At 71.4% G+C, this 54,874-nt stretch carries 56 protein-coding genes and 1 riboswitch (1 of these 57 cut by a window edge); of the genes, 28 read left to right on the top strand and 28 right to left on the bottom strand.

What is annotated here, in order from left to right; all coding sequences use genetic code 11:
* The 4 genes from ACFC09_RS33690 to ACFC09_RS33675 form a co-directional block, all read right to left on the bottom strand.
* Window positions 1-117, bottom strand: partial view of an ABC transporter substrate-binding protein gene (locus ACFC09_RS33690; RefSeq protein WP_376534574.1) — the 5' end (the start) only. 1,035 nt of this gene lie to the left of the window's left edge; only the first 117 of its 1,152 coding nucleotides appear in the window; its start codon is at window positions 115-117; its stop codon lies off the left edge, out of view.
* On the bottom strand, window positions 114-974 hold the full coding sequence (locus ACFC09_RS33685; protein WP_376534572.1) for an ABC transporter permease: 861 nt from the start codon (window positions 972-974) through the stop codon (window positions 114-116). Before ACFC09_RS33685 ends, ACFC09_RS33690 begins: the two co-directional genes overlap by 4 nt.
* Complete coding sequence (locus ACFC09_RS33680; protein WP_376534570.1) at window positions 971-1,738, bottom strand: ABC transporter ATP-binding protein; 768 nt, start codon at window positions 1,736-1,738, stop codon at window positions 971-973. Before ACFC09_RS33680 ends, ACFC09_RS33685 begins: the two co-directional genes overlap by 4 nt.
* A 143-nt stretch (window positions 1,739-1,881) precedes the next feature.
* The gene (locus ACFC09_RS33675) at window positions 1,882-2,298 is read right to left on the bottom strand and encodes a Fur family transcriptional regulator (RefSeq protein ID WP_376534568.1); all 417 of its coding nucleotides are present in this window, start codon (window positions 2,296-2,298) and stop codon (window positions 1,882-1,884) included.
* A 145-nt stretch (window positions 2,299-2,443) separates the two neighbouring features.
* Between ACFC09_RS33675 and ACFC09_RS33670 the strand changes: the two genes are divergently transcribed.
* Window positions 2,444-3,895: a catalase gene (locus tag ACFC09_RS33670; RefSeq protein WP_376534566.1), complete on the top strand. Its 1,452-nt coding sequence runs from the start codon at window positions 2,444-2,446 to the stop codon at window positions 3,893-3,895.
* Between the two features lie 75 nt (window positions 3,896-3,970).
* On the opposite strand, the gene ACFC09_RS33665 is transcribed toward ACFC09_RS33670, so the two are convergent.
* Both ACFC09_RS33665 and hisN read right to left on the bottom strand, forming a co-directional pair.
* Entirely contained in the window at window positions 3,971-4,363 is a 393-nt protein-coding gene (locus tag ACFC09_RS33665) for a cyclic nucleotide-binding/CBS domain-containing protein (RefSeq protein ID WP_376534564.1), read from the bottom strand.
* A 413-nt stretch (window positions 4,364-4,776) separates the two neighbouring features.
* Window positions 4,777-5,577, bottom strand: a complete 801-nt coding sequence (gene hisN / locus ACFC09_RS33660; protein ID WP_376534562.1) for a histidinol-phosphatase — start codon at window positions 5,575-5,577, stop codon at window positions 4,777-4,779.
* Window positions 5,578-5,759: 182 nt separating this feature from the next.
* Here hisN and ACFC09_RS33655 point away from each other — a divergent pair, with 182 nt between their 5' ends.
* The gene (locus ACFC09_RS33655; RefSeq protein WP_376534560.1) at window positions 5,760-6,365 is read left to right on the top strand and encodes a TetR/AcrR family transcriptional regulator; all 606 of its coding nucleotides are present in this window, start codon (window positions 5,760-5,762) and stop codon (window positions 6,363-6,365) included.
* A 20-nt stretch (window positions 6,366-6,385) separates the two neighbouring features.
* Here ACFC09_RS33655 and ACFC09_RS33650 read toward each other — a convergent pair whose 3' ends face one another.
* The 4 genes from ACFC09_RS33650 to ACFC09_RS33635 all read right to left on the bottom strand — a co-directional run bounded on the left by ACFC09_RS33650 (window position 6,386) and on the right by ACFC09_RS33635 (window position 10,072).
* Entirely contained in the window at window positions 6,386-6,709 is a 324-nt protein-coding gene (locus tag ACFC09_RS33650) for a DMT family transporter (protein ID WP_376534558.1), read from the bottom strand.
* A gap of 78 nt (window positions 6,710-6,787) precedes the next feature.
* A complete protein-coding gene (gene rsgA / locus ACFC09_RS33645; protein WP_376534556.1) occupies window positions 6,788-7,798 on the bottom strand; it encodes a ribosome small subunit-dependent GTPase A in 1,011 nt (336 codons plus the stop codon).
* A gap of 16 nt (window positions 7,799-7,814) precedes the next feature.
* Window positions 7,815-9,131, bottom strand: a complete 1,317-nt coding sequence (gene aroA / locus ACFC09_RS33640; RefSeq protein ID WP_376534554.1) for a 3-phosphoshikimate 1-carboxyvinyltransferase — start codon at window positions 9,129-9,131, stop codon at window positions 7,815-7,817.
* 218 nt (window positions 9,132-9,349) lie between these two features.
* Entirely contained in the window at window positions 9,350-10,072 is a 723-nt protein-coding gene (locus ACFC09_RS33635) for a M50 family metallopeptidase (protein ID WP_376534552.1), read from the bottom strand.
* Between the two features lie 555 nt (window positions 10,073-10,627).
* Between ACFC09_RS33635 and ACFC09_RS33630 the strand changes: the two genes are divergently transcribed.
* The 10 genes from ACFC09_RS33630 to ACFC09_RS33585 all read left to right on the top strand — a co-directional run bounded on the left by ACFC09_RS33630 (window position 10,628) and on the right by ACFC09_RS33585 (window position 20,912).
* Window positions 10,628-11,443 (top strand): SOS response-associated peptidase, encoded by an 816-nt coding sequence (locus tag ACFC09_RS33630; RefSeq protein WP_376534550.1) that lies wholly within the window; start codon window positions 10,628-10,630, stop codon window positions 11,441-11,443.
* Between the two features lies 1 nt (window position 11,444).
* On the top strand, window positions 11,445-12,092 hold the full coding sequence (locus tag ACFC09_RS33625) for an alpha/beta family hydrolase (protein ID WP_376534548.1): 648 nt from the start codon (window positions 11,445-11,447) through the stop codon (window positions 12,090-12,092).
* A gap of 259 nt (window positions 12,093-12,351) precedes the next feature.
* Window positions 12,352-13,035, top strand: coding sequence for an RNA polymerase sigma factor SigR (gene sigR, locus ACFC09_RS33620; RefSeq protein WP_376534546.1), 684 nt, complete (start codon window positions 12,352-12,354; stop codon window positions 13,033-13,035).
* The gene (gene rsrA / locus ACFC09_RS33615) at window positions 13,032-13,334 is read left to right on the top strand and encodes a mycothiol system anti-sigma-R factor (protein WP_376534543.1); all 303 of its coding nucleotides are present in this window, start codon (window positions 13,032-13,034) and stop codon (window positions 13,332-13,334) included. The genes sigR and rsrA overlap by 4 nt, the downstream gene beginning before the upstream one ends.
* Before the next feature lie 194 nt (window positions 13,335-13,528).
* Complete coding sequence (locus ACFC09_RS33610) at window positions 13,529-14,866, top strand: HD-GYP domain-containing protein (RefSeq protein WP_376534541.1); 1,338 nt, start codon at window positions 13,529-13,531, stop codon at window positions 14,864-14,866.
* The gene (locus ACFC09_RS33605) at window positions 14,863-16,245 is read left to right on the top strand and encodes an HD-GYP domain-containing protein (RefSeq protein ID WP_376534539.1); all 1,383 of its coding nucleotides are present in this window, start codon (window positions 14,863-14,865) and stop codon (window positions 16,243-16,245) included. Before ACFC09_RS33610 ends, ACFC09_RS33605 begins: the two co-directional genes overlap by 4 nt.
* 100 nt (window positions 16,246-16,345) lie before the next feature.
* Window positions 16,346-17,341: a tetratricopeptide repeat protein gene (locus tag ACFC09_RS33600; RefSeq protein ID WP_376534613.1), complete on the top strand. Its 996-nt coding sequence runs from the start codon at window positions 16,346-16,348 to the stop codon at window positions 17,339-17,341.
* A gap of 219 nt (window positions 17,342-17,560) precedes the next feature.
* On the top strand, window positions 17,561-18,211 hold the full coding sequence (gene def / locus ACFC09_RS33595; protein ID WP_376534536.1) for a peptide deformylase: 651 nt from the start codon (window positions 17,561-17,563) through the stop codon (window positions 18,209-18,211).
* Between the two features lie 248 nt (window positions 18,212-18,459).
* The gene (cyc1, locus tag ACFC09_RS33590) at window positions 18,460-19,545 is read left to right on the top strand and encodes an epi-isozizaene synthase (RefSeq protein ID WP_376534534.1); all 1,086 of its coding nucleotides are present in this window, start codon (window positions 18,460-18,462) and stop codon (window positions 19,543-19,545) included.
* Window positions 19,542-20,912, top strand: coding sequence for a cytochrome P450 (locus tag ACFC09_RS33585; protein WP_376534532.1), 1,371 nt, complete (start codon window positions 19,542-19,544; stop codon window positions 20,910-20,912). Before cyc1 ends, ACFC09_RS33585 begins: the two co-directional genes overlap by 4 nt.
* Before the next feature lie 69 nt (window positions 20,913-20,981).
* Here the strand turns inward: ACFC09_RS33585 and ACFC09_RS33580 are convergent, their stop codons facing one another.
* Window positions 20,982-21,947, bottom strand: coding sequence for a helix-turn-helix domain-containing protein (locus ACFC09_RS33580; protein ID WP_376534530.1), 966 nt, complete (start codon window positions 21,945-21,947; stop codon window positions 20,982-20,984).
* A gap of 93 nt (window positions 21,948-22,040) precedes the next feature.
* On the opposite strand from ACFC09_RS33580, the gene ACFC09_RS33575 reads away from it, so the two are divergent.
* A complete protein-coding gene (locus tag ACFC09_RS33575) occupies window positions 22,041-22,283 on the top strand; it encodes a hypothetical protein (protein WP_376534527.1) in 243 nt (80 codons plus the stop codon).
* Here the strand turns inward: ACFC09_RS33575 and ACFC09_RS33570 are convergent.
* The 5 genes from ACFC09_RS33570 to ACFC09_RS33550 all read right to left on the bottom strand — a co-directional run bounded on the left by ACFC09_RS33570 (window position 22,196) and on the right by ACFC09_RS33550 (window position 29,537).
* Window positions 22,196-23,206: a ribonucleotide-diphosphate reductase subunit beta gene (locus ACFC09_RS33570; RefSeq protein WP_376534611.1), complete on the bottom strand. Its 1,011-nt coding sequence runs from the start codon at window positions 23,204-23,206 to the stop codon at window positions 22,196-22,198. The genes ACFC09_RS33575 and ACFC09_RS33570 overlap by 88 nt on opposite strands.
* A 56-nt stretch (window positions 23,207-23,262) precedes the next feature.
* Window positions 23,263-25,692 carry a ribonucleoside-diphosphate reductase subunit alpha gene (locus tag ACFC09_RS33565; protein WP_376534525.1) on the bottom strand — a complete coding sequence of 810 codons (2,430 nt, stop codon included), beginning with the start codon at window positions 25,690-25,692 and terminating at the stop codon, window positions 23,263-23,265.
* Between the two features lie 124 nt (window positions 25,693-25,816).
* A riboswitch (cobalamin riboswitch) is annotated at window positions 25,817-25,984 on the bottom strand.
* 262 nt (window positions 25,985-26,246) lie between these two features.
* Window positions 26,247-27,875, bottom strand: coding sequence for a monocarboxylate uptake permease MctP (gene mctP / locus ACFC09_RS33560; RefSeq protein WP_376534523.1), 1,629 nt, complete (start codon window positions 27,873-27,875; stop codon window positions 26,247-26,249).
* Complete coding sequence (locus ACFC09_RS33555; protein ID WP_376534521.1) at window positions 27,872-28,135, bottom strand: DUF3311 domain-containing protein; 264 nt, start codon at window positions 28,133-28,135, stop codon at window positions 27,872-27,874. Before ACFC09_RS33555 ends, mctP begins: the two co-directional genes overlap by 4 nt.
* Before the next feature lie 640 nt (window positions 28,136-28,775).
* Window positions 28,776-29,537 (bottom strand): GntR family transcriptional regulator, encoded by a 762-nt coding sequence (locus ACFC09_RS33550; RefSeq protein WP_376534519.1) that lies wholly within the window; start codon window positions 29,535-29,537, stop codon window positions 28,776-28,778.
* Between the two features lie 410 nt (window positions 29,538-29,947).
* Between ACFC09_RS33550 and ACFC09_RS33545 the strand changes: the two genes are divergently transcribed.
* The 4 genes from ACFC09_RS33545 (at window position 29,948) to ACFC09_RS33530 (ending at window position 34,821) form a co-directional block, all read left to right on the top strand.
* A complete protein-coding gene (locus tag ACFC09_RS33545) occupies window positions 29,948-31,228 on the top strand; it encodes an extracellular solute-binding protein (RefSeq protein ID WP_376534517.1) in 1,281 nt (426 codons plus the stop codon).
* A gap of 212 nt (window positions 31,229-31,440) precedes the next feature.
* Window positions 31,441-32,427, top strand: coding sequence for a carbohydrate ABC transporter permease (locus ACFC09_RS33540; RefSeq protein WP_376534515.1), 987 nt, complete (start codon window positions 31,441-31,443; stop codon window positions 32,425-32,427).
* A gap of 32 nt (window positions 32,428-32,459) precedes the next feature.
* Window positions 32,460-33,317, top strand: coding sequence for a carbohydrate ABC transporter permease (locus tag ACFC09_RS33535; RefSeq protein ID WP_376534609.1), 858 nt, complete (start codon window positions 32,460-32,462; stop codon window positions 33,315-33,317).
* Between the two features lie 7 nt (window positions 33,318-33,324).
* On the top strand, window positions 33,325-34,821 hold the full coding sequence (locus ACFC09_RS33530; RefSeq protein WP_376534513.1) for a glycoside hydrolase family 3 protein: 1,497 nt from the start codon (window positions 33,325-33,327) through the stop codon (window positions 34,819-34,821).
* 95 nt (window positions 34,822-34,916) lie between these two features.
* On the opposite strand, the gene nagB is transcribed toward ACFC09_RS33530, so the two are convergent.
* A complete protein-coding gene (nagB, locus tag ACFC09_RS33525; RefSeq protein ID WP_376534511.1) occupies window positions 34,917-35,702 on the bottom strand; it encodes a glucosamine-6-phosphate deaminase in 786 nt (261 codons plus the stop codon).
* Window positions 35,703-36,227: 525 nt separating this feature from the next.
* Here nagB and ACFC09_RS33520 point away from each other — a divergent pair.
* Window positions 36,228-37,694 (top strand): sensor histidine kinase, encoded by a 1,467-nt coding sequence (locus ACFC09_RS33520; RefSeq protein WP_376534509.1) that lies wholly within the window; start codon window positions 36,228-36,230, stop codon window positions 37,692-37,694.
* Between the two features lie 237 nt (window positions 37,695-37,931).
* Here ACFC09_RS33520 and ACFC09_RS33515 read toward each other — a convergent pair whose 3' ends face one another.
* Window positions 37,932-38,189, bottom strand: a complete 258-nt coding sequence (locus ACFC09_RS33515; protein ID WP_007491230.1) for a WhiB family transcriptional regulator — start codon at window positions 38,187-38,189, stop codon at window positions 37,932-37,934.
* A 319-nt stretch (window positions 38,190-38,508) separates the two neighbouring features.
* Window positions 38,509-39,477 (bottom strand): diacylglycerol/lipid kinase family protein, encoded by a 969-nt coding sequence (locus tag ACFC09_RS33510; RefSeq protein WP_376534506.1) that lies wholly within the window; start codon window positions 39,475-39,477, stop codon window positions 38,509-38,511.
* Window positions 39,478-39,593: 116 nt separating this feature from the next.
* Between ACFC09_RS33510 and ACFC09_RS33505 the strand changes: the two genes are divergently transcribed.
* Window positions 39,594-40,043, top strand: coding sequence for a hypothetical protein (locus ACFC09_RS33505; RefSeq protein WP_376534504.1), 450 nt, complete (start codon window positions 39,594-39,596; stop codon window positions 40,041-40,043).
* A 205-nt stretch (window positions 40,044-40,248) separates the two neighbouring features.
* Here the strand turns inward: ACFC09_RS33505 and ACFC09_RS33500 are convergent, their stop codons facing one another.
* The 3 genes from ACFC09_RS33500 to ACFC09_RS33490 all read right to left on the bottom strand — a co-directional run bounded on the left by ACFC09_RS33500 (window position 40,249) and on the right by ACFC09_RS33490 (window position 42,275).
* On the bottom strand, window positions 40,249-41,322 hold the full coding sequence (locus ACFC09_RS33500; protein WP_376534502.1) for an RNA polymerase sigma factor SigF: 1,074 nt from the start codon (window positions 41,320-41,322) through the stop codon (window positions 40,249-40,251).
* Between the two features lie 17 nt (window positions 41,323-41,339).
* Window positions 41,340-41,753: an anti-sigma regulatory factor gene (locus ACFC09_RS33495; protein WP_004925829.1), complete on the bottom strand. Its 414-nt coding sequence runs from the start codon at window positions 41,751-41,753 to the stop codon at window positions 41,340-41,342.
* Window positions 41,754-42,014: 261 nt separating this feature from the next.
* Window positions 42,015-42,275 (bottom strand): UBP-type zinc finger domain-containing protein, encoded by a 261-nt coding sequence (locus ACFC09_RS33490; protein ID WP_376534499.1) that lies wholly within the window; start codon window positions 42,273-42,275, stop codon window positions 42,015-42,017.
* A 61-nt stretch (window positions 42,276-42,336) separates the two neighbouring features.
* On the opposite strand from ACFC09_RS33490, the gene ACFC09_RS33485 reads away from it, so the two are divergent.
* From ACFC09_RS33485 to ACFC09_RS33475, 3 genes are all read left to right on the top strand, one after another.
* Entirely contained in the window at window positions 42,337-43,932 is a 1,596-nt protein-coding gene (locus tag ACFC09_RS33485; RefSeq protein WP_376534497.1) for a Na+/H+ antiporter, read from the top strand.
* Window positions 43,933-44,170: 238 nt separating this feature from the next.
* The gene (locus ACFC09_RS33480) at window positions 44,171-44,458 is read left to right on the top strand and encodes a transposase domain-containing protein (protein WP_376534607.1); all 288 of its coding nucleotides are present in this window, start codon (window positions 44,171-44,173) and stop codon (window positions 44,456-44,458) included.
* Window positions 44,398-45,432, top strand: a complete 1,035-nt coding sequence (locus ACFC09_RS33475; RefSeq protein WP_376534494.1) for a transposase — start codon at window positions 44,398-44,400, stop codon at window positions 45,430-45,432. The genes ACFC09_RS33480 and ACFC09_RS33475 overlap by 61 nt, the downstream gene beginning before the upstream one ends.
* Before the next feature lie 167 nt (window positions 45,433-45,599).
* Here ACFC09_RS33475 and ACFC09_RS33470 read toward each other — a convergent pair whose 3' ends face one another.
* Together ACFC09_RS33470 and ACFC09_RS33465 are read right to left on the bottom strand one after the other, a co-directional pair.
* Entirely contained in the window at window positions 45,600-46,499 is a 900-nt protein-coding gene (locus tag ACFC09_RS33470; protein WP_376534492.1) for a 1-aminocyclopropane-1-carboxylate deaminase/D-cysteine desulfhydrase, read from the bottom strand.
* A gap of 203 nt (window positions 46,500-46,702) precedes the next feature.
* A complete protein-coding gene (locus ACFC09_RS33465) occupies window positions 46,703-47,296 on the bottom strand; it encodes an N-acetylmuramoyl-L-alanine amidase (protein WP_376534490.1) in 594 nt (197 codons plus the stop codon).
* Window positions 47,297-47,595: 299 nt separating this feature from the next.
* Between ACFC09_RS33465 and ACFC09_RS33460 the strand changes: the two genes are divergently transcribed.
* The 4 genes from ACFC09_RS33460 to ACFC09_RS33445 all read left to right on the top strand — a co-directional run bounded on the left by ACFC09_RS33460 (window position 47,596) and on the right by ACFC09_RS33445 (window position 51,070).
* Window positions 47,596-49,002, top strand: coding sequence for a family 2B encapsulin nanocompartment shell protein (locus ACFC09_RS33460; RefSeq protein WP_376534487.1), 1,407 nt, complete (start codon window positions 47,596-47,598; stop codon window positions 49,000-49,002).
* Window positions 49,003-49,114: 112 nt separating this feature from the next.
* The gene (locus ACFC09_RS33455) at window positions 49,115-50,251 is read left to right on the top strand and encodes a family 2 encapsulin nanocompartment cargo protein polyprenyl transferase (RefSeq protein ID WP_376534485.1); all 1,137 of its coding nucleotides are present in this window, start codon (window positions 49,115-49,117) and stop codon (window positions 50,249-50,251) included.
* 209 nt (window positions 50,252-50,460) lie between these two features.
* Window positions 50,461-50,658, top strand: coding sequence for a hypothetical protein (locus ACFC09_RS33450; RefSeq protein ID WP_376534483.1), 198 nt, complete (start codon window positions 50,461-50,463; stop codon window positions 50,656-50,658).
* Window positions 50,659-50,737: 79 nt separating this feature from the next.
* On the top strand, window positions 50,738-51,070 hold the full coding sequence (locus ACFC09_RS33445) for a DUF952 domain-containing protein (RefSeq protein WP_376534481.1): 333 nt from the start codon (window positions 50,738-50,740) through the stop codon (window positions 51,068-51,070).
* 114 nt (window positions 51,071-51,184) lie between these two features.
* Here ACFC09_RS33445 and ACFC09_RS33440 read toward each other — a convergent pair whose 3' ends face one another.
* The 3 genes from ACFC09_RS33440 to sodN all read right to left on the bottom strand — a co-directional run bounded on the left by ACFC09_RS33440 (window position 51,185) and on the right by sodN (window position 52,656).
* Window positions 51,185-51,340, bottom strand: a complete 156-nt coding sequence (locus ACFC09_RS33440) for a hypothetical protein (RefSeq protein WP_376534479.1) — start codon at window positions 51,338-51,340, stop codon at window positions 51,185-51,187.
* Window positions 51,337-52,107 (bottom strand): VOC family protein, encoded by a 771-nt coding sequence (locus tag ACFC09_RS33435; protein ID WP_376534475.1) that lies wholly within the window; start codon window positions 52,105-52,107, stop codon window positions 51,337-51,339. Before ACFC09_RS33435 ends, ACFC09_RS33440 begins: the two co-directional genes overlap by 4 nt.
* Window positions 52,108-52,260: 153 nt before the next feature.
* Window positions 52,261-52,656, bottom strand: coding sequence for a superoxide dismutase, Ni (gene sodN, locus ACFC09_RS33430; protein ID WP_376534473.1), 396 nt, complete (start codon window positions 52,654-52,656; stop codon window positions 52,261-52,263).
* Between the two features lie 145 nt (window positions 52,657-52,801).
* Here sodN and sodX point away from each other — a divergent pair, with 145 nt between their 5' ends.
* Window positions 52,802-53,233, top strand: a complete 432-nt coding sequence (gene sodX / locus ACFC09_RS33425; protein WP_376534605.1) for a nickel-type superoxide dismutase maturation protease — start codon at window positions 52,802-52,804, stop codon at window positions 53,231-53,233.
* On the opposite strand, the gene ACFC09_RS33420 is transcribed toward sodX, so the two are convergent.
* A complete protein-coding gene (locus tag ACFC09_RS33420; protein WP_376534471.1) occupies window positions 53,137-53,766 on the bottom strand; it encodes a CGNR zinc finger domain-containing protein in 630 nt (209 codons plus the stop codon). The genes sodX and ACFC09_RS33420 overlap by 97 nt on opposite strands.
* A gap of 100 nt (window positions 53,767-53,866) precedes the next feature.
* On the opposite strand from ACFC09_RS33420, the gene ACFC09_RS33415 reads away from it, so the two are divergent.
* A complete protein-coding gene (locus ACFC09_RS33415; RefSeq protein WP_376534469.1) occupies window positions 53,867-54,637 on the top strand; it encodes a class I SAM-dependent methyltransferase in 771 nt (256 codons plus the stop codon).
* The last annotated feature ends 237 nt before the right edge of the window (window positions 54,638-54,874 follow it).

Raw genomic sequence — 54,874 nt, 5'->3', positions numbered from 1 at the left:
CGTGCCGGACCGCGGCCGGGCGTCCCCGGAGCGCGCCGCCGAGCAGCCGGCCGCCGCCAGCAGGGCCGCGACCACGGCGAGCGCCGTCCCTCGCCGGGAAGCGCGACGGTTCCTCATGACTGCCCCCGTCCCCGGTCCCGCGGCGCCCACGGGGTGAGCAGCCGGCCCGCGATCCGTACCAGTTCGGAGAAGAGCACCCCGAGCACGGCCACACAGACGATCCCCACGAACATCACGTCGTTCTGGAACAGCGCGCGCGAGTCGAAGATCAGATGGCCCAGGCCGTCCGACGCGGCGATCTGCTCCGAGGCGACGATCACCAGGACAGCCACGCCGGCCGCGATCCGCGCGCCGACCAGGACCGCCGGGAGCGAGGCGGGCAGCAGGACGTGCCGGAACATCTGCCAGGGCGAGGCGCCGAAGGCCCGCCCGGCGTCCCGGTGGCCGGCCGGGACGGCGATCACCGCCGACATGGTGGAGATCCAGACGAAGAAGAAGACGGTGGCCGCGACCAGGGCCACCTGGGGTCCCTCGCCCAGGCCGAACATGTTGAGGAAGACGGGGAGCAGGGCCAGCTTCGGTACGACGTACAGGGCGTCCAGGAGCGGTTCGAGGGCGGCCCGGACCAGGGGGAGCGACCCCATGAGGAGGCCGAGGACATAACCGGTCGCGGTGCCGACGGCGTAGCCCGCGAGGACGCGGCGCAGGGTCGCCCAGACGTCCGGCCACAGGTTGCCGGCCGCCGCCCGGTGCCAGCCGTCGGCGAGGATCGTGGACGGCGCCGGATAGACCCGGTCGTCGATCCAGGCACTGCTCGCGGCCAGTTGCCACAGCAGGACGAGGAGCAGCGGCACGGCCACGGCCAGGGACAGCTCAAGGGTGCGGCGCCTGCGGTGGGCGCGGACCGGTTGCAGTTCGCGGGCGCCGGGGCGGCGGACCAGGACCGCCTCCCGGTCGGGCAGCACGGTCGTCATGCCGGCACCGCCTCCTTGCGCAGCAGGTCCCACAGCTCGCCCTTGAGCGCCGTGAACGCGGGGGCCGAGCGGATGTCGCCGGTGCGCGGGCGCGGGAACGGCGGCCGGTGCTCGGCGATGATCCGGCCGGGGCGCGCGGACATCACCAGGACGCGGTCGCCGAGGACGATCGCCTCCTCCAGGCTGTGGGTGATGAACAGGGTGGTCGTGTGCAGCGCCTGGGTGATCTCCAGCAGTTCGTCCTGGAGGATCGTGCGCAGTTGGGCGTCGAGGGCGGCGAACGGCTCGTCCATGAGCAGGAGTTCGGGTTCGACGGCCAGGGCGCGGGCGATCGCCACGCGCTGGCGCATGCCGCCCGAGAGCGTCGCCGGGTAGGCGTGGGCGAAGTCGGCGAGGCCCAGCCGGGCCAGCCAGTCGGCGGCGCGGGCGTTCGCCTCGCGGCGCGGGACGCGCTGGACGTCCAGGCCGAAGCGCACGTTCGCCCGCACCGTCTTCCAGTCGTAGATGCCGTAGTCCTGGAAGATCATGGCGACCGGGTGGGGGCTTCTCGTGCGGATCTCCAGTGTGCCCGTGCTGGGGCGCAGCAGGCCCGCGGCGACGCGCAGCAGCGTGGACTTGCCGCAGCCGGAGGGGCCGACGACGCAGACGAACTCGCCGGCGGCGACCGTGAGGTCGAGGGGGCCGAGGGCGTCGACCGGGTGGGGGGTTCGGCCGAAGGTACGGGTCAGATCGGTGGCTCGGAGTTTCGGATACGGCTCTCCCACGGGCGTCTCCTCGCGGAGTGCGGTACGGACTGGTGGGCGCCGTTGACGATATGACGGGTCGTCAGATTCAGGAAGCCCGTACGCGGCACAAAGCCCCGGCATCCGTCGATGCCGGGGCTCGTACAGGCGTTGTCGGGCAGGTGTCAGGTGCTCACGCAGTCCGGGCACAGCCCGCGGTAGGTCACCTCGACGTCCGAGACCGTGAAGCCGAAGCGCTCCGAGTCGGGGAGGTCGGCGAGCGGGTTCCCGTTCGGGTGGACGTCGCGGATCGAGCCGCAGCGGGCGCACACCAGGTGGTGGTGCGGCCGGTGCGCGTTCGGGTCGTACCGCTTGGCCCGCTTGTCGGTGGCGACCTCAAGGACCTCGCCGATGGAGACCAGCTCGCCCAGGGTGTTGTAGACGGTCGCGCGGGAGATCTCGGGCAGTCGGGTGACGGCTCGGGCGTGGACCTCGTCGGCCGTCAGGTGGACGTGCTCACCGTCCAGGACCTCGGCCACGACGCGGCGCTGCGCGGTCATCCGCCATCCGCGTCCGCGCAGCCGTTCCAGAAGGTCGCTCATGACAACCAGCTTACCAGTTAGAGCGACCAGGTCGCGACCAGGTGTGACTTTGGATTGACGTTTGACTTAGACAATGTCCATTGTAGGATCGGATTGGGCTTTGGCCAAGGACCAAGATCAGTGGCAAGTGACGCAGGAGGCACACGTGACGCAGGGACCGCTCACGACGGAGGCCGGTGCTCCGGTCGCCGACAACCAGAACAGCGAGACCGCGGGCGTCGGCGGCCCGGTGCTCGTCCAGGACCAGCTGCTGTTGGAGAAGCTGGCCCACTTCAACCGGGAGCGCATTCCGGAGCGCGTGGTGCACGCCCGGGGCGCCGGCGCGTACGGCACCTTTACGGTCACCGCCGACGTCACCCGCTACACGCGCGCCGGTTTCCTCTCCGAGGTCGGCAAGCAGACGGAGACCTTCCTGCGCTTCTCGACCGTGGCCGGCAACCTGGGCGCGGCGGACGCCGTCCGTGACCCGCGCGGCTTCGCGCTGAAGTTCTACACCGAGGACGGCAACTACGACCTCGTCGGCAACAACACCCCGGTCTTCTTCATCAAGGACGCCCTGAAGTTCCCGGACTTCATCCACACGCAGAAGCGCGACCCGTACACCGGTTCGCAGGAGCCCGACAACGTGTGGGACTTCTGGGGCCTGAGCCCGGAGGCCACGCACCAGGTGACCTGGCTGTTCGGCGACCGTGGCATCCCGGCCTCGTACCGTCACATGAACGGCTACAGCTCGCACACCTACCAGTGGACGAACGGGGCCGGTGAGGTCTTCTGGGTCAAGTACCACTTCAAGACCGACCAGGGCATCGAGAACCTCAGCGCCGAGGACGCGGCGGTGCTGGCGGGCAAGGACCCGGACAGCCACCAGCGGGATCTGCGAGAGGCGATCGAGCGCGGGGAGTTCCCGAGCTGGACCGTGCAGGTGCAGATCATGCCGGCGGCCGACGCGGCGACGTACCGCTTCAACCCGTTCGACCTCACCAAGGTGTGGCCGCACGAGGACTACCCGCCGGTCGAGATCGGCAGGCTGGAGCTGAACCGCAACCCGGACAACGTCTTCGCCGAGGTCGAGCAGTCGATCTTCAGCCCGGCGCACTTCGTGCCCGGCATCGGCCCGTCCCCGGACAAGATGCTCCAGGGCCGCCTCTTCGCCTACGGCGACGCCCACCGCTACCGCGTCGGCATCAACGCCGACCACCTCCCGGTGAACCGCCCGCACGCCGCCGAGGCGCGCACCTACTCCCGGGACGGCCACCTGTACGACGGCCGCCACAAGGGCGCGAAGAACTACGAGCCGAACAGCTTCGGCGGTCCGGCCCAGACCGACCGTCCGCTGTGGCAGTCCACGGCGGTGTCCGGCGGTACGGGCACCCACGAGGCACCCGCGCACGCCGAGGACGACGACTTCGTGCAGGCGGGCAACCTCTACCGCCTGATGTCCGGGGCCGAGCAGGAACGCCTGATCGGCAATCTCGCGGGCGCCATCGCCCAGGTGTCCCGGGACGAGATCGCCGAGCGCGCGATCGGCAACTTCCGCCGGGCGGACGACGACTTCGGCAAGCGGCTGGAGGCCGCGGTCCAGGCCCTGCGCGGCTGATCACCAGCACTGGACCGCTTGCCGTGGCGCGGGCCGGACCCCTCGGAAGCGGGGGCTCCGGCCCGTCGGCATGTCTCAGACCGGCACCCGCTGCCGTACCGGGGCCCAGCAGCGGATGATGTCGCGGACCGAGACGATGCCCGTGGGCTCGCCGTGGTCCAGGACGATCAGATGGCGGAAGCCGCCGTGCGCCATCGCGTGCGCCGCCTGGTCCAGGGTCCAGGTCGGGGTGGCGAACACGACGTCGTTGGTGGTGTGGGCGTGCGTGCGTTCCGTGTCCGGGTTCTGGCCGAGGCCCACGGAATTGAGGATGTCACGCTCGGTGAGGATGCCGATGCCGCCGGCGTCCGGGTCGAGGACGATGGCGGCGCCCACCCGGCGCGCGGACATCAGGGCGGCGGCTTGGCGGAGGGTGTGTGCGGGACCGATGGTGAGGACCACCGTGCTCATGGCGTCACGAACGAGCATGGGATGGAGCCACCTCCTAGGGAGAAACCTCCGGTGGAATCCGGGCCGGCGGTTCGACGGGTCCTGACCGGCGGGCCTGACGGGTCTGACGGATCTGACGGGCCCGTTGCCCGGCGGGTCCGACGGTCCGACGAGTCCACTGATCGATGAGACCGGACCGACGAGTCCGGTCCGACGAGTCCGACGGATCGATCCGACGGATCGAAGGGTTCGATGCGTCGGCGGATCGGCGGATCGGCGGATCGACCGCAGCCACGCAGTCGACAGGTCGACAGGTCATTGGGTCGACGGAGAGCTAGTTCCCGGATTCACAAATTCACAAATGGGGGGACTCTCAGACTGGCAGGCAAAGCGCGAGTCAACAAGAGGGCGCGTGCAACAGCCCGGGGGCGTGTACGCGCACCTCGTGTTTCTCAGTAGCGCTGGTTGAGATACCCCAGCAACTCGTCGTGGAGCAGTCCGTTGGACGCGGCGGCGTTGCCGCTGTGCGGGCCCGGACGGCCGTCGAGGCCCGTGAAGGTGCCGCCGGCCTCCGTCACGACGATCGCCGTCGCGGCCATGTCCCAGAGGGACAGCTCGGGTTCGGCGCAGATGTCCACCGATCCCTCGGCGACCATCATGTACGGCCAGAAGTCGCCGTACGCGCGCGTGCGCCACACCTCGCGGGTGAGGTCGAGGAAGCCGCCCAGCCGACCCTGTGCCTCCCAGCCGGACAGCGAGGAGTACGCGAAGGAGGCGTCCGCCAGCGAGGAGACCTGCGAGGCGTGGATGCGGTGCGCGGAGGTCAGGCTGCGGCCGGTGAAGGCGCCGTGGCCCTTCGCCGCCCACCAGCGGCGGCCCAGCGCCGGGGCGGAGACCAGGCCGACGACGGGATGGTAGCCCCCCTCGCCCGCCTCCATCAGCGCGATCAGGGTGGCCCAGACCGGGACTCCGCGTACGTAGTTCTTCGTGCCGTCGATCGGGTCGATCACCCAGCGGCGGGGGCCGGTGCCCTCCATGCCGTACTCCTCGCCGAGGATCGCGTCCCGGGGGCGGGCGCGCTGGAGCTGGCCCCGGATCAGCTCCTCGGCGGCCTTGTCCGCCTCGCTGACCGGGGTCATGTCCGGCTTGGTCTCCACCTTGAGGTCGAGGGCCTTGAAGCGGGACGTCGTCGCGGCGTCGGCCGCGTCCGCGAGGACGTGGGCGAGGCGGAGGTCGTCGAGGTAGTCGGGCATGTGCTGAACCGTATCCGGCCCGGTCGCGGCCCGGCCACCGGGGCCGCCGCCCCGGCACCGGCGCGCGGCCGGCGGGGTGGCGGACATTCGTTCCCGGAGCGGGCCTCCCCTACGCGAACCCTTGACAGTGCGGGGGCACCCGTCAAACCTGTCCGCTAAGCCGTTCACCCCAGGAGGCGACGATGCCTGCTGCCCGGGAATCCCTGCTGGACGCCGCGTACCGCGCGCTCGCGCAGCGACCCTGGTCCGCCGTGCGCATGGTGGACGTCGCCGCGGCGGCCGGAGTGTCCCGGCAGACCCTGTACAACGAGTTCGGCAGCAAGGAAGGGCTCGCCAGGGCACTCGTGCGCCGGGAGGCCGACGGCTATCTCGCGGGGGTCGAGCGGGCCCTGTCCGACGGACTCGAACCGCGCGACCGGCTCACCGCCACCGTCGAGTGGACCGCGGCCGTCGCCCGCGACAACCCGATCGTGCGCGCCATGCTGACCGGCTGCTGGAGCGAGCGGCTGCCCACGCCGACACTGTCCGCGGTGCCGTCCTCCTCGGCCGCACCGGCGCAGCGCCGCGCGGACGGCCCGCTGCCGTCGCCCGGCGACTTCGTGCGGATCGTGCGGGACCGGGCGCTGGCGTCCCTGACCGGGCCCGGTGCCGTCCGGCCGGGCAGCGCCGAACTGCTCAGGTCCTGCGAACTGGTGGTACGGCTCGCGCTGTCCTGTGTGGCCGCGCCGCCCGCGGAGGGCCGGATCGCCGACCTGGTGCGGGACGCACTGCACCGCCAGCCCGTGTGACCGGCGGCCCGTCCGACTGCTCAGTGGGCGGAGCCCGACAGCTGGAGCCCTATCACGCCGATGATGACCAGGCTGATCGAGACGATCTTCAGCGTCGACACCAGGTCACCGAGGAAGATCATGCCGTAGATCGCGGTGCCCGCGGCGCCGATGCCGGTCCACACCGCGTAGGCCGGGCCGACGTCCAGTTTCTTCAGGGAGAGGGTGAGCAGACCGAAGCTGCCGAGGGCGAAGCAGGCGAACGCGATGGTCGGCCACAGCCGGGTGAAACCGTGCGACAGCTTCAGGCAGACCGCGAAGCCGGTTTCGAGAATTCCGGCCACGACGACCAGCAGCCAGGCCATGTGCTGTCCTCTCCCGTATGTCCGGCTCGGTGCGATTATGCACTTGCCACAGCTGCACCCCCGCAAACACCGCCGAGGTCAGTCGCCGTCCCTGCGTTCCCGCGTGGCGAGCAACCGGCGCAAAGAGTACAGGCGAGCCGGGTCCGCGTGCCCCTCGGCCACCCATTCGTCCAGCGCACAGTCCGGTTCGTCGTGGCTACAGGCCCGCGGGCAGCCCGCGGTACCGGGCTCCAGGTCGGGGAAGGCGTGGATCACACGGGACGGGTCGATGTGGGCGAGGCCGAAGGAGCGCACGCCCGGGGTGTCGACGACCCAGCCGTCACCGTTGCCCAGCGGCAGGGCGAGCGCCGACGTGGTGGTGTGCCGGCCCCGGCCGGTCACCGCGTTGACGTGTCCGGTCGTACGCCGCAACTCCTCCGGGACCAACGCGTTGACCAGCGTCGTCTTGCCGACCCCGGAATGGCCCACGAACGCGGTGACCTTGCCGGTCAGCTGCTCCCGCACCCGCTCCACCGCGACGCCCTCCGCCAGCTCCTGACGGCTGGTGACGACGTACGGGATGTCCAGGTCGCCGTACAGCTCCAGGAGTTTGTCGGGCGAGGCCAGGTCCGACTTGGTCAGCACCAGCAACGGGTCGAGACCGCCGTCGTAGGCCGCGACCAGACAGCGGTCGATCAGCCGGGGGCGGGGTTCGGGGTCGGCGAGGGCGGTGACTACGGCGAGCTGGTCGGCGTTGGCGACGACCACGCGCTCGTACGGGTCGTCGTCGTCCGCGGTCCGGCGCAGCACCGACGTGCGTTCCTCGATGCGGACGATCCGCGCGAGGGTGTCCTTCTTGCCGGACAGGTCACCGACCAGCGCCACCCGGTCACCCACGACGGCCGCCTTGCGGCCCAGCTCGCGGGCCTTCATCGCGAGGACCGTACGGCCCTGGACGAGACAGGTCAGCCGCCCCCGGTCGACGGTGAGGACCATGCCCTCGGCGGCGTCCTCGTGCTTGGGCCGGATGCTGCTGCGCGGCCGGTTGCCCTTGCGGTTCGGGCGGGTACGGATGTCGTCCTCGTCGGTGTGCTTGCCGTAGCGGCGCATGATCCAGGCCCGCCCGTCAGTTCCCGAGCATCCCGGCCCACAGTTCGGGGAAGTCGGGCAGGGTCTTGGCCGTCGTCGCGACGTTCTCGATCCGCACGCCCGGCACCGCGAGGCCGATGACCGCGCCGGCCGTCGCCATGCGGTGGTCCTCGTAGGTGTGGAAGACCCCGCCGTGCAGCGGACGCGGACGGATGTGCAGGCCGTCGGCGGTCTCCGTCACGTCACCGCCCAGCTCGTTGATCTCCTTGGTGAGCGCGGCCAGCCGGTCCGTCTCGTGCAGCCGCAGGTGGGACACGCCGCGCAGGGTCGAGGGGGAGTCCGCGAGCGCGGCGACCGCCGCGATGCCCGGGGTCAGCTCGCCCACGTCGCCCAGGTCCACGTCGATGCCGTGGATCGCGCCGGAGCCGGCGAACTCCAGGCCGTACTCGGTCAGCGTGCAGGAGCCGCCCATCTCGGTGAAGATCTCGCGCAGCCGGTCGCCCGGCTGGGTCGTCCGGGCCGGCCAGTCGGGAACCAGCACCTTGCCGCCGGTGACCAGGGCCGCGGCCAGGAAGGGCTGGGCGTTCGACAGGTCGGGCTCGACGGTCAGGTCGCGGCCCAGCAGGGCGCCGGGAGTGACCCGCCAGACGTTCGGCTCGCCGCCCGACTCCGGGGTGTCCACCTGGGCGCCGACCCCGCGCAGCATGTCGACGGTCATCCGGATGTGCGGCAGGGAGGGCAGCGAGGCACCGGTGTGGCGGACCTCCACCCCCTGGTTGAACCGGGGCCCGGAGAGCAGCAGCGCCGAGACGAACTGGGACGACGACGAGGCGTCGACCGACACCGGGCCGCCCTCCAGGGCGCCGCCGCCGTGCACGGTCAGCGGCAGCGCGCCGCGGCCGTCGTCGTCGATCCGGGCGCCGAGGTCGCGCAGGGCGTCGATCACACCGTTCAGCGGGCGCTCGTAGGACCGCGGATCGCCGTCGAAGCGGATGGGGCCGTCGGCGAGCGCGGCGACCGGCGGCAGGAAGCGCATCACGGTGCCCGCGTTGCCGACGTCGACGGTGGCCGGGCCGCTGAGGCCCGCGGGCAGCACCCGCCAGGCCTCGCCGGAGCCGTCCGGGCCGACCCCTTCTTCGATGCCGACGCCCATGGCCCGCAGGGCGCCCGCCATCAGCAGCGTGTCGCGGGAGCGCAGCGGGCGGCGCAGCCAGCCCGGTTCGGAGGCGAGCGCGGCGAGCACGAGGGCACGGTTGGTGACGGACTTGGACCCGGGCACGTGGACCGTCGCGTCGACGGCTCCGCTCGCGTGCGGGGCGGGCCAGAGGGCGGTGGGTGCTTCGTTCGGGGCCATGGCCCCACTTTAGTGGGCCGGTGGTGTCCGGGTGCGGCGCCGTGGGGCAGGTCGTCGGCCCGCTCGCGGCTCCGTCCGACCGGGGGAATCCCGCCGGCGGCGGAGCCGGACGGCGGTGCGGTCCGGGCCGCTGCGGCGGGGTTCGGAACGGGTCCGGCAACCGGGGTGGGGTTCGGAACGGGTCCCGCGGGCGGGGTGGGCTCGGCGGCCGGGGCGGGTCACACCCCGAGCAGCCAGCGGCCCCCGCCGATCAGCGAGCACAGCGACACCGCGTGGAACAGGAACAGCCACAGGCCCGCCGGGACGTGGGTCAGGCGGGACAACTGGTCGGCGTCCGAGTCACCCGCCGCGCCCCGCACCCGCTTGGCCTGGAGCTCGAAGGCCGGGCGCACCCCGCCCAGCAGCAGGAACCACACCACCGCGTACCCGAACGCCGCCTGCACCTGCGGTCCGGCCAGCCAGGACACCAGCAGGAAGGTGCCGCCGCTGAGGACCACCGTCAGCACCCCGTACGCGTTGCGGATCATCACCAGCATGGCGGCGAGCAGCGCGGTGGCCAGCCAGAGCAGCAGCGTGATGTGCCCGGCGGCCAGCAGCGCCGCCCCGCCCAGGCCGAGCAGCGGGGGCGCGGTGTACCCGGCCGCCGCGGTGAGGATCATGCCGATGCCGTGCGGCTTGCCGCGGCTGACGGTGAGGCCGCTGGTGTCCGAGTGCAGGCGTATGCCGGTGAGCTGCCGGCCGGTGACCAGCGCCACCAGGCCGTGACCGCCCTCGTGCGCGATGGTGACGGCGTTGCGCGAGACGCGCCAGGCCGAGTGCGGCACGACCACGGCGAGCGCCGCGGCCAGGGTGGCCAGCACCACCCACAGGGCCGGGTCGGGCTGGCTGCCCCAGAGCCGGTCCCAGAGGTCGGGCAGCGCGGTCGATGCGGTGCTGTCCATGTGTGGCGGTCGCTCCCTCTGGCTGGTCGAGCCGGTCGAACGGGTCTGGCTGGTCGGGACGGGTCTGGCTGGTCGGGACGGGTCCGGCCGTCGGACGGGTCCGGCGGGTCTTGCGGCTTGTGCGGGTCGTGCAGGTCGTACGGGTCGTACCGGTCGTGCGGGTCGCGCCGGTCGTCCGGCCGGTCGGGTCCCGCCGGCCGGGTCCGGTGGCCGGGCGGGCGGCTCGGCCTGGCAGTGTGGCACGTACGTGCGGACACCTGGTGAGACGCCGTTGCGGCAGCGATCGTTCCTGACGGCGAACGCGCAGGTCACCGTCGTAGCGCCGCGGAGCGGTCCGCGGCTCTTGTGCTACCCGTGGCCCCTGTGCGCCGACCAGGAGACGCCTGTGAGCACCGCTGTGAGCACCCCGGCGAACCCGCCCCACCCCGGGCCGGCACCGCTCCTCCTCGCGTCCTCCCGCCCCCTCGCGACCCCCACCGGTCTGCCACCCTGGGAGGTGTCCGGACGGCTCGGACACAGGAACAGGGTTTGCGCAGGCCGGAGGGGCGAATACAGATGTGTGGACGGTACTCGGCGAGTCGTGCGCCCGAGGATCTCGCCGGAGTCTTCGAAGTCGAGAGGTTCGACCCCGAGGAGACCCTCGCGGCCGACTACAACGTGGCCCCCACCAAAGAGGTCTACGCCGTGCTCGACCGCCCGTTGAAGGACACCGACGATCCGCGCCCGGTACGCCAGTTGCGCCGGCTCAGGTGGGGGCTGGTGCCGTCCTGGTCCAAGTCGCCCGAGGGCGCGGCCCGGATGATCAACGCGCGCGCGGAGACCGTGCATGAGAAGCCGTCGTACCGCCGTGCCTTCGCCGCCCGGCGCTGCATCCTGCCCGCCGACGGCTACTACGAGTGGGTGACCGGCAAGCAGGAGCGCGACCTGGAGGTCGAGGGGAAGAAGAAGCGTCCGCGCAAACAGCCGTACTTCGTGCTGCCCGCCGACGGATCGGTCTTCGCGATGGCCGGCCTGTACGAGTTCTGGCGGGATGGGACCCTGCCCGACGACCACCCGCGGGCCTGGTGGGCGACCTGCTCGGTGATCACCACGGAGGCGGAGACCACCCCGCTGGCCGTGGCCCCGGCCGACGGCCCGCACAGCCTCGCCGAGATCCACCCCCGGATGCCGCTGATGCTCACCCCCGACCGCTGGGACGCCTGGCTCGACCCGTCCCGCACGGACGTCGGGGACCTGCGCCCGCTCCTCGCACCGCCGCCGCACGGCCTGATGCGCGCCTACCCGGTCCCGACGGCCGTCAGCAACGTCCGCAACAACGGTCCGGAGCTGCTGAAGGAGCTGACGGGCCCGGAAGAGGGCACACTCTTCTGATGTGACGACAGAGATCACAGCGACCACCCTGACCATCGCCACGGACGCGGGGGACGCCCGCGTCACCTGGCACCGGACCCGGCGGGCCCGGCTGGTGCTGGCCGTGAGCCACGGGGCCGGCGGCGGCATCGAGGCACGGGACCTGCGGGCGCTCGCGGCGGCGCTGCCCGACCGGGGCGTCTGCGTGGCCCTCGTCGAGCAGCCCTGGCGGGTGGCGGGCCGGAAGGTCGCCCCGGCGCCGAAGACCCTCGACACCGGCTGGCGCGGGATCTGGCCCGCGCTCACCGCACCGGGGCTGCCGGTGATCTCCGGCGGGCGCAGCGCCGGGGCCCGGGTCGCCTGCCGCACGGCCGGCGAACTGGGCGCGCACGCGGTCCTCGCCCTGAGCTTCCCGCTGCACCCGCCGGGCCGGCCCGAGAAGTCCCGGGCCGCGGAGCTGCTGGGGGCGGGGGTGCCCACGCTGGTCGTCCAGGGCGGCAACGATCCGTTCGGCAGGCCGGCCGAGTTCCCCGAGGGGGCGTACCGGCTCGTCGAGGTGCCGTACGCCGACCACGGCCTCGCCGTGCCCAAGCGCGCCGACATCGGCCAGGAACGGGCCCTGGAGATCGTCACCGAGGCGGTCGCGGAGTGGGCCGCGTCACTCGGGTGACGCCCGGGAATGCCGGGCGTGGGCGCGCTGTTGTGGCGGTCAGAGTGCTGAGGTTCTCCGGCACCGACGTCGTGGGAGAGAGGAAGTCCGCCGCATGGGTTCGACCATCTGCCCGAGCCACAGCAGCCGCCCTGACCTGGACTGGACGGTGCTGCATGCGGCCAAGACCGCACCCATTCGAGGGGCGGTGGGCCCGGGTGGTGTTCTATCCTCCGATTCGAGTGGGACCGCTCTCGGTCCCGCCCGGGATCTTGAGGAGGTGGGTGCGGTCACTGGGACCGACGCAGGGACCGGCAACGGCCAGGCGGAGCTGCCCGAGGGCCAGGGCATCGGCGCTGAGTCCAGCGCGCAGCGCAACGCGCGCTTCGAGCGGGACGCGCTGGAGTTCCTCGACCAGATGTACTCGGCCGCGCTGCGCATGACGCGCAACCCGGCCGATGCCGAGGACCTGGTGCAGGAGACGTACGCCAAGGCGTACGCGTCCTTCCACCAGTTCCGTGAGGGCACCAACCTCAAGGCGTGGCTGTACCGGATCCTCACGAACACCTTCATCAACTCGTACCGCAAGAAGCAGCGCGAGCCGCAGCGCAGCGCGGCCGAGGAGATCGAGGACTGGCAGCTGGCCCGCGCCGAGTCGCACATGTCGACCGGTCTGCGCTCCGCCGAGTCGCAGGCGCTGGACCACCTGCCCGACTCCGACGTCAAGGAAGCGTTGCAGGCGATCCCCGAGGAATTCCGCATCGCCGTCTACCTCGCGGACGTAGAGGGCTTTGCCTACAAGGAGATCGCGGACATCATGGGGACACCCATCGGTACGGTGATGTCCCGGCTGCACCGGGGCCGCCGGCAACTGCGCGGCATGCTGGAGGACTACGCCCGCGATCGCGGACTGGTCCCGGCGGGTGCCGCAGAGTCGAACGAAGCGAAAGGCTCGGGCTCATGAGCTGCGGAGAGCCGCACGACACGGACTGCAGTGAGGTACTCGACCATCTCTACGAGATCCTCGACAGCGAGATGCCGCCGGCCGACCTCGACAAGTTCCAGCAGCACTTCGAGGAGTGCTCGCCGTGCCTGGAGAAGTACGGCCTGGAGCAGGCGGTGAAGAAGCTGGTCAAGCGGTGCTGCGGCCATGACGACGTGCCGATCGACCTGCGCGCCAAGGTGATGGGGCGGATCGATCTGATCCGCTCCGGCCAGGCCGTGCCGGAGCACGAGGTCACGGCGACCCCGCAGGAGTCCTGACCCGGCTCGGTCCGGGCCGCGCCCACCGGGCCCGCCCGCACGCCCGAGCCCCGGTCCGCGCTTCCGGCCGCTCCCTTCCTGACTTCGGGGTCATCACCCGAACGTGCTAATCCGTCCAGTACGGGCCCACGGGCCCCCCGAGCCGCGCCATAGGCTCCGGAGCCAGGACGGGCTGGTCGGGCGGGGAGGGCGTCATGGAGACGGTTCCGGCGCGCGCACGCGTGTATGTCGCCTGCGTCGCCGCCCTCGCCGTGATCGGGATGCTGCGCCTGCCCCACGTCCGCTCGCCCTGGTGGGTGATCACGCTGCTCGCGGTGTTGTACGCGGTCTGCGAGCGGATCGTCCGGCGCCGCTTCGGCGGCACCTTCCACCCCGTCCTGCTCGCCGGGGCCTTCCTGCTGCCCGCGCCCGCCGCCGCGTTCGTACCGGTGCCCGGCGCGCTGCTCTCGCCCGCCGAACGGCCCCGCGTGCTGCGCCGGATCTGGCGTGCCGCCCAGTCCTCGCTCGCCGTGTGGGCGACGGCCCGGGTGCACTGGTGGCTCGGCGGCGGGGACGCGGTCGTGCACTCCGACTTCCCGTACGCGCTCGTGCCCGTCGCCGCCGCCGTACCGGTCTTCTGCCTCGTCCTCGGCGCGCTCGACGGCGGCCTGCGCGCCCTGGGCGTCGGGGTGCCGCCCGCCCCGTGGGGACAGCGCGGGACAGCTCTCGCGCGCCGCGCCTGGCACGCGCTGCTGCCCCGCTCGCTCGCGCCGATCGCCGTGCACGGGCTGGCCGGGCTGATGATGGCCGTGCTGTGGCGCGGCCCGCACGGGCCCGTCGCGGCGCTGCTCGTGCTGCTGCCGATGGGTGTGTCCTGGTGGGTCTTCGCGCAGTACCACCGCGAGCGGGCGGCCCACCAGGCGACCATCCGCGCGCTCGTGCAGGCCGTCGACATCAAGGACGGCTACACGCGCGGCCACAGCGAGCGGGTCGGGCAGGCGTCCGTGCTGATCGCCCGGGAACTGGGCCTGGACGACGACCGTGTCGAGATGCTGCGGTTCGCCGGGATCCTGCACGACGTGGGCAAACTGGGCGTACCGACGCGACTGCTGCGCAAGGACGGGCCGCTCACCCCCGAGGAGCGGCGCGTGATCGAACTGCATCCCGAGTACGGCCACGAGATGGTCCGCGGGATCTCCTTCCTCGGGGAGGCCCGTGCGGCGATCCTGCACCACCACGAACGGCTCGACGGCACCGGCTACCCGTACGGCCTCGCGGGCGGTCAGATCCCCGAGTGCGCGCGGGTGGTGGCCGTCGCCGACGCCTTCGACGCGATGACCTCCACCCGCACCTACAGCCGGGCGCGGCCCGTCCCGGCGGCACTGCGGGAACTGGAGCGCTGCGCCGGCGCCCAGTTCGACCCCCGGATGGTGGCCGCGCTGGCGCGGGCCCTGGGGCGGCACGGCTGGCATCCCGCGGTCACCGCCGACGAGCCGCGGTACCCCGTGGCGCCGGCCGACCCCGTCGCGGACCCCCGCGGAGCACACCGGTGACCCCGCTCCGGCTGGTGCACGCCGCCGCCGCGCTGCTCGCCGCGCTCTCCCTCGCCGTCACCCTCGTCTCCGGCGTCGACCAGCGCGGGACCGCCCTCGCGTTCGGCGTGCTCATAGCCGTCGGTGAGCTGACCGTCCCCCGGGGGCCGGGACCCGCTCGGGCGGCGGGCATCACCGGGGCCGACGCCGTCACCGGCGTCGACACCCGGGAGACCGCCTCGCTCGGCGCGGCCGGCGCGCTGTCGTACGCGCTGCTCGGCGAGGGAGCCGGACATCCGGCCATGTCCCAGGCGCTCGGCCTGGCCCAGAGCGCGGGGACCCCCGTCCGTGCCGCGCAGGTCGTCACCGTCGTCGTCGCCGCCTCGCTGCTCGGCAGCGTCCCGCACATCTGGTGCGGCCGGACCGCCACCCCCGATCTGCTGGCCCGCCGCGTCCTCACCACCGGCTTCGCCGCCGTCTGCTGCCAACCCCTGCACGGCGGCGGCGTGTTCGGGGCCTGGGGCGGCGTCACCCACGCCGTGCTGCTGCTCGTCCTCCTCGTGCTCACCGCGCTGTGCGACGCCGTGCTGGCCGCCGCGCTGGCCCACTCCCGCACCCGGTGGCCGTTCGGACCGCTGCTGCGGGACGAACTGCGCGCGCTGCCCGGGATCGGGTCCGCGGTGTGCGCGACGGGCGCGGTGATGGCGCTCGCGGTGGCCGCCGTCGGACTGTGGGCGCTGCCCGTGTTCTGCCTGCCGCTCCTGCTCACCCAGCTCTCGCTGCGCCGGTACGCCGCCGTGCGGGCCACCTACCGGCAGACCATCGCCTCCCTCGCCCGTGCCACCGAGACCGCCGGGTACACCCCGGCCGGACACGCCCACCGGGTCGCCGCGCTCAGCCGGGCCGTCGGCCGGGACCTCGGGCTGACCTCGCCCGAGCTGACCGTGCTGGAGTACGCGGCGCTCATGCACGACATCGGTCAGCTGAGCCTGGTCGACCCGGTGCCGGCCGGGGCCACCGCCGGGCTGCCCGCCGAACAGCAGCGGCGGATAGCGCTGCTCGGCGGCGCCGTCGTACGGCAGACCGGGGTGGACGCCGCGGTCGCCGTGGTCGTGGAGCGGCAGGCCGACCCGTACCGGGAGCAGCCGGTGGCCGCGCGGATCATACGGGCCGTGAACGCGTACGAGGAGAAGGCGCGGGACGCCGGTCCCGGCGCTCCCCTCGCGGCGCTGGAGGAACTGCGGCTGGGCACCGCCGGGGAGTACGCGCCTGATGTGGTGGAATCGCTCGCGCGGGTGCTGGGCGACCGGGCGGCGGGACGCGAGCGGTTCGGGCCGGGCGGGGGCGGACGTCGCACGGGGCTGTCTGACCCGGCCCGGGGCTGGGTAACCCATGGGTAATGAGCGGCCCTCCCGCCGTACGTGGTTGGATGCGAGGGAGAGGGTGTCCGGGGGCACAAGCCAGCCCACAGTGCGGATCTGGAACTGGCAGGCGGGAATCGTGAGGATCTTCGGCAAGGGACGGCACCGGCCCTCCGCCTCCTGGCGGCAGGCCACCGACCGGGCGTTCACACTCATCGGTGACGGCCGGTACGAGGATGCGGGCGAGCTGTTGACGCGCGCCGCCGACCTGGAACCCTGGCTGTCCGAGTCCTGGTTCAACCTCGCTCTGCTGCACAAGTTCCGGCACGACTGGGAGCAGGCCCGCGCGGCCGGACTGCGCGCCGTGGCCCTGCTCGACCGGGAGACCGGAGCGCCCGACTGGTGGAACGTGGGCATCGCCGCCACCGCCCTACAGGACTGGCCGCTGGCCCATCGCGCCTGGCAGGCGTACGGGCTGCGGGTGCCCGGGGGTTCCCGGCCGGGAGGCGCCGGCGCCTCGGGCGAACCGCTCGGCATGGAGTTGGGCAGCGCGGTCGTCCGGCTGTCCCCGGAGGGGGAGGCCGAGGTGGTGTGGGGCAAGCGGCTCGACCCGGCCCGGATCGAGGTGCTGTCCATCCCGCTTCCCTCGTCGGGGCGCCGCTGGGGCGAGGTCGTCCTGCACGACGGGGTGCCGCACGGCGAGCGCACCACGGCCGCCGGGCACGCCTATCCGGTCTTCGACGAGATCGAACTGTGGGCGCCGTCGCCGGTGCCCACCTGGGTGGTCCTGCTGGAGGCCGCCACCGAGGCCGACCGGGACGCGCTGGAGCAGTTGGCCGCCGACGCCGGCTTCGCCGCCGAGGACTGGTCGTCGTCCGTGCGGCTGCTGTGCCGGATGTGCTCCGAGTCGCGGATGCCGTCCGACGAGGGGGACGGGGAGCACCTCGACCCGCACGATCACAGCGAGCCGGGGCATCCGGGGCCGCTCGGGCACCGGACGGACGGCCAGCTGTGGGTACCGGAGCGGGAATGCGGGGTGGCCGCGCCGGCCTCGCTGGTCCGGGGGCTGCTGGACGGGTGGGTGGCGGACAGCCCGGACTCCCGGGACTGGCGGGACCTGGAAGAGGTCTGCTAGCCGCTTTGCCGGAGGGGTCGTGGTGCGCGTCGTCCGGCTGTGGCTGTGGCTGTGGCTGTGTCTCCGGCTCCGGTTTCGGCTGTCTCTGCGTCCGAGTCTGTGCCGGGGGCGCTTGCACGTACCCTGTATCAGCAACATTTCCCCGTTCCCACATTTCCCCGTTCCCACATTTCCCCGTTCCCACAGTTCCCTGTTCTTTGAGGAAGGCATACGTCGGTCATGGCGCAGCAGGACACCGATCAGCAGCACGCGGGCGTGCTCCCCGTGGACGACGAGGGCTTCGTCATCGACACCGACGGCACCGAGGAGCGCGAGGCCGCCTGGCGGGAGCGCGGCACCTCGCGGCCGATCACGGTCGTCGGCAATCCGGTGCTGCACAAGGAGTGCCAGGACGTCACCGAGTTCGGTGACGAACTCCAGCAGTTGGTCGCGGACATGTTCGCCAGCCAGCGCACCGCCGAGGGCGTGGGCCTGGCCGCCAACCAGATCGGCGTCGACCTGAAGGTCTTCGTCTACGACTGCGGGGACGACGGGGGCGAACGGCACGTCGGCGTGGTCTGCAACCCGGTCCTCGTCGACCTGCCCGCCGACCGGCGCCACCTCGACGACAGCAACGAGGGCTGCCTGTCCGTGCCTGCCGCGTACGCGCCGCTGGCCCGTCCCGACTACGCCGAGGTGACCGGGCAGGACGAGCGGGGCAACCCGATCAAGGTGCGGGGCACCGGTTACTTCGCCCGGTGTCTTCAGCACGAGACCGACCACCTGTACGGCTACCTGTACATCGACCGGCTCTCCAAGCGCGAGCGCAAGGACGCGCTGCGGCAGATGGCCGAGAACGAGCCGCGCTACCCCGTGGTCGCCAACGACTGAGGCCCGGCAGGGCCTCGACCAGCCGGCTGTGACGCCCGGCCAGGGACCCCCTGGCCGGGCGTCGTGCGTAGCGGTTCAAAGCCGAGCGTACAAGAGGGGAACCTCGGCGCCAGGGGGTAGTGAATGGAGTGAATCCGTTCCCAGATCGGTCAGTTGTGGTGCTGAATAGGGTGCGCGGGATACGCAACGGCGCACGCCCGGCACAGCGGGAGGGGCGTGCGTACCTGACGGCCGAGAGGGGTTAGTTCGTGCATGCATTACCACACGGCACCACATCGACGCCGACGGCGGTGGCAGTGCCACCGTCGCTCGCTCTCCCGGTGATCGAGGAATCCTTTCCCAGGCAACTGCATCCGTATTGGCCCAGGCTCCAGGAGAAGACACGCCGCTGGCTGCTCGAAAAGCGGCTCATGCCGGCGGACAAGATTACGGAATATGCCGATGGTCTGTGCTACACGGACTTGATGGCGGGGTACTACACGAGTGCCGCCGACGACGTGTTGCAGGCCATTGCCGACTACAGTGCGTGGTTCTTCGTCTGGGACGACCGACACGACCGTGACATCGTGCACGGCCGGACGGCCGACTGGCGGCGGCTGAGATCACGCTTGCACTCGGCCCTCGACTCACCACAGCACCATCTGAACCACCAGGATCCCCTGGTAGCGGGGTTCGCGGACAGCATGCTGCGGTTGTACTCCTTCCTCCCGCCGACCTGGAACATGCGGTTCGCCCGCCACTTCCACTCGGTGATCGAGGCGTACGACCGCGAATTCCACAACCGCACCGAGGCATATGTCCCGGGCGTCGAGGAGTACCTGGCCCTGCGCCGCCTGACCTTCGCGCACCGGATATGGACGGACCTGCTGGAGCCGAGCGTGGGACTCGAACTCCCCGACGCCGTGCGGAAAGACCCGGCATATCGCCGCCCGGCCCTGCTGAGCCAGGAATTCGCCGCCTGGTACAACGACCTCTGCTCACTGCCCAAGGAATTGGCGGGCGCCGAGGTGCACAACCTGGGAATCAGCCTCGTCACCCATGAGGGGATGACCCTGGAAGACGCGGTCGGTGAAGTCAGGCGACGTGTCGAGGAATGCATAACGGAATTCGTCGAGGCGGAACGCACCGCCGTGCGGTTCGCCGACGGCCTGGCCGACGGAACGACGCGGGGAAAGGAACTCAGCGTCGCCGTTCGGGCCTGCATCTGCAACATGCGCAATTGGTTCAGCTCGGTCTACTGGTTCCACCACGAGTCCGGCCGTTACATGGTCGACCGCTGGGCGGACCGCTCCACGCCCCCGTACGTCAACAACGAAGCGGCAGGTGAGAAATGACCGTCGAGTCCGTGCGGCCCGTGCCCCCCGGGACGCCACAGCTCTGCGAGCCACCGCTGGCCGGCGGCGGTGTGCCCGGCCTGGGCCACGGCTGGCGGCTGGTCCGCGATCCGCTGGCCTTCATGTCCCGACTGCGCGACCACGGCGACGTCGTACGGCTGAAGCTCGGCCCGAAGACGGTGTACGCCGTCACCTCCCCGGAACTCACCGGAGCGCTGGCCCTCAGCCCCGACTACAAGATCGACGGCCCGCTGTGGGAATCCCTGGAAGGGCTGCTCGGCAAGGAGGGGGTGGCCACCGCCAACGGGCCCAGGCACCGGCGTCAGCGGCGCACCATCCAGCCCGCCTTCCGGCTCGACGCGATCCCCGCCTACGGGCCGGTCATGGAGGAGGAGGCGCACGCGCTGGCCGAGCGCTGGCGGCCCGGCGAGACCGTCGACTGCACCTCGGAGTCCTTCCGGATCGCGGTGCGCATCGCCGCCCGCTGTCTGCTGCGCGGCGAGTACATGGACGAGCGGGCCGAGCGGTTGTGCGTTGCGCTCGCCACCGTCTTCCGCGGAATGTACCGCCGGATGGTGGTGCCGCTCGGACCGCTGTACAAGCTGCCCCTGCCGGCCAACCGCGAATTCAACCGGGCGCTGGCCGACTTGCACCTCCTGGTCGACGAGATCGTCGCCGAACGCCGCGCGTCGGGGCAAAGGCCGGACGATTTGCTGACGGCTTTGCTGACGGCCCGGGACGAGAATGGCGACCCCATCGGGGAACAGGAGATCCACGATCAGGTCGTCGCGATACTCACCCCCGGCAGTGAAACGGTGGCCTCCACGATCATGTGGCTGCTCCAGGTGCTCGCCGAACACCCGGAACACGCCGAGAAGGTGCGCGCCGAGGTGGAATCCGTCACCGGCGGCCGGCCGGTCGGATTCGACGACGTCCGGGCGCTCGGGCACACCAACAATGTCGTCGTCGAGGCGATGCGCTTGCGTCCGGCCGTATGGATATTGACCCGGCGCGCGGTGACGGACACCGTGCTCGGCGGCTATCGCATTCCGGCGGGGGCGGACATCGTCTACAGCCCGTACGCGGTCCAGCGCGATGCCCGTTCGTACGCCGACAACCTCGGCTTCGACCCCGACCGCTGGCTGCCGGAGCGGGCCAAGGACGTGCCGAAGTACGCGATGAACCCGTTCAGCGTGGGCAACCGCAAGTGCCCGAGCGACCACTTCTCGATGGCGCAGCTGACCCTGATCACCGCGGCGCTGTCGGCGAAGTACCGGTTCAGGCAGGTCGGCGGGTCGAACGACGCGACCCGGGTGGGCATCACGCTCCGCCCGCACCGGCTGCTGCTGACACCCGAGGAGTGGTGACGGGCCCGGCGCGCCAGGCCCGCCGCCCCCGGTGACGGTGTGCGCGCCTGCTGCCACCGGCGCGCGTTCTCAGGCGGCCTCGGGGCCCCGGAACGTGCGCCGGTAGGCGTGCGGGGTCGTCGCCAGCGTCCGGACGAACTGGTGGCGCAGCGCGGCGGCCGTGCCGAAGCCGGTACGGGCCGCGATCGCGTCCATCGTCTCGTCCGTCCGCTCCAGCAACTCCTGGGCCAGCAGCACGCGTTGGCGCAGGATCCAGCGGTAGGGGGTGGTGCCGGTCTCCTGCTGGAAGCGGCGGGCGAAGGTGCGCGGCGACATGTGCGCGCGGTCGGCGAGCTGCTCGACGGTGACCTCCTCGTCGAGGTGCTCGTCCATCCATGCCAGCACGTCGCCGACGGTGTCGCACGGGCGCTTGGGCAGCGGACGCTCGATGTACTGGGCCTGCCCGCCGTCCCGGTGCGGCGGCACCACCATGCGCCGGGCGATCTTGTTGGCGACCTCGGGGCCCTGCTCCTTGCGCACGATGTGCAGACAGGCGTCGATCCCGGCCGCGGTTCCGGCGGAGGTGATCACCGGGTGGTCGTCGACGTAGAGCACGTCGGGCTGGATGATCGCCCGCGGACAGCGCAGGGCGAGGTTGTGGGCGTGCCGCCAGTGCACGCTGCACCGCCGCCCGTCGAGCAGTCCGGCGGCACCGAGCACGAACACCCCCGAGCAGACGCTGAGCACCCGCGTCCCGCGTTCCGCCGCCGCCACCAGGGCGTCCAGCAGCTCGGGCGGGAACGTGCGGGCGGCGAACCCGTTGCCCGCCGGTACGGCGATCAGGTCGGCCTCGGCCAGGCGCTCCAGCCCGTACGGCGTGGAGACGGTCAGCCCGCCGACATGGGTCTGCAACGCCGGGCCCTCCGCCGAGACCACGGCGAAGTCGTACGTCGGCAGCCCCTCGTCACTGCGGTCGATGCCGAACACCTCGCAGACGACGCCCAGTTCGAAGGGGTGCGCGCCGTCCAGCAGGACGGCCACCACGTTTTTCAGCATGCCGCCAGTGTGCCTCGTCCTTGGCAGTAATTCGAGGGTGTGCGGCAGCCCTGCCACTGTCGGCACGGCGCGTCCGGGACGACAGTAGTGTCCATGAATACGAACCAGATCGAAGGTCTGACCGGAATGGCTGCCGTCCTCGCGATCCTCGTCCTCCTGGCCCTCCCGTCGGTGCTCGGCATCGTGCGCGACCGGCGCATCGACCGGCAGATCAGGGAGGCCCAGGAGATCGGCGACGTCAAGGTGGCTCAGAAGTCCTCGTCCAGGTCGACGGTGCCCTCCACCGCCACCTGGTACGCCGACGGGCGCCGCTCGAAGAAGTTGGTCAGCTCCTGAACCCCTTGCAGCTCCATGAAGGAGAAGGGGTTCTCCGAGCCGTACACCGGGGCGAAGCCGAGGCGGGCCAGCCGCTGGTCGGCGACGCACTCCAGGTACTGCCGCATCGAGTCGGTGTTCATGCCGGGGAGGCCGTCACCGCACAGGTCGCGCGCGAACTGCAGCTCGGCCTCCACAGCCTCCCGCAGCATGTCGGTGACCTGCTGGCGCAGTTCGTCGTCGAAGAGGTCCGGCTCCTCCTCGCGGACGGTGTCGACCACGTCGAAGGCGAAGCTCATGTGCATCGTCTCGTCGCGGAACACCCAGTTGGTGCCGGTGGCCAGACCGTGCAGCAGGCCCCGGCTGCGGAACCAGTAGACATAGGCGAAGGCGCCGTAGAAGAACAGCCCCTCGATGCACGCCGCGAAACAGATCAGGTTGAGCAGGAAGCGCCTGCGGTCCGCCCTGGACTCCAGGCGCTCCAGCTTGTCCACCGAGTCCATCCAGGTGAAGCAGAACTGCGCCTTCTCCCGGATGGACGGGATGTTCTCGACGGCCGCGAAGGCCGCGGCGCGGTCCTCCGGGTCGGGCAGATAGGTGTCCAGCAGGGTCAGGTAGAACTGGACGTGCACCGCCTCCTCGAACAGCTGGCGTGACAGGTACAGCCGCGCCTCCGGGGAGTTGATGTGCTTGTACAGCGTCAGCACCAGGTTGTTCGCGACGATCGAGTCGCCCGTCGCGAAGAAGGCCACGAGCCTGCCGATGAGGTGCTGCTCGGCGGGGGTCAGCCGGGCGAGGTCGGCGACGTCCGAGTGGAGGTCGACCTCCTCGACGGTCCAGGTGTTCTTGATGGCGTCCCGGTAGCGCTCGTAGAAGTCCGGGTAGCGCATGGGGCGGAGCGTCAGCTCGAAGCCCGGGTCGAGGAGATGGGCGTTGCGGGTCATGTCCGTCGGCGCGGTGCGCCGTCCTCCAGGGGTGGTGGTCGGGTGCGGGGCGTCAGTCACTGGCAGGCTTCGCAGGACTCGGGGTTCTCCAGGGAGCAGGCGACGGCGTCGGGGTCGGAGACCTGCTGCGCGGGCACGGCCGCCCGGGGCTGCGCCTGGGCGGCGCGGGCGATCCGGGTCGCCGGGCGGGAACGCAGGTAGTACGTGGTCTTCAGGCCCTGCTTCCAGGCGTAGGCGTACATCGAGGAGAGCTTGCCGATGGTCGGCGTCTCCATGAACAGGTTCAGGGACTGGGACTGGTCCAGGTACGGCGTGCGGGCCGCGGCCATGTCGATCAGACCGCGCTGCGGGATCTCCCAGGCCGTCCGGTACAGGGCGCGCACGTCCGCCGGGATCCAGCCGAAGTCCTGCACCGAGCCGCTGGCGTCGCGCAGTGCCTCGCGGGTGCGGGCGTCCCACACGCCCAGCTCCTTGAGGTCCCGGACCAGGTACGAGTTGACCTGGAGGAACTCCCCGGACAGGGTCTCGCGCTTGAACAGGTTGGAGACCTGCGGCTCGATGCACTCGTACACGCCCGCGATGGAGGCGATCGTGGCGGTCGGGGCGATGGCGAGGAGCAGCGAGTTGCGCAGGCCCGTGCGGGCGACGCGCTCGCGCAGGGCCGCCCAGCGCTCCGGCCAGGCCGGCGTCACGCCGTAGTGGTCGGGGTGCAGCACGCCCCGCGCGGTACGGGTCTGCTCCCAGGCGGGCAGCGGGCCGATGGGGGTCCCCCCTGCACCGGAGCTTGTCGCAGGTGCTTGGGGGCGCTCGGCGAGGTCGGCGGAGGCCTCGTAGGCGGCGAGCATGATGCGCTCCGCGATCCGGGTGGACAGCTCGCGCGCCGCCGGGGAGTCGAAGGGCAGCCGCAGCTGGAAGAAGACGTCCTGAAGACCCATCACCCCGAGGCCCACCGGCCGCCACCGGGCATTGGAGCGGCCGGCCTGCTCGGTCGGGTAGAAGTTGATGTCGACGACCCGGTCGAGGAAGGTGACGGCGGTGCGGACCGTCTCGTCCAGCCGCTCCCAGTCGATGTCCCCGCCGCGCACGAACGCGCCCAGGTTGACCGAGCCCAGGTTGCAGACCGCGGTCTCGCCGTCGTCGGTGACCTCCAGGATCTCCGTGCAGAGGTTGGAGGAGTGGACGACGTGGCCCGGCTCGGCCGTCTGGTTGGCGGTGCGGTTGGCCGCGTCCTTGAAGGTCATCCAGCCGTTGCCGGTCTGCGCGAGGGTGCGCATCATCCGGCCGTAGAGATCACGGGCCGGGACGGTCTTCTGCGCGAGCCCGGCCGCCTCCGCCCGGCGGTAGGCGGCGTCGAACTCCGCGCCCCACAGGTCGACCAGGTCGGGCACGTCCGACGGCGAGAACAGCGACCACTGCCCGTCGGCCTCGACCCGGCGCATGAACTCGTCCGGGACCCAGTGCGCGAGGTTGAGGTTGTGGGTACGGCGGGCGTCCTCACCGGTGTTGTCGCGCAGCTCCAGGAACTCCTCGATGTCGGAGTGCCAGGTCTCCAGGTAGACCGCCGCCGCGCCCTTGCGCCGGCCGCCCTGGTTCACCGCGGCCACGGAGGCGTCGAGGGTCTTCAGGAACGGGACGATGCCGTTGGAGTGCCCGTTGGTGCCGCGGATCAGCGAACCGCGGGAGCGGACGCGGGAGTAGGAGAGACCGATGCCGCCGGCGTGCTTGGAGAGGCGGGCCACCTGGTGGTAGCGCTCGTAGAGGGAGTCCAGCTCGTCCTTCGGGGAGTCCAGCAGGTAGCAGGACGACATCTGCGGGTGGCGGGTGCCGGAGTTGAAGAGGGTGGGGGAGGAGGGCAGGTAGTCGAGGCGGCTCATCAGCCCGTAGAGCGCGGCGACCTCGGCCGCGGCTCGCGCGCTGTGGTCCTCGGCCAGGCCGGCGGCGACGCGCAGCATGAAGTGCTGGGGCGTCTCGATGACCTTGCGGGTGAGGGGGTGGCGCAGCAGGTAGCGGCTGTGCAGCGTGCGCAGGCCGAAGTAGCCGAAGCGGTCGTCGGCGGCCGGGTCGACCAGGGCGTCGAGGCGGGCCGCGTGCAGCCGGACGAACTCCGCGGTGCGGTCGGCGATGAGCCCTTCGCGGTGGCCCACGGCGATCGACTCGGTGAACGACGTGACGCCCTGCGAGGCCGCCTCGGCGCGGACGGAGAGGGTCAGCAGGCGGGCGGCCAGCCGCGAGTAGGCGGGGTCCTCCGAGATCAGCCCGGCGGCCGCCTCCGTGGCCAGCTCGCGCAACTCCGCGGTGGCCTCGGCGTCGGCCCGTGCGGACCGGCCGCGCAGCGCGGCGGCGGCGACCCGGCCGGGGTCGGCGTCGGGGAGGTCGGTGGTCAGCTCGGTCAGGGTCCGCAGCAGCGCGGCACCGGGACCGTCGGTCTCCACGGGGACGGCGGTCGCCTGGACGGCTGAAGCCGGATCGGCTGGCGCGATGGTCACGTGTGGCTCTCCCTCGCTCGGCACGGGGCCTTGCGGGAGGGCAGGGGGCAGCACACGAGCGCAGACAGCGGCACGCATCCGCCGGCCCACTCCACGAGGCCCGGACGTCAGGCACCCGGACCGGACGGCCGGGCGCACTGTCGGCAGGTCCTCGGACTGAAGCCTGCATGCGCGTATGCGGGCATACGCGCATGAGTACACCGTTGCGGGACAGTTCCGGATTCGCACCGGATTCCCCTGCGGCGACAGCGAGCATGAGCATACATCTAGTGCCGCCTTGCGGTGCCACCCCTAGATGTTGTGTCGCGGCGGTATCGGAGTGTCAACGGGTAGGTGAGGAGAGTGACGTTGTCGCTCGGCCCTGGTGGCGGGGTGCGGGCCGTGGACGGCCGGTCGCGCGGTTCCCCGCGCCCCTGTGCGGGGTGTCGGCGGTCGTGCGGGCGCGGGTCGCGGGCGCGGCAGCGGGCCGCCGTTGCCGGTCTCGGCTTCGGCGGCCCGCTGTGGGACGTGTGCGGTTGTCCGTACGGTTCCGTGCGCCCCTGCGGGGCGGTCTTTCAGTGGTCGGCGCCGGCGGTCGCGGGGGTCGGCGCCGACCGGACGGCGCTGTCGCCCGCGTCGGCCGTGTAGTCCTCCGGGGCCGTCTCGTCCACGCCCTCGGGAGCCTTCACGGCCTTCAGCACGAAGGTCAGGGCGACGGTGATGAGGACGTTGAGCACGAACGCCGTCGTGCCGATGTAGCCGATCTCGCCGATCCCGGGGATCTCCTTGGCGGAGCCGCCGAAGTGCTTCTGCGTGGGCGAGGCGACGCCGTACGCGGCGACCGTGCCGTACACCATGCCGACCGCCCAGCCCGCGAGCAGCGCCCAGCGGTGGAACCAGCGGGTGAACAGGCCGCCGACCAGGGCCGGGAAGGTCTGGAGGATCCAGATGCCGCCCAGCAGCTGGAAGTTGATGGCGACCGTCTTGTCCATGCTCAGGACGAAGACCAGCGCGCCCACCTTCACCAGCAGCGACACGATCTTGGAGACCCGGGTCTCCTGCGCCGGCGTCGCGTCCGGCTTGATGAAGTCCTTGTAGATGTTCCGGGTGAACAGGTTCGCGGCCGCGATGGACATGATCGCCGCGGGCACCAGGGCACCGATGGCGATCGCCGCGAACGCCACGCCCGCGAACCAGTCCGGGAACATGTCCTCGAACAGCTGCGGGATGGCCAACTGGCCGTTGTCGACCTTGACCCCGGCCGCGATGGCCATGAAGCCCAGCAGGGCGAGCAGGCCCAGCATCAGGGAGTACAGCGGCAGGATCGTGGTGTTGCGGCGGATCACCTCACGGCTGCGCGAGGACAGCGTCGCGGTGATCGAGTGCGGGTACATGAACAGCGCGAGCGCGGAGCCCAGCGCCAGGGTGGCGTACGTCCACTGGCCCGGCTCCGCCGGCGCGAGCGCCCCGCGCGGTGCCCCCGTCGCCGGGTTGGTCTGGGCGAAGGCGTGGCCGGCCTTGGCGAAGATGTCGTCGAACCCGCCCAGCTTGATCGGGATGTAGATGATCGCCACCGCGATGACGATGTAGATCAGCGTGTCCTTCACGAACGCGATCAGCGCGGGTGCCCGGAGCCCCGACGAGTAGGTGTACGCGGCCAGCACGCCGAACGCGATCAGCAGCGGCAGGTCCTTGACGAACCAGTTGGTGTTCTCGCCGCCGCCCACGCCCATCACGTCCAGGACCGCCTGGATGCCCACCAGTTGGAGCGCGATGTACGGCATCGTCGCGAGGATGCCGGTCAGCGCCACCGCCAGCGACAGGCCCTTGGAGCCGAACCGGCCGCGCACGAAGTCCGAGGTGGTCACATAGCCGTGCCGGTGCGAGACCGACCACAGCCGCGGCAGGAAGGTGAAGATCAGCGGGTAGACGATGATCGTGTAGGGCACGGCGAAGAAGCCGGACGCGCCGGCCGCGTAGATCGCCGCCGGGACGGCCACGAAGGTGTACGCCGTGTACAGGTCGCCGCCGAGCAGGAACCAGGTGATCCAGTTGCCGAACGACCGGCCGCCGAGCCCCCATTCGTCGAGGCTGTGCTCGTTCTCGGCCCGGCGCCAGCGCGCGGCCAGGAAGCCCATGACCGTGACGGCCAGGAAGAAGAAGATGCAGACGCCGAGCGCGACGCCGTTGACGCCACCGTTCACTTCGCGGCACCTCCGCTCCGGGTCCCGCGGGCGCGCTGGTCACGCTGCCACAGGTAGTAGGCGGTCATGGTCAGCGCGGTGGAGATCAGCACCCACAGCATCTGGTACCAGTAGAAGAACGGGATCCCGATGAAGGTGGGGTCGATCCTGGCGTAGGAGCCGACCCACAGCATCGCCACGAAGGGCGCGACGAGACATAGCGCGATGACCACGCGTACCGGTGTCACCACCGGTTGTTTCACTTCAGGCGCATCCGGCATGCCTGGGCTCCATCCCCTCGTTGATCACCTGGTGTAACGCGCAGGCAATGTAGGTTACGGCGCCGAGGGAGCGAAAGCCCTATCCGTATTTCGGTAGCAAACAGCGATCCGGCAGCGGCGAAAGCCCTGGTGGGGTCTGCGGGGTCCGCTCCTCGGCCGTCCGCCGCGGCCGGTCTCCTGCCGCTTCCGGCCGTTCGCCGCGATGCGGGCCCCGGCCGCGCCGCCCGCTTCCCGGCCCGGGTGGTGGGCGGCCCGGGGCGGTGATCCGCGCCTCGTCGCAGGGCGTCCCGCAGCGGGTGGACGGGGGCGACCCCGGACGAGCCGCGTGCACACCCGCAACGCGTCCGCGACGACGGCCCCGGTGTGCGGTGAACGGGACGAACCAGGGGTGTGAGCGGCGGGCGTCGCGTAGGATCCGAGAGCCGCCGCGACCGTCAGGGCGGCGGAGACGTCCTCTCCCCGGGAACGCGCGCGCACGGACCAGCCGGCCGCGCCGACGATCGCGACGAGGGTCCATACGGCGATGGCTGTGACGTTCGCGGTACGCATCGGGGAGCCCGGCCGCCCACGCGGCGACGGGCGGCCCGCACCACGGGACCGGGGCGCGCGCCACCCGGCGCGCACGGCCTCAAGTGGCCCTTTACTGCGGTCGCTTCAGCCGCGCGACGAACTTGTAGCGGTCCCCGCGGTAGACCGAGCGCACCCACTCCACCGGGTTGCCGTCCTTGTCCCGCGAGTGGCGGGAGAGCATCAGCATGGGCAGGCCGACGTCCGTGCTGAGCAGGCCCGCTTCGCGCGGCGTGGCCAGCGAGGTCTCGATGGTCTCCTCGGCTTCCGCCAGGTGCACCCCGTACACCTCCGCCAGGGCGGTGTAGAGGGACGTGTACTTCACGAGACTGCGGCGCAGCGCCGGGAAGCGCTTGGCGGACAGGTGCGTGGTCTCGATCGCCATCGGCTCGCCGTTGGCCATCCGCAGCCGCTCGATGCGCAGCACCCGGCCGCCGGCCGAGATGTCCAGCAGTTCGGCGAGCCGGTCGTCGGCGGTGATGTAGCCGATGTCGAGCAGTTGCGAGGTCGGCTCCAGCCCCTGGGCGCGCATGTCCTCGGTGTAGGAGGTGAGTTGCAGTGCCTGGGAGACCTTCGGTTTGGCGACGAACGTGCCCTTGCCCTGGATCCGTTCCAGCCGGCCCTCGACGACCAGTTCCTGAAGGGCCTGGCGCACGGTGGTGCGCGAGGTGTCGAATTCGGCGGCGAGCGTGCGCTCCGGCGGGACCGGTGTGCCCGGCGGCAGCGTCTGCGTCATGTCGAGCAGATGTTTCTTCAGGCGGTAGTACTTGGGCACCCGCGCGGTACGGACGGTCGCCCCACCCTCGTTCTCCGCACTGCTGACGTCGGTGCTCATGTTCTGCCTTCCCGGCTCCGGGTGCCGAATGCGACCGATGTCCCATCGGCCTCGGATCACATCGTGGCACGGCATCGTGTGACGGGAGGCCACCCGAACGGTCCGTGATCTCCTCTGTATACCGTCGCACCCCCCGTTGGTCTAGTCCATAGGGCCCTTCGCGGAGCCGTGGTTCGCCCGAAGTGGTCCGTCCGATCTGTCGCTTGCGGAATGAAAGGTCTCTGCATATCTCGGTCGGATCACGGACGCTCCGAGCCTGGTTGAACACCCTTGACAGGCCAATTGGTCTGGGCCAAGCTCCCCGTACTGGTCTACACCATTGGTCCAGGTCCCGGCCCCATGGGCGGTACGTAGCGTTGCGCTCACCGCGGGGAGGCAGGGGGGTTTGTGGCATCCCTGAGGAGGGTGGCGTGAAGCGCAAGCTGATAGCCGCGATCGGTATCGCGGGCATGGTCTTCTCCATCGCGGCGTGCGGCGACAACAAGGACGACGGCGGGTCGGGCGGCGCGGACGCCAAGGAACTGACCGTCTGGCTGACCGTCGACGCGCAGAACAACTGGCCCGACCTGGTGAAGGCCGCCGACGCCGCGGTGCAGAAGAAGCACCCCGGCATCAAGATCAAGCACGAGTACTACGGCTGGCCGGACAAGAACACCAAGCTGGACGCCGTCCTCGCCACCGACAAGGCCCCCGACGTGGTCGAGATGGGCAACACCGAGATGCTGAGCTACATGGTCAAGGGTGCCTTCGCGCCCGTCGACCCGGCCAAGTTCACCAACTCCTCCGCCTGGCTCGACGGTCTCAAGGCATCCGTGACGTACGAGGGCAAGACCTTCGGCGTCCCGTACTACGCCGGCGGCCGGGTCGCCAACTGGCGCAAGGACATCGCGGCTTCGGCCGGCATCAAGACCACCCCGAAGACCTACGACGAGCTGACCGCCGACCTGGACAAGATCCAGAAGAAGCAGGGCGACAAGTTCAGCGCCTGGTACCAGCCCACCCGCGACTGGTACGCGGCCATGTCCTTCGTCTACGACGCCGGCGGCGCCATCGCCAAGGAGGAGGGCGGCACCTGGAAGGGCACCCTCTCCTCGCCGGAGTCCCTCAAGGGCCTCACCGATTTCAAGAACGTCATCGACAAGTACATGCACGGTGACAAGACCAAGGACGAGTCCGACCGCTACATCGTCTACGGGCAGGGCCAGTCCGGCATGATCTTCGGTGCCGCCTGGGAGGGCGCGACCTCGGCCGACCCGAAGAACGACAAGACCGGAAAGCTCAAGGACAACCTTGAGAGCTTCGTGATGCCCGGCCCGTCCGGCAAGAACATGCCGGTCTTCCTCGGCGGCTCCGACCTCGCCATCCCGGTGAAGTCCAAGGCCCAGGAGGTCGCCGCCGAGTGGATCAACGCCTTCACCGGCCCCGACGGCCAGAAGGGCCTGATGGCGAAGGGCAACCTGCCCAACAACACGACGGACCTCCAGACCCTGAAGAAGGACCCGGCGACCGTCGTCCCGGCCACCGCGGCCGAGTCCAGCTGGTTCGTCCCGATGGCCTCGGGCTGGCTCCAGATCGAGAAGTCCCAGGTCCTGCAGACCATGTTGCAGGACATCGGCACCGGCAAGCAGTCGGTCGAGGCCGCCGCGAAGGAAGCGGACGCCGCGATCGACAAGGTGATCAACACCAAGTGACGTGAGCGCAGGGCCCCGTGGACCCCGGGGAGTTCGGGGGGCGGGAGCCCTGCTTCTCGTACGGCCGCGCGGTGTCCGGTGCCGCACGGCCCCCGGGACCCGGACTCCGTACGCAGGCGCGGCCCTCCCGGACCCGGGTCTTCGTGCGGAATTCCGGTTTCCGTACGGGATTTCTGCTTCGTACGACCAGAAGGACCGCTGAGGAGCGCGCGATGAGTGCCGCAGACACGACCACCCCCGCCAAGGTGCCGCCGCCGCGGCAGGCGCCACCACCGGGCGGCTCCAGGCGGCCACGCGGAAAGCGGACGCCCGGCGGCGCGGGCATCCCCTGGCTGCTGCTCGCCCCCTGCCTGGTGATCCTCGCCCTGGTCATGGGCTATCCGCTGGTCCGCCTGGTCACCCTGTCCTTCCAGAAGTTCGGGCAGTCCCAGCTGTGGGGCTTCCAGCCGGCCGAGTCGGTCGGGTTCGACAACTTCTCCAAGGTGCTCGGCGACGGCGAGTTCTGGCAGGTCGTGCTGCGCACGATCGTCTTCGCGGCCGCCTCGGTGATCTTCACGATGGTCCTCGGCATGCTGGTCGCCCTGCTGCTGCAACGGGTCTCCGGCTGGGTGAAGATGCTCATCAACATCGCCCTGGTGGCCAGCTGGGGCATGCCCGTCATCGTCGCCACCACCGTCTTCAAATGGCTGTTCGACACCGACTACGGCGTCTTCAACGCGGTGCTGAGCAAGCTTCCGGGCGTCGATCTGATCGGCCACAACTGGTTCGCGAACGGGCCGCAGGGCCTCGCCGTGATCATGCTCCTGGTGATCTGGGGCGCCGTGCCGTTCGTGGTCATCACGCTCAGCGCGGGCCTCACCCAGGTGCCCAAGGAACTGGAGGAGGCCGCCCGTCTCGACGGCGCGGGCGCCTGGGGCGTCTTCCGGTACGTCACCCTGCCCATCCTCAAGCCGATCATCGTGATGCTCACGACCCTCTCGGTCATCTGGGACATGGGCGTCTTCCCGCAGGTCTTCGTGATGCGGGGCGGCCACCCGGAGTCCCAGTTCCAACTGCTGACCACCTACTCCTACGACCGCGCCTTCGTGGTCAACGACTATGCGCAGGGCTCGGCGATCGCCGTGATCACCGTGCTGCTGCTGCTCGGTGTGGTCGCCGTCTATATGCGCCAGATGCTGAAGATCGGAGAGGTCGAGTGAGCAGCGTGAGCAGCACGAGCGACATGAGCGGCATGAGCGGCACGGGTGCCGTCGCCGCCGGTGGCCGGCGCAGGAGCGGGGCCCGGCTCGGCTGGAACCTCCTCGGCCTGCTGGTCTTCGTCGTCGCCGGCTTCCCCGTCTACTGGATGGTCAACACGGCGTTCAAGCCCGCCAAGGACGCCATCGACCCGGACCCCAGCCTGCTGCCCACGGGGCTGACCCTCGCCAACTTCCGCCGTGCGCTGGACATCGCCGACTTCTGGGGACCGGTCGGGCGCAGCCTGATCGTGTCCGTGTCCGTCGTGGCCATCGGCGTCGTCGTCGGCATGCTGGCCGCGCTCGCCATCTCCCGGTTCGCCTTCCGCGGCCGGAAGATCGTGATCGTCGGCATCCTCGCGGTGCAGATGATCCCGCTCGTCGCCATGATCATCCCGGTCTTCCTGCTGCTGAACGACCTGGACCAGTACGACAAGCTCACCGGCCTGATCATCACCTACCTGACCTTCGTCCTTCCCTTCACGGTGTGGACGCTGCGCGGCTTCATCGTCAACATCCCGCGGGAGCTGGAGGAGGCCGCGATGGTCGACGGCTGCTCCCGCACCGGCGCCTTCGTCCGCGTCGTCTTCCCGCTGCTCGCCCCCGGCATGGTCGCCACCTCGGTCTACGCCTTCATCCAGGCGTGGAACGAGTACCTGTACGCCCTCATGCTGATGAGCCAGCAGCACCAGACCGCGACCGTGTGGCTCGGCAACTTCACCACCAAGCACGGCACCGAGTACGCGCCGATGATGGCCGGCGCCACCATGATGGCCCTGCCGGTCGTGGTCCTGTTCCTGTTCGTCCAGCGCAAGATGGCCGCCGGTCTGACCGCGGGCGCCGTGAAGGGATGACGCCCCGATGACCACACTCGCCGGCCGCACCGACACCCTCACCCGCGACGCCCTCGCCGTCCTCCAGCCCGGTTTCGACGGCACCACCGCCCCCGACTGGGTGCTGCGCCGCTTGGACGAGGGCCTGGCGTCGGTGGGACTGTTCGGCCGCAACATCGCCTCACCGGAACAACTTGCCGCCCTGACCGCCCGGCTGCGCGCCGAGCGCGACGACATCCTGGTCGCCGTCGACGAGGAGGGCGGCGACGTCACCCGCCTCGAAGTGCACACCGGCTCCAGCTTCCCCGGCAACCGCGCGCTCGGCGCCGTCGACGACGTGGCGCTGACCCACGACGTGGCCCGCGAACTCGGCCGCCGGCTCGCGGCCTGCGGGGTGGACTTCAACTGGGCCCCGGTGGCCGACGTGAACTCCGACCCCGCCAACCCGGGCATCGGCGTCCGCTCGTTCGGCGCCGACCCCGACCTGACGGCCCGGCACGTCGCGGCCTATGTCACCGGTCTCCAGTCGGCCGGTGTGGCCGCCTGCACCAAGCACTTCCCGGGACACGGCGACACGACCGTCGACTCGCACCACGCGATGCCCCGCGTCGACATCGCCGCCGACCTGCTGCACTCCCGCGAGCTGGCTCCCTTCCGGGCCGCGGTGGCGGCCGGCACCCGGGCCGTGATGAGCGCGCACATCCTGGTCCCGGTCCTGGACGCGGACCGCCCCGCCACCCTCTCCGGGCGCATCCTGACCCAGCTCCTGCGCGGCGAACTCGGCTACACCGGCCTGATCGTCACCGACGGCATAGACATGCAGGCCATCGCCGCCACCTACGGAATGGAACACGGCAGCGTCCTCGCCGTCGCGGCCGGTGCCGACGCGATCTGCGTGGGCGGCGGGCCGTCCGACGAGGGGACGGTGAGCCGGCTGCGCGACGCCCTGGTGGCCGCGGTCCGCTCCGGCGAGCTGCCCGAGGAACGGCTGGCGGACGCGGCCGAGCGGGTGCGCGCGACGGCCCGCTGGACGGCCGCCGCGGACGGGAGCGCGGCCGGCCCGGCGGCGGGGGCGCCCCGGGAGGACATCGGCCTGGTCGCCGCCCGGCGCGCGCTGCGGGTGACCCGCTCCGGCCGGTACGAGCCGCCGGTCGGGGCCCCGTACGTCGCCACCTTCACCCCGGCCATGAACATCGCCGTCGGGGACGCGACCCCGTGGGGCGTCGCGGGGGAACTCGCACGGCTGCTGCCCGGCACCCGGACGGGAAGCTTCTCGGGCGCGGAGGCGGGACAGGTGGCGCTGGCCGCCGCGGGCGACGGCCGGATCGTCGCCGTCGTCCGCGACGAGCACCGGCACCCCTGGATGACGGCGGCCCTGGACACCCTGCTGGCGGCCCGCCCCGACACGGTCGTGGTCGAGATGGGCGTCCCGCAGGCCCCGCCGCGCGGCATTCTGCACATCGCCACCCACGGCGCGGCCCGCGTCTGCGGACAGGCGGCGGCGGAGATCGTGGTCGGCGGGTGACAGCGGTTCCACGGCACACGAGGGCGCCGGGCTCCGACTGGGAGCCCGGCGCCCTCGCCCGTGTGCCGTGGTGGCCGGGTGCGGTCCGGGAGCGGTCAGATGCCCTGCCAGTCCGGCTTGTTGGCGTAGGCGTGCCGGAAGTAGTCGGCGAGTTTCAGCTTGGCGGCGGCGGCCTCGTCCACGACGACGGTGGCGTGTGGGTGCAGTTGCAGCGCGGAGGCGGGGCAGACCGACGCCACCGGTCCCTCCACGGTCGCCGCGACCGCGTCCGCCTTGCCCTCACCGGTCGCGAGCAGCACCAGGTGCCGGGCCTCCAGGATGGTGCCGATGCCCTGGGTGATGACGTGGTGCGGCACCTGCTCGATGTCGCCGTCGAAGAACCGCGCGTTGTCGATCCGGGTCTGCTCGGTCAGCGTCTTGATCCGGGTGCGTGAGGCCAGCGAGGAGCACGGCTCGTTGAAGCCGATGTGCCCGTCGGTCCCGATCCCGAGCAGTTGGAGGTCCACGCCGCCCGCCTCGGTGAGCGCCCGGTCGTACGCCGCACAGGCGCCCCGCACGTCCTCGGCCGTGCCGTCCGGCCCCATGAACGCGTCCATGCCGACCCCGAGCGGCTCCAGCACCTCCCGGCGCAGCACCGAACGGTAGGACTCCGGGTGATCGGCCGGCAGCCCTACGTACTCGTCGAGCTGTGCTATCCGCGCCCGCGAGGTGTCCACGGCACCGGCGCGCACCTTCGCCGTCAGCGCCTGGTAGACGGGCAGCGGGGTCGAGCCGGTGGCCACGCCGAGCACGGCGTCGGGCTTGTGCCTGAGCAGCCGGGCCATGGCCTCGGCGATCAGTTCGCCGCCGGCCGCGGCGTCCGGGACGATGACAACTTCCACGCTGGGCCTGCCGTTCTGAAGAGGGCTGGAAGGTCTATGTGGTTTAGACCAATCTAGCACCGACCCGCTACGGACGCCGCCCCCGAGGGGGTGGCGGTAGGGGCCGCTGCCGCCCATGAGCCGGGGGAGGGGGCAGTGACCGAAATCGCCCCGGCCGACCGGCCCCGTTCCCGGCCGAGCCGGGCTAGGCTGCGAAACGCCGGTGACGAACAGTCTCCGGCACATGGACACACCCACGTGGTCTAGTCCACAATGAATTCAGGTACGGCGTACGGCAGGACCGTACGCACGCCACCACCGCGGACTTCCGTCTTCCCCGCACAGGAAGACGGACCGAGGAACCGGAGCTCTCTGCCCTGACTGCCCCGGCTCCTCATCCTTCGGCCGACCGGGACCGCACACCCCACGGCCGTTGCTGCTCCGGGCTGCGGTGCCGGGAGGGTTGAGGGTCCCTCTCAGGCGCCGCGGCCCGCGGGTGTTTCCGGGGCCGACAGACCGCCGGGTACGCTCGCAGGTGTGCCCTCCATGAACGAACTCGTACGCCAGCACACAGCCCTCGACGACTCCGATCTCGAATGGCTGCACCTGCTGGTCTCGGAGTGGCAGCTGCTCTCCGACCTCTCCTTCGCCGACCTGGTCCTGTGGGTTCCCACCCATGACGGCACCCGGTACGTCTCGGTCGCCCAGATGCGGCCCAACACCGGGCCGACCTCCTACCAGGACGACATGGTCGGCCACCTCGTCCCGCGCGGCCGGCGGCCCATGCTGGACGTGGCGCTGGACGAGGGCCGGATCGTGCGCGAGGGCGACCCGGAGTGGCGCGAGGAGGTCCCGGTCCGGGTCGAGTCGATCCCGGTGCGCCGGGCGTCGCGGGTCCTCGGCGTCATCGCCCGCAACACCAACCTGCTGACCGTGCGCACCCCGAGCCGTCTTGAGCTGACGTATCTCCAGAGCGCCTCCGACCTCGCGCAGATGATCGCGGCGGGCTCCTTCCCGTTCCCGGACCAGCAGGTCGACATGGACGCCTCACCGCGGGTCGGCGACGGCCTGATCCGGCTCGACGCGGACGGCATCGTCCAGTACGCCTCCCCGAACGCCCTCTCCGCCTACCACCGGCTCGGCCTCGCCGCCGATCTGCTCGGCCACCACCTCGGCCGTACCACCGCCGAACTCGCGCCGACCCGTGGGCCGGTGGACGAGGCGCTGGCCAAGGTCGCCAGCGGCTGGGCGCCCCGCGAGTTCGAGATCGAGTCGGGCGACGGGGTGATCCAGTTCCGGGCGATCCCGCTCAAGCCGAAGGGCATCCGCGTCGGTTCGCTGGTGCTGCTCCGGGACGTCACCGAACTACGGCGCCGCGAGCGCGAGTTGATGACCAAGGACGCGACCATCCGGGAGATCCACCACCGGGTGAAGAACAACCTCCAGACGGTCGCCGCGCTGCTGCGCCTGCAAGCCCGGCGGATCGAGTCGGAGCGCGGCCGGGAGGCGCTGGAGGAAGCGGTGCGGCGGGTCGGGTCCATTGCGATCGTGCACGAGACGCTCTCCCAGAACCTGGACGAGCGCGTCGAGTTCGACGAGATCGCCGACCGCGTGCTCGCGATGGTCGCCGAGATATCGCCGGGCAAGGTGACCGGCAGGCGCACCGGGCGCTTCGGCATCCTGGACGCGGAGGTGGCGACACCGCTGTCGATGGTGCTCACCGAGGCCCTGCAGAACGCCGTCGAACACGGCTTCCGCGAGGGCGACACCGGAACGGTCGAGGTGTCGGCGGTCCGTGGCGGCTCCACCAAGGAGGCCCGGCTGCTCGTCACCGTCCAGGACGACGGCGTCGGCCTCCCTGAGGGCTTCGACCCGCACCGCTCGGGCAATCTCGGTCTGCAGATCGTACGAACCCTGGTCGAGGGAGAGTTGGGGGGTACGTTCGATATGGTGCCTGCGCCCGAACGGGGGACGCGGGTGATCCTGGACATTCCGGTGTCGGCGCCGAAGTAGCGGCGGACGGCGCGTTCGCGGGCCGAGGAGTCCGCGGGCCCCGGCGTCACGGCCGGGCCGGAAAGCGCTCCACGTCCCGCACAGCAAAAGGCCCCGGACCCAGATCGGGTCCGAGGCCAGTGCTCGTTGCGGTCGTGCTTAGCGCATCGGGGGTACTGCGCGCTGCGGCTCGGGGGCGGGAGATGCGTACTCGCTGTACGCGCCGCCAAGCTCAGGCTGTCGAACAGGGTGGGAGTGTCAGGCGGTTGCCTGACGGGCCCGGTTGCGAGCGGCGCGGCGCTTCATGGCGCGGCGCTCGTCCTCGCTGAGACCACCCCAGACGCCGGAGTCCTGACCGGACTCAAGCGCCCACTGCAGACACTGCTCGATAACCGGGCAGCGACGGCAGACGGCCTTGGCTTCCTCGATCTGCAGCAGCGCAGGACCGGTGTTGCCGATGGGGAAGAACAGCTCGGGGTCTTCCTCGCGGCAAACGGCGTTGTGACGCCAGTCCATGGCTGCTACCTCTCTTGATATGACGTGCGGATTGCTTGTGAATGTGAACGCTTTCACGAATCCCTCAACAAGTGAAGGGCCGACCGCCAGGTTCCCTGACGTGGTCCTGTGGTTTGAAGAGGGGTTCTGGTGATCAATGGAGGCTGGTGTTTCGAGCCCGTCCCGATCGCCACGTAGAGACTCGCAAACCTCAGCGGCGGATACAACCCCTTCCGAAAAGTTTTTTTTGATTCCTCGGTGTCGACTAGGTCACAGCCGTACTTCCATGGGGTGGATCCTGGCCTAAACGTTCGAGTGAAAGGAGTTTGGCTCGTTCTACTCACACAATCACACGCAGTGCACGGCGTACGCCTGTGAACGTCACACTCGTACGCAGTCCGAGATGGTCGCCGTCCATCTGGAGGGGCAGTGGCGCCTTCGAATGCAAGGTGAAGCGGTCCATGTCGTGCAGGGACACGACGTGCTTGCCGCGGGGCCCGCGCTCGGGGGACGAAGTGAGCAACTGGGTGCCATACCGGGCAACCGAGGCCGCGGAAAGACGGCTGAGACCCATGACGTCGATGCCTTTGTCGAACGCGGCCTTAGGCGACGTATACATCGGGCGATTGCCGAGATACGTCCAGGGAGACGTGTTGGACACTATGGCCACGACAAGATCCCTGATCGGGTCCGCGCCTTCGCGTTCGAGCGTGATCGTGCCGCGCCTGCGATTCGGCTCGCCGATGAACTGCCGCAGCACCTGGCGCACATACAGGGCGTGGGTCGAGGTCTTGCCGAGTTCGCGCTGCTGCTCGACCCGGCCCACGACGCCCGCGTCGAATCCGAGCCCCGCGTTGAAGGTGAACCAGCGGGCCGGGACCGACTCGTCCTCGGTGCCGGGGGTGCCCGCGGCGCGTCCGAGCCCCACGACCCGCCGGCGCCCCTGGGCCACGGCGTCCAGCAGGGCGCCGGTGGCCTCCACCGGGTCGTTGGGCAGGCCTAGGGCGCGGGCGAAGACGTTGGTGGATCCGCCGGGGACCACGGCGAGGCCCGGCCGCCGCTCGGGGTCGGGGCCGTCGTGCAGCAGGCCGTTGACGACCTCGTTGACGGTGCCGTCGCCGCCGAGCGCCACGACCAGGTCTATGTCGTTGCTGTCCGCGGCCTGCCGGCCGAGGTCGCGCGCGTGCCCCCGGTACTCGGTGGTGACCGCCTCCAGCTTCATCTCGCTGGCCAGGGCGTGGATCAGTACGTCACGCGTACGTGCGCTTGTGGTGGTTGCCGCCGGATTGACCACGAGTAGTGCACGCATGGGGTGCAGCGTACCTACTGGGTGGTACCGGGCCCAGACCGAGGTAGGGAACCGGTAAGAGGCGGCGGCGCGGGCCTGGACACCGGGTGCGGTACGGCGACGGCTACCCTGCTGGGGTGAGCAGTGAGCAGAACCCCACCCCGGACCCCGCGGCCGTCGCGGGCCCCCGTCCGCGCCGGCTGACCTGGGCGGCGGCGCTGGCCGCGCTGGAGGGGGCCGCGCTGGTGGTCGGCGGCGTGTGGACGTTCGTCCTCGGTCTCACCGGTTCCCCGGACGACCGGCAGCAGGCCGTCACGCTGGGCATCACCCTGATCGTGCTGGCGCTGCTGCCGCTGCTCGCGGCGCGCGGGCTGCTGCTGCGCCGCAGCTGGAGCCGGGGGCCCGCCGTGATCACCCAGCTCATGGCCCTGCCCATCGCCTACAGCCTGCTCAAGGCCGACAGCGCGGCCGTCCCGGCGGGCATCGTCCTCGCGGTGGTGGCGGTGGCGGCACTGGTCCTGCTGATCAACTCCGAGACCACACAGGCCCTCGGGATCCGCGGCCCGGGCCGCCGGGAGGAGCCCTAGCGGGCCGGGGCGGGCGAGCGTGCCGGGCTGGTGGAGGGACCGGTGGACCGACCGGTGGGCGGCCTCGTCGCGCGAGTCGGGCCGGTCAAGGGGCGGGCCCAGTCCCCGGCGGGTTGCGCCTTCGGATTCGGGCCCGTTTCCACTGAGGGGCGCCGCCGCGACCGTACGACCGGCTCCCGCCGTCGGCGAGGGGCCCGAGGGCCTGCTACTCCTCCACGAGCAGCTTCTCCCGGAGCTGGGCCAGCGTCCGGGCCAGCAGACGGGAGACGTGCATCTGCGAGATGCCGACCTCCTGCGCGATCTGCGACTGGGTCATGTTCCCGAAGAACCGGAGGAGAAGGATGCGCTTCTCTCGCGGCGGCAGGTCTTCGAGCAGTGGTTTGAGGGACTCGCGGTACTCGACCCCCTCCAGCGCCTCGTCCTCCGCGCCGAGCGTGTCGGCCACCGCGGGAGACTCGTCGTCGGTGTCGGGGACGTCCAGGGAGAGCGTGGAGTAGGCGTTGGCCGATTCCAGCCCCTCCAGGACCTCCTCCTCCGAGATCGCCAGCTTCTCGGCCAGCTCGTGCACGGTGGGGGAGCGGCCGTGCTGCTGCGACAGCTCCGCCGTGGCCGTGGTGAGCGCGAGCCGCAGCTCCTGCAGCCGCCGTGGGACGCGCACCGCCCAGCCCTTGTCCCGGAAGTGCCGCTTGATCTCGCCGACGACCGTGGGCGTTGCGTACGTCGAGAACTCCACCCCGCGCTCCGGGTCGAACCGGTCCACGGACTTGATCAGGCCGATGGTCGCGACCTGGGTGAGGTCGTCGAGCGGCTCGCCGCGATTGCGGAACCGGCGCGCGAGGTGCTCGACGAGCGGCAGGTGCATCCGGACCAGCCGGTTGCGCAGCTCCGCGTACTCGGGACTGCCGTCCTTGAGCCCGCGCAGCTCGACGAACATGGCGCGCGCCCCGCTGCGGTCCTGAGGATCGTGCTGCGTGCCGGAAACGCCCTGGGCGCCCGGCGCGTCGTCCCCGGAGTATCGCTCGTGCTCGCTCATCGTCCCGCCCGTAGTCTTTCCCCGAGCCCTGGCCTCCGCCCGGACCGGGGATGCGACCCCGGCTCGTCCCGCCGAAGGCGCGCTCTGCATGGCACCGTCCCGGTCGGCCTGCTCGGAGTGGTCCTCCGGATGCGGCCTGGCCTGTTCGGGGATGCCGTCGATGCCGTCCGCCGTGCGCCGAGATCCGCTCGGGGCGACCTCGCCCGCGGCGGGCAGCTCCCGTGTGCCGCGCTCCTCGTCCCGCATCGGCCCGTCCCCGTTCCTCACGCCGGCCCGGGTCCCGCGCCGCGCTGTTTGTACAGGCTGATCGACACGGTCTTGTCCTCGTCGACGGCCGACGAGACCTTGCCCGCCAGGGCCGACAGCACGGTCCAGGCGAAGGTGTCCCGCGAGGGCGCGTGCCCGTCCGTGGTCGGCGCCGACACCGTGACCTCCAGCGAGTCGTCGACGAGGCGGAAGACACAGCTGAGCACCGAGCCGGGCACGGCCTGCTGGAGCAGGATCGCGCATGCCTCGTCCACCGCGATGCGCAAGTCCTCGATCTCGTCCAGGGTGAAGTCCAAGCGGGCGGCGAGTCCGGCCGTGGCCGTCCGCAGCACCGACAGGTAGGCACCCGCAGCCGGCAGCCGGACTTCCACGAAGTCCTGGGTCGCGGGCTCGCCTGCGATCTGGGACACCCTCACCTCCAAGGTGGTACAAGCTTTACAGGGCCGAGGGTCGCCCCCCGGGATAACGCGATTCCTGGTTCAGCGGTGACGCTATCGCGCTCGGAACGTTCTGTCCCCGCGACCCCAACCCCCTGGCGTCACTCACAGTAAAACCGTGAATACGCTCCGTGTCTAGGGGTCTGCGGGCCCAAATGGGAAGAGCGCGCGCCGGGTTGACGTACCCAGACGTCAGACGGCCGAATCGTCCGAACTGGTCGTCGACATGCAGTGTCACACGAGGACGTGGTCGACGAAGCACCATCGCCAGTCCTCGCCCGGCTCGAAGGTCCGCATCACCGGGTGACCGGACCGCTCGTGGTGCCCCGTCGCGTGTCTCCCCGGCGACGAGTCGCAGCAGCCGACGTGGCCACAGCTCAGGCAGAGCCGCAGTTGCACCGGATGCGTGCCCTGTGCGAGACACTCCGGGCAGGTCTCGTTCTGGGGTCTCGGCTCCGGGTGCGGCAGCGCGTCGGCGTGCGTGCACTGTTTCATGATTGCCAGATTACGACGGGTGTGCGGTTGGCCGCGCGGAAAACGAGGGCGGGGCGAGGACATGGACGTGATGCCGCTGCTGTTGCTGGTGGCGGGCAGTGCGGCGGTGGCCGGGGCGGCCCGGCGCACCGCGGTGCCGGCACCGCTGCTGCTGGTCGCGGTCGGCCTGGCGGTCTCGTACGTACCGGGGGTGCCCGGCTACACCCTCGACCCCGAGGTGGTTCTTCCGCTCCTGCTGCCCCCGCTGCTGTACACCTCGGCGAGCGACAGTTCGTACCTCGACCTGCGGGCGCAGCTGCGGCCCGTGGCGCTGCTCTCGGTCGGGTACGTGCTGTTCGCGACCTTCGTCGTCGGCTGGGCGGTCTATCTGATCGTGCCCGGGATACCCCTGACCGCCGCCCTGGTGCTGGGCGCGGTGGTGGCGCCGCCGGACGCGGTCGCCGCGACGGCGGTCGCGCGCCGGGTCGGACTGCCCGCCCGGATCACCACGATCCTCCAGGGCGAGTCCCTGCTGAACGACGCCACCGCGATCACCGCGTACCGGGTGGCCCTCGCGGCGGCCGTCGGCGAGGGCGCCACCTGGCTCGGCGGGATCGGCGAGTTCCTGCTCGCGGCCGTCGGCGGCGTCGGCATCGGGCTGGTACTGATGGCGCCGCTCCACTGGCTGCGCACCCATCTGAAGGAACCCCTGCTCCAGAACACGCTCTCCCTGCTGATCCCGTTCGTCGCTTACAGCGTCGCCGAGCAGGTGCACGCCTCCGGGGTGCTCGCGGTCGTGGTCGTCGCGCTCTATCTGGGACACCGCGCGTGGGAGGTCGACTTCGCCACCCGGCTCCAGGAGGACGCGGTCTGGCGGATGGTCGCCTTCGTACTGGAGTCGGCGGTCTTCGCCCTGATCGGACTGCAACTGCCGGTCGTCCTGCGGGGGCTCGGGGAGCACGAGGGCGTCGCGGCCGCGGCGTACGCGGCCGTCCTCTTCGTGGTGGTGGTCGCCACCCGGTTCGTGTGGGTGTATCCGGCGGCGTTCCTGCCGCGGCTGCTGTCCGCGCGGGTCAGGGAGCGCGAGCAGAACCCCACCTGGCGGGGCGCGATGGTCACGGCGTGGGCCGGGATGCGCGGCGTGGTGTCGCTGGCCATCGCCTTCTCGATCCCGCTCACCGTGCACGGCGGACACCCCTTCCCGCAGCGCAACCTGATCCTCTTCCTGACCTTCACGACGGTCATCGGGACGCTCGTGGTGCAGGGGCTGTCGCTGCCTCCGCTGATCCGGCTGCTGGACTTCCCCGGCCGGGACCCGCAGACCGAGACCCTGGCCGAGGCCAACGCCCAGGCGCAGGCGTCCCGGGCCGCGGAGGTCCGCCTCGGCGAACTGCTCTCCGACGAGCGCAACGCCCTGCCGCCGCCGCTCGCCGACCGCCTCCGCGCCGTCCTGGAACGCCGCCGCAACGCCGTCTGGGAACGGCTCGGCGCGGTGAACCCGGTGACCGGGGAGAGCGTCGACGACACCTACCGCCGGCTCTCCCGGGAGATGATCAGCGCCGAACGCGATGTGTTCGTACGGCTGCGGGACGGCCGCTACATCGACGACGAGATGCTGCGCACGCTGCTGCGCCGACTGGACCTGGAGGAGGCGGCGGCGTACCGGGAGGCGGGCTAGTCCCAAGGCCGTGAAGTTATGGGTCTGGCGGGGTTGTCCAGGGGGTCGTAGGTGGTGGTTTCGCCGGACGTGGGGAGCGGAGCCCCGGTAGAACTGGCAGTCGACCAAGACAAGCCGTTCACAAAGACCGGAGGCTCCGCTGTCCGGACAGTGTGCCATCACGCGTGTCGTCACGGTGGCCGGAGGGCGGTTTGCGCCCGGTCATCTCGGTGAACTCACCCAGCTTGTTCCCTTCGAGATGGTCGACGAGGCGCTGAGCGCGACCAGGGCCGTGCAGTCGCGGCTGCGGGATCTGCCCTCCCGGGTCGTGGTGTATCTGGTCCTGGCCGCGTGCCTGTTCCCGGAGACGGGACACCTCGGAGTGTGGCGCAAGCTCACCGGGGCACTGGTCGGCCTGCCGGTGGTCGCGCCGACGGCGAGCGCGCTGGCCCAGGCCCGCCGGCGTGTGGGCAGCAAACCGCTGCGATGGCTGTTCGACCTGCTGCGGGGCCCGGCCGCAACCCGGCACGGGCCGGGGATCCGCTGACGCGACCTGCTGGTGGTCGCGCTCGACGGCACCACCCTGACGGTCCCCGACACCCCCGCCGTGCTGAGCAGGTTCACCAAGCAGGCGGGCAATCACGGTGGGACCGGATATCCGCAGGTCCGTCTGCTCGCGCTGGTCACCTGCGGCACCGCACCCTCATCGACGCGGTATTCGGCCCGGCCACCGCGGGCGAGACCACCTATGCCCCGCGTCTTCTGCCCAGCCTGCGGCCCGGGATGATCCTGCCGGCCGACCGCAACTTCGGCGCTCAAAGGCTCCTGGCCGACGTCGCGGCCACCGGTGCCGAGGTCCTGGTCCGGCTCAAGAACGGCCGCCGGATGCCAGTCCTGGCCCGCTTCCCCGACGGTTCCTGCCTGTCGGCACTGGGTTCTCTGCGTGTGCGTGTCATCGACTGCGAGATCACCATCACCACCGCTGCCGGGAAACACACCGGCCTCTACCGGCTGGCCACCACCCTGCTCGACCACCACCGACACCCGGCAGCCGAGCTGGCCACCCTCTACCACCAGCGCTGGGAGATCGAGACTGCCTACCTGGAACTGAAGTCGACCATCCTCGGCGGCCGGGTTCTGCGGGCCCGCACTCCCGAGGGCATCGACCAGGAGATATACGCCCTGCTGGTGGTATACCAGCTGCTGCGGACAGCCATGGCCGACGCCACCAGCACCCGACCCGGCACCGACCCGGACCGGGTCGGCTTCTCCATCGCCTGGCAGGCCGCCCGCGACCAGGTCGTCCTGGCCGCGGGCGTCATCGCCGATACCGTCATCGACCCGGCCGGCACCATCGGCCGCCACGTCCTGGCCGGCCTGCTGCCCGAGCGGCGCCTACGGGTCAGCCCCCGCATCGTCCAACGCGCCATCTCCAAGTACCAGGCACGAGGACCCCGCATCGACCGCACCAGCTACAAAGCCACCACCAGCATCGAAATCCTTGCGGCCACAAGCCCTTGACGCCACGCCCCAGCCGCAAACTTCACGGCCTTGGGGCTAGCCCGCGGCCGCCGAGGACCGTCGGGGCGGCTCGGCAGCGTTCCTAAGGGCCGCGCGGAAGGCGTGACCGGCCAGTATGCGGCCGTTGGCAGGTCGGCCCCCGTCCTGGCCCGGCCGCGGTGGGGTCCCTACGGTTCGGGGAAGGGCCGGCCCGTGACCACGGCCGCGACGGTCGTACCGGGCGGGAAGGCGCCCTCTTCCGTCAGGACGAGGAGTCCGTAGAGCAACTTGGCGACATAGAGACGTTCCACGGGCAGGCCGTGGCGCTGTTCGAAGTCCTCGGCGAAGGAGTCGAGTTCGGGACTGGTGCGGGCGTACCCGCCGCAGTGGAACCGGTCGTCGAGCGACCAGGAGCCGCGGCGGGCGCCGAAGGCATCCTCCTGGAGGGCGCGCACCTCGGCGGGCAGGAACCCGCCTCTGAGGACCGGTATGCCCAGGGCGCGCTGTCCGGGTGCGAGTCCGGCGGCGAGCCCGGCCAGCGTGCCGCCGGTGCCGCAGGCGACCGCGACGACGTCGGCGTGCCCGCGCAGTTCCTCCCCCAGGGCCCGGCAGCCGCGCACGGCCTCGGCGTTGCTGCCGCCCTCGGGGACGACGTACGCGTCCTCGGCGCCCGTCGCGTGCAGCAGGGTGCCCAGGGTCCGCGGGTCGGTCTTCCCGCGGTACGTCGATCTGTCGACGAAGTGCAGACGCATGCCGTCGGCCGCGCACCGGGCCAGGGAGGGGTTGAGGGGACGGTCGGCCAGTTCGTCGCCGCGGACCACGCCGACCGTGGGGAGACCGAGCAGGCGGCCCGCGGCGGCCGTGGCCCGCAGGTGGTTGGAGTAGGCGCCGCCGAAGGTGACGATCGTCCGCCCCTTCGCCGCGAGCAGATTCGGTGCCAGCTTGCGCCATTTGTTGCCGGTCAGCTCCGGGTGGATCAGGTCGTCGCGCTTGAGCAGCAGCCGGACACCGTGCCGGGCGAACCGGTGGTCACCGACGGCCTCGGTGGGCGACGGGAGACGGACGGCGAGAGGCACACGACTGACCATCACACCATTGTCACCGGGCGCCGGACACCAGCCCCGGAGGGACGCGGTGGAACGCGCAGGCACATGGTGGAACGCGCAGGCACGTGGCGGAAGGCGCAGGCACATGGTGGAACGCGGCGGGCGGGGGCGGGGGCGGGACCGGGGAGCCGGGTGCCGGGATCCGGGGCGGCCCCGCCGGCCGGTCCTTCAGGCGTTCCGGGCGGTCAGTCCTTCAGGCGTTCCTTGACGCGTTTTCGCAGCCAGCTCATGGTGAAGCCGCGGGGGTCCACCTTGCCCGGCTGCCACTCCAGATGACCGATGACCGAACGTTCCGTCCAGCCGTGGTGGCGGCAGATCGCCGCGGACACCTTCTCGATCGCCGCCAGCTGGGCCGCGGGCCACGGGTCCTTCCCGTCGCCGAGGTTCTCGCACTCGAAGCCGTAGAAGTGGCGGTTGCCGTCGGTGTTGGCCTCGTTGTCGGCCGGCGGCGACTTCTCGGCGATCACCGCGCGGAGCACGTCGTCGTCGCCGAGCCCCGCGTGGTTGGCGCGACCGTAGCCGACGAGATGGACCCGGCCGTCCTTGGTGATCACGGCGTGGCACAGCGGGCCCGGCAGTTCGGCGTGGCCGTCCCGGCAGATCTCCACGGTCAGGTCGCTGCCCCGGGTCACCGTGTGGTGGATCATCACCCCGTGGACGGGCCCCCACGGCCCCTTGTGGTTGCGATTGTGATGTTTCCAGTCGCCGACTTCGACGACCGTGACACCCTCTGCCCTCAGGGTGTCCCGAAAACGGGTCGCGGACATGGGTGAGGCCATGGACGCCTCCTTCGCACCGGGCCTACAGTCACTTGTTGCGACCGATCGATTACGGTAAGTTTTAGTGAAATCAGACGTCTTGGCTACTTCGTTCGGGTGGTGTGCGAGCCGATCCGGACACCCTTCACGCCGGGCGCCGCCCGGCGTGAAAGAGCCCTCTTTCTGCCCACTAATGCGATGATCCATTCCCGCTCTTTCGGGTAATGGTGCAGCAACGTTCCGTGCTGGAAGGCTGATCGCGAGCAAGGCCGATGCCCGGCGCAGTTCGGTGCCGGTGCAGACTGGGAGGGCAATTCTCTATGTCGGTAGGCGAAGAGGTCCGCACGGATCAAGGCAGGCCGCAGCAGTCTCTGGACACGGCGGCAGCGCGGAACCTGGCCACCACCACCAAGTCCGCGCCCCAGATGCAGGAGATCAGCTCCCGCTGGCTGCTGCGGACACTTCCCTGGGTGAACGTGCAGGGTGGCACGTACCGAGTGAACCGTCGGCTGACGTACGCGGTCGGAGACGGCCGCGTCACCTTTGTGAAGACCGGCGACCGCGTCGAGGTGATCCCCGCCGAACTGGGCGAACTGCCGGCCCTGCGGGCGTACGAGGATGGTGACGTCCTCTCCGAACTGGCCCAGCGCTGCCGCCAGCGTGACTTCGCCCCCGGCGAGGTGATCGCCTCGTTCGGCAGCCAGACCGACGAGGTGTACCTGCTGGCGCACGGCAGGGTGGAGAAGCTGGGGACGGGCCCGTACGGCGACGACGCGGTCCTCGGAGTCCTCGCCGACGGTGCCTACTTCGGCGACCAGGCGCTGCTCGACCCGGACGCCATCTGGGAGTACACGGCCCGCGCGGGCACGACGTGCACCGTGCTGATCCTGTCCCGTCAGGACTTCGAGCAGGTCGCGGAGCGCTCGGACTCCCTGCGCGAGCACCTGCGGCAGCTGCGCGCGATCCCCGCCCAGCGCACCAACAAGTACGGCGAGAAGGCGGTCGACCTCGCGGCGGGCCACAGCGGCGAGCCGGACATCCCGCACACCTTCGTCGACTACGAGGCGAAGCCCCGCGAGTACGAGCTGAGCATCGCCCAGACCGTGCTGCGCATCCACACGCGCGTGGCCGACCTGTACAACCAGCCGATGAACCAGACCGAGCAGCAGTTGCGGCTCACCGTGGAGGCGCTGAAGGAGCGCCAGGAGCACGAGCTGGTCAACAACCGCGAGTTCGGCCTGCTGCACAACTGCGAGTACGACCAGCGGATCCAGCCGCACGACGGCGTTCCCGGCCCGGACGACATGGACGAACTGCTCAGCCGGCGGCGCGGCACCAAACTGTTCCTCGCCCACCCGCGCGCGATCTCCGCGTTCGGCCGCGAGCTGAACAAGCGAGGGCTCGTCCCGGAGACCGTCGACATCGGCGGCAACCGCATCCCGACCTGGCGCGGAGTACCGATCTACCCGTCCAACAAGATCCCGATCAGCGAGGCGCGGACGACCTCGATCATCGCCATGCGTACCGGAGAGGACGACCAGGGAGTCATCGGCCTGAGGCAGTCCGGTATCCCGGACGAGATCGAGCCGAGCCTGTCCGTCCGCTTCATGGGCATCAACGAGCAGGCCATCATCAACTACCTGGTGACGGCCTACTACTCGGCGGCGATCCTGGTGCCGGACGCGCTCGGCGTCATGGAGAACGTCGAGATCGGCCGGTGGAGGTGACGTTTCCGCACTTCGCGGCCGTGTTCCCGCCCACCCGGGCGGGTACACCCTCGGGATACCAGCCCAGCCGGGGTGGCACCGCCACCGTCCGCGGACTTCGCGAGGGGGAGTCATGGCCGAGTTCATGACGGAGACGAAGCAGTGCCCTGCCGGGGCACCCCTGGCCGGTGACCCGCCGGCGCCGGCGGACCGGCCACGGCCCGCCCGGGAGGGCGGGCCCCCGCCCGACGGACACGAGGCCACGGCCGTCCTGGACCGGGCCCGGGGGGAGGTCGACCCCGAACTGCGGGCCGCCGTCGAGTCGCTGCCCGGTGCCATGCGCCGGATCGCGCGCTACCACTTCGGCTGGGAGCACGCGGACGGCACGCCGACGGCGGGCAACGCGGGCAAGGCGATCCGGCCCGCGCTCGTCCTCACCGCGGCCTCGGCACTCGGCGGATCCGGGGCGCGGACGGCGGCCCTGCGGGCCGCTGCCGCGGTGGAGCTGGTGCACAACTTCACCCTGCTGCACGACGACGTGATGGACCGGGACACCTCACGCAGGCACCGGCCCACGGCCTGGACCGTGTTCGGCGTCCCTGACGCGATCCTCGCCGGGGACGCGTTGCAGGCGCTGGCCCTGCGGCTGCTCGCCGTGGACCCGCACCCCGCGTCCCGGGCCGCCGCCGCCCGGCTCGCCGACTGCGTCGTCGAGCTGTGCGAGGGCCAGCACGCGGACACGGCGATGGAGGAGCGCGCCCCCGACGAGGTCCGCCTCGACGACGTGCTCGTCATGGCCGAGGCCAAGACCGGCGCGCTGATCGGCTGCGCCTGTGCCCTCGGCGGGCTCTACGCGGGCGCGGACGACGAAGCGGTCGCGGCGCTGGACGCGTTCGGACGCCAGGCCGGGCTCGCCTTCCAGCTGATCGACGACGTCATCGGGATATGGGGTGACCCGGAGCGCACCGGCAAACCGGCCGGTGCCGACCTCGCCGTCCGCAAGAAGTCGCTGCCGGTCGTCGCGGCCCTGACCTCCGGCACACCGGCGGCGGCCGAACTGGCCGAGCTGTACGGACGGCCGTACGACGAGAAGGACCTGGAGCGGACGGCGCAGGCCGTGGAGCGCGCGGGCGGCCGGGACTGGGCCCAGGTGCAGGCGGCCGACCGGATGTCACGGGCGATGCAGGAACTGGTCCGCGCGGTGCCCGATCCGGAGGCGGCCGGGGGCCTGCTCGCACTGGCCGAGTTCGTCACCCGGCGCAGCAGCTGAGCGCACCGCCCGCCTGCGGAAGGGCCCCGGGGCCATCACCAGGACGTGCGGCTCCTGACCCCGTACGTACCCGACGGCTCCGGCCCGGCCGGTCCCGCGCACTCCGCGGTGCGCGGGACCCGTCGACTCCCGTCGCGCCCGGCCCGACGGGCCCCCGACCCGCACCGCCACAGCAGGCGCCGGTCCCGGGCCCGTCCTACGCTGTCGCCATGGACAGCGAGGAACACGCCTGTCCCGTCTGCGGACAGCCCGTCGAAACAGTCGTCAAGCGACACAAGACCCTGGGCGCCTGGGTTCCCGTCTGGGGCCCCGGCCCGTGCCGCAACCCCCGCTGCGCGGCCTGCGCCGGCCCCGCCGCCGAACGGTCCCCCCGCGGGCCCCGGGAGACCCGCGCGAAGCGGCACTGAGCGGCACTGACCCTGTCCCCGCCGGGGCCGGCACCGTCCGCGAGCACGGGCGGTGCGGCCGAGGTCGTAGCGTGACCCCATGCCGAAACTCCCGTACATCCTCCACATCACGGAACGTGCCCTGTGGGACGCGGCCCGCGGGCGCGGCACGTATGAGATGTCCACCCGTGGCCGCACGCTGCGCGAGGTGGGCTTCGTCCACTTCTCCTCGCGCGCCCAACTCCCGCGCGTGGCGGCCTTCCTGTACGGCTCGTACGACTGTCCCGAGGACCTGGTGGTCCTGGTCGTGGACCCGGCGCTCCTCGGCGTACCCGTGCGGTGGGAGGCGGTGGAGCCGGACGGCGAGGAGTTCCCGCACGTCTACGGGCCGGTGCCGGTCGACGCGGTGGTGGACGTGGAGCCCTGGGGGTGACGTCGCCGGGGGGCGCCGGGCATGGCGCTTCGCGATGGCGCTGTGGGCGCTGGCCGTGGTCGGCGGGGGAGGACTCACACTGTGGCTCCAGGCCGGGACCGGCCCCCGGGAGCCCTACGTCTGGGAGCGGACCCGGACCACGCCCGCACCGCCGCCCGTGGCGGACGGGGACGACGACGGGTGCCCGCGCAGGCCCACCGCCGTACCGTCGGCTCCGCCGGCCGCACCACCGAGCCTGCCCTCCGCCCTGCCCAGTGGACCGGACATCATGGTCTGCGCGTACGCGAGCCTGTCTCATCGCTGACCCCCGGCGCCGGACCGCCCGTCTCCGGATCCCGCCGGGTCAGGCAGTACGGGCCGCCCGCCGGGTCGCGCAGCACCGTCCAGCGCGGGCCGTGGGCCACGACGGCGGCGCCGAGCACCTCGTGGCGCGCCAGGACAGCGGCGACGTCCGCGCAGGCCAGGTCGGGATGGGCGGTGGCGGGCCGCTCGTCCCGGAGCCGCTGGAGCAGAATCCGGACGGGCAGCCCCGGCGGCGGGCGCAGCACCCGGAACTCGGGAAGCGAGCCGGTCAGCGGCTCCCAGCCGGTCAGCCCGGCCCAGAAGGCGCACTCGGCGTCGTAGGCGGACGGCGGGATGTCCAGGCACACCTGGTCCAGTCGGCTGCCGTCCACCACCGCGGGCCGGACCGCCTCCCCGTGCCAGGGCACGGCACAGAACGACAGCCCGGCCGGTGAGCGCAGCACGCACCACCCCGCGTGCTCGGCGACCGGGACCGCACCGAGGTCCCGGGCGGACGCCACGAACGCCCCGACATCCTCCACCGAGAAATCGAGATGCGCACCGCCCGCCCCCGCCCCGACACCCTGCACCTTCACGCAGGCGTCGCCGTCGGAGGGCAGCAGGGTCACGAACTCGTCGCGGGCACCGCGGAATTCCGAGAGCCCGGTACCGGTGACGGCCGTCCAGAAGTCACGGGCCGCGCCGACCCGGTCGGCGGGCCGGTCGACGAAGGCATAGGTCCAGCGGATGCTCATGCGCCGATCGTAGGCGGCCGGGCCGGGCCGCCCCGGGAAACAGAGAACCGCACCCGGCCCAGCAGGACACCGTGGTCGGCGCCCCGGGGGACCGGGTGCGGCGGGGAGACCCTGTGATCGAGGAGAGCGCAGGGCAGAAGGCACTCGGGAAGATCAGGCCTTCTTCGTCTCCCAGAAGATCTTGTCGATCTGGGCGATGTAGTCCAGCGCCTTCTGGCCCGTCGCCGGGTCCTTGGACGCCTTGGCGGCCGAGAGGGCCTTCAGGGTGTCGTTGACCAGCTGGTGCAGCTCCGGGTACTTCTCGAAGTGCGGCGGCTTGAAGTAGTCGCTCCAGAGCACGGAGACGTGGTGCTTCGCCAGCTCGGCGCGCTGCTCCTTGATGACGGTGGCACGCGTCTGGAAGTGCGGGTCGTCGTTGCCGGCCATCTTTTCCTGGACGGCCTTCACCGACTCCGCCTCGATGCGGGCCTGGGCCGGGTCGTACACACCGCAGGGCAGGTCGCAGTGCGCGCTGACCTTGACCTTGGGGGCAAACAGGCGGGAAAGCATGGAGCATTCCTTCCTCGTGATCGTCTTCTCAGGTGGGACATTACTCCCTGAGAAGCGGGATTTCGCGAGTGCCCCCGTGGGCTTAGGACAAAAGTCCAGGGTCAGACTGGGACTGGTGGAGGAACGGACCGGGGAGGTGCCGGCGATGCCGGAGCTGTCGCAGGAGATCGAGCTGGGGAGGGCCGTGCCCTTCGGGCTGGCCGAGGTGTCGGGGCCGTCCATGGTGCCGACGCTGTACCACGGGGACTGGCTCGTGGTGCAGTACGGCGCCCGGATCAGGCCAGGGGACATCGTGGTCCTGCGGCATCCCTTCCAGCAGGATCTGCTCGTGGTCAAGCGTGCCGTGGAACGCCGCGAGGGCGGCTGGTGGGTGCTGGGGGACAACACGTACGCGGGTGGTGACAGCACCGACTACGGGGTCGTGCCCCAGGAGCTGGTCCTCGGCCGGGTCCGGCTGCGGCTGCGGCCGCGCAGGCCGGATCAGCGTTCGCCGCTGGCGCTGGTGGGCTGGGTGCTGTCCGCGGTCAGGCCGGTGCTCCCGGACCGGTCGGCCTCCAGGCGTTTGCGGGCCCGGTAGGCGGCCACGTTGGCGCGTGTGGCACAGCGGTCGGAACAGTAGCGCCGGGAGCGGTTGGTCGAGGTGTCCAGGTAGGCGTTGCGGCAGGGAGCGGCCTGGCACAGGCCCAGACGGTCCACGCCGTACTCGGTCAGGTGGAAGGCCAGGCCCATGGCGGCGGTCGCCGCGTAGCCCGCGGTGGCGTTCGACGGGTGGTCGGCGAGGTGCATGTGCCACAGCGGGCGGCCGTCATCGTCCCGGTGGTCGTGCCCGGAGATCTGCGGGCTGACCGGGAATTCCAGCAGCAGCGAGTTCAGCAGGTCGACCGCCAGCGTCTCGTCGCCCTGATCGGCGGCCTCGAAGACGGCACGCAACCGGGCCCGCACCGAGCGGAAGCGGGTGACGTCGGCGTCGGTCGCGCGACGGGCCGCCGACTGGTTGACGCCGAACAGACCGCGGACGGCCTCGACCGTGGTGAGCGAGTCCTTGCCCCGGAGCGGCTCCTCGCTGTTGACGAGGCGTACGGCGTAGTCCGAGTAATAGGCCAATTCCACTTGTAGTCCTTACGGTGGCGCTCTATGGTCGGGGATGCGATCCGGTAAGAGCCGATCGCACTTCCAGGGTATTACGGACCTTCGCAGTGGAGGGGTTGCGATGACGGACGCGCACGCGGTCACCACGGGTGCCGACTGGCGGGCCTGGCAGGAGAGCTGGGACCGGCAGCAGGAGTGGTACATGCCCGACCGCGAGGAACGCTTCACGATCATGCTCGACATGGTGGAGAGCTGCGTCGGCACCGCGCCGCGCGTGCTCGACCTCGCCTGCGGCACCGGCAGCATCACCGCCCGGCTGCTCAAGCGCTTCCCGCAGGCCGTCAGTACCGGTGTCGACCTCGACCCGGCGCTGCTCGCCATCGCCGAGGGCACCTTCGCGGGCGACGAGCGGGTCAGCCTCGTCACCGCCGACCTCAAGGACCCGCAGTGGCCCTCGCTGCTGCCGTACGACTCGTACGACGCGGTCCTGACCGCCACCGCCCTGCACTGGCTGCACAGCGACCCCCTCGCGGCCCTCTACGGTCGTGTCGCGGACCTCGTGCGCGACGGCGGTGTCTTCATGAACGCGGACCACATGATCGACGACACCACGCCCCGGATCAATGCCGCCGAGCGCGCCCAGCGGCACGCCCGCATGGATCAGGCCAAGAACGCCGGCGCCCTCGACTGGGCCGAGTGGTGGCAGCTGGCCGCGAACGACCCGGTCCTGGCCGGACCGACGGCCCGCCGTTACGAGATCTACGGCGAGCACGCCGAGGGCGACATGCCGCCGGTCGCGTGGCACACGCGCGTACTGCGCGAGAAGGGCTTCTCCGAGGCCCGCCCGGTGTGGTGCTCGCCCTCGGACACGCTGCTCCTCGCGCTCAAATAGCTCGGGACGGTATTGGGGGCGGGACGGGGTGGGGCGGGGCGGGGTGACGGGGCGGGGGCCTGCGGCTGCGCTTCCGGTGCGGGCCAGGACCTCCCCGGCCCGCACCCCGGGCGGTGCGGCGCGGGATTCCGGGCGGTGCGGCGCGGCAGGCCAGGCGGGTGCCGCGGCCCGTCCGCGGGGGGCCGCGCGGGCCGCGGGGGGCGCCGCGCCGGCGGGCGCGGCCGCCGCGGGGCGGGG

Source organism: Streptomyces sp. NPDC056161 (assembly GCF_042268025.1).
In the GTDB taxonomy this organism is placed as follows: domain Bacteria; phylum Actinomycetota; class Actinomycetes; order Streptomycetales; family Streptomycetaceae; genus Streptomyces.
The sequence above is the reverse complement of the archived record's forward strand: the minus strand, read 5'-3'. Positions and strand labels throughout refer to the sequence as shown.

Excerpts from the sequence above, each read along its gene's own strand:
- ACFC09_RS33450 (WP_376534483.1), top strand. The coding sequence starts at position 50,461 with ATGGACAGCGAGGAACACGCCTGTCCCGTCTGCGGACAGCCCGTCGAA.
- sodX (WP_376534605.1), top strand. The coding sequence starts at position 52,802 with ATGCCGGAGCTGTCGCAGGAGATCGAGCTGGGGAGGGCCGTGCCCTTC.
- ACFC09_RS33610 (WP_376534541.1), top strand. The coding sequence starts at position 13,529 with ATGGAGACGGTTCCGGCGCGCGCACGCGTGTATGTCGCCTGCGTCGCC.
- ACFC09_RS33675 (WP_376534568.1), bottom strand. The coding sequence starts at position 2,298 with ATGAGCGACCTTCTGGAACGGCTGCGCGGACGCGGATGGCGGATGACC.
- ACFC09_RS33475 (WP_376534494.1), top strand. The coding sequence starts at position 44,398 with ATGGCTGTTCGACCTGCTGCGGGGCCCGGCCGCAACCCGGCACGGGCC.
- ACFC09_RS33570 (WP_376534611.1), bottom strand. The coding sequence starts at position 23,206 with ATGACCCGCAACGCCCATCTCCTCGACCCGGGCTTCGAGCTGACGCTC.
- ACFC09_RS33655 (WP_376534560.1), top strand. The coding sequence starts at position 5,760 with ATGCCTGCTGCCCGGGAATCCCTGCTGGACGCCGCGTACCGCGCGCTC.
- ACFC09_RS33415 (WP_376534469.1), top strand. The coding sequence starts at position 53,867 with ATGACGGACGCGCACGCGGTCACCACGGGTGCCGACTGGCGGGCCTGG.
- ACFC09_RS33440 (WP_376534479.1), bottom strand. The coding sequence starts at position 51,340 with ATGATGTCCGGTCCACTGGGCAGGGCGGAGGGCAGGCTCGGTGGTGCG.
- ACFC09_RS33575 (WP_376534527.1), top strand. The coding sequence starts at position 22,041 with ATGAATACGAACCAGATCGAAGGTCTGACCGGAATGGCTGCCGTCCTC.
- ACFC09_RS33630 (WP_376534550.1), top strand. The coding sequence starts at position 10,628 with ATGTGTGGACGGTACTCGGCGAGTCGTGCGCCCGAGGATCTCGCCGGA.
- ACFC09_RS33455 (WP_376534485.1), top strand. The coding sequence starts at position 49,115 with ATGGCCGAGTTCATGACGGAGACGAAGCAGTGCCCTGCCGGGGCACCC.
- ACFC09_RS33480 (WP_376534607.1), top strand. The coding sequence starts at position 44,171 with ATGGTCGACGAGGCGCTGAGCGCGACCAGGGCCGTGCAGTCGCGGCTG.
- hisN (WP_376534562.1), bottom strand. The coding sequence starts at position 5,577 with ATGCCCGACTACCTCGACGACCTCCGCCTCGCCCACGTCCTCGCGGAC.
- def (WP_376534536.1), top strand. The coding sequence starts at position 17,561 with ATGGCGCAGCAGGACACCGATCAGCAGCACGCGGGCGTGCTCCCCGTG.
- ACFC09_RS33530 (WP_376534513.1), top strand. The coding sequence starts at position 33,325 with ATGACCACACTCGCCGGCCGCACCGACACCCTCACCCGCGACGCCCTC.
- rsgA (WP_376534556.1), bottom strand. The coding sequence starts at position 7,798 with ATGCGCCGCTACGGCAAGCACACCGACGAGGACGACATCCGTACCCGC.
- ACFC09_RS33540 (WP_376534515.1), top strand. The coding sequence starts at position 31,441 with ATGAGTGCCGCAGACACGACCACCCCCGCCAAGGTGCCGCCGCCGCGG.
- ACFC09_RS33500 (WP_376534502.1), bottom strand. The coding sequence starts at position 41,322 with ATGCGGGACGAGGAGCGCGGCACACGGGAGCTGCCCGCCGCGGGCGAG.
- ACFC09_RS33520 (WP_376534509.1), top strand. The coding sequence starts at position 36,228 with ATGAACGAACTCGTACGCCAGCACACAGCCCTCGACGACTCCGATCTC.
- ACFC09_RS33555 (WP_376534521.1), bottom strand. The coding sequence starts at position 28,135 with ATGCCGGATGCGCCTGAAGTGAAACAACCGGTGGTGACACCGGTACGC.
- ACFC09_RS33650 (WP_376534558.1), bottom strand. The coding sequence starts at position 6,709 with ATGGCCTGGCTGCTGGTCGTCGTGGCCGGAATTCTCGAAACCGGCTTC.
- ACFC09_RS33465 (WP_376534490.1), bottom strand. The coding sequence starts at position 47,296 with ATGGCCTCACCCATGTCCGCGACCCGTTTTCGGGACACCCTGAGGGCA.
- sodN (WP_376534473.1), bottom strand. The coding sequence starts at position 52,656 with ATGCTTTCCCGCCTGTTTGCCCCCAAGGTCAAGGTCAGCGCGCACTGC.
- ACFC09_RS33585 (WP_376534532.1), top strand. The coding sequence starts at position 19,542 with ATGACCGTCGAGTCCGTGCGGCCCGTGCCCCCCGGGACGCCACAGCTC.
- ACFC09_RS33515 (WP_007491230.1), bottom strand. The coding sequence starts at position 38,189 with ATGGACTGGCGTCACAACGCCGTTTGCCGCGAGGAAGACCCCGAGCTG.
- ACFC09_RS33665 (WP_376534564.1), bottom strand. The coding sequence starts at position 4,363 with ATGCTCGTTCGTGACGCCATGAGCACGGTGGTCCTCACCATCGGTCCC.
- ACFC09_RS33685 (WP_376534572.1), bottom strand. The coding sequence starts at position 974 with ATGACGACCGTGCTGCCCGACCGGGAGGCGGTCCTGGTCCGCCGCCCC.
- ACFC09_RS33460 (WP_376534487.1), top strand. The coding sequence starts at position 47,596 with ATGTCGGTAGGCGAAGAGGTCCGCACGGATCAAGGCAGGCCGCAGCAG.
- ACFC09_RS33510 (WP_376534506.1), bottom strand. The coding sequence starts at position 39,477 with ATGCGTGCACTACTCGTGGTCAATCCGGCGGCAACCACCACAAGCGCA.
- ACFC09_RS33550 (WP_376534519.1), bottom strand. The coding sequence starts at position 29,537 with ATGAGCACCGACGTCAGCAGTGCGGAGAACGAGGGTGGGGCGACCGTC.
- ACFC09_RS33490 (WP_376534499.1), bottom strand. The coding sequence starts at position 42,275 with ATGAAACAGTGCACGCACGCCGACGCGCTGCCGCACCCGGAGCCGAGA.
- ACFC09_RS33435 (WP_376534475.1), bottom strand. The coding sequence starts at position 52,107 with ATGAGCATCCGCTGGACCTATGCCTTCGTCGACCGGCCCGCCGACCGG.
- ACFC09_RS33580 (WP_376534530.1), bottom strand. The coding sequence starts at position 21,947 with ATGCTGAAAAACGTGGTGGCCGTCCTGCTGGACGGCGCGCACCCCTTC.
- rsrA (WP_376534543.1), top strand. The coding sequence starts at position 13,032 with ATGAGCTGCGGAGAGCCGCACGACACGGACTGCAGTGAGGTACTCGAC.
- ACFC09_RS33635 (WP_376534552.1), bottom strand. The coding sequence starts at position 10,072 with ATGGACAGCACCGCATCGACCGCGCTGCCCGACCTCTGGGACCGGCTC.
- ACFC09_RS33535 (WP_376534609.1), top strand. The coding sequence starts at position 32,460 with ATGAGCGGCACGGGTGCCGTCGCCGCCGGTGGCCGGCGCAGGAGCGGG.
- aroA (WP_376534554.1), bottom strand. The coding sequence starts at position 9,131 with ATGGCCCCGAACGAAGCACCCACCGCCCTCTGGCCCGCCCCGCACGCG.
- ACFC09_RS33485 (WP_376534497.1), top strand. The coding sequence starts at position 42,337 with ATGGACGTGATGCCGCTGCTGTTGCTGGTGGCGGGCAGTGCGGCGGTG.
- ACFC09_RS33445 (WP_376534481.1), top strand. The coding sequence starts at position 50,738 with ATGCCGAAACTCCCGTACATCCTCCACATCACGGAACGTGCCCTGTGG.
- ACFC09_RS33470 (WP_376534492.1), bottom strand. The coding sequence starts at position 46,499 with ATGGTCAGTCGTGTGCCTCTCGCCGTCCGTCTCCCGTCGCCCACCGAG.